This is a genomic window from Amycolatopsis echigonensis, assembly GCF_014174495.1.
Lineage (GTDB): Bacteria > Actinomycetota > Actinomycetes > Mycobacteriales > Pseudonocardiaceae > Amycolatopsis > Amycolatopsis echigonensis.
In genome coordinates this window covers 1-56522 of the sequence record NZ_JACJHR010000009.1, presented here as the reverse complement: position 1 = coordinate 56522, position 56522 = coordinate 1, and the positions used below count along the sequence as shown (strand labels likewise).

At 71.1% G+C, this 56522-nt stretch carries 58 protein-coding genes and 2 pseudogenes (1 of these 60 running past the window's edge); 14 read left to right on the top strand and 46 right to left on the bottom strand.

Going from position 1 to position 56522, the window contains the following annotated elements:
* Positions 1-482 carry the 5' portion of a riboflavin synthase gene (locus H5411_RS08730; RefSeq protein WP_183123507.1) on the bottom strand. It extends 124 nt beyond the left edge of the window, so the window shows 482 of its 606 coding nt (coding positions 1-482); the start codon lies at positions 480-482; its stop codon lies off the left edge, out of view.
* An 83-nt stretch (positions 483-565) separates the two neighbouring features.
* Complete coding sequence (gene rpe / locus H5411_RS08725) at positions 566-1249, bottom strand: ribulose-phosphate 3-epimerase (protein WP_101434562.1); 684 nt, start codon at positions 1247-1249, stop codon at positions 566-568.
* 278 nt (positions 1250-1527) lie between these two features.
* Here rpe and H5411_RS08720 point away from each other — a divergent pair, with 278 nt between their 5' ends.
* Positions 1528-1800: a hypothetical protein gene (locus tag H5411_RS08720; protein WP_246368870.1), complete on the top strand. Its 273-nt coding sequence runs from the start codon at positions 1528-1530 to the stop codon at positions 1798-1800.
* A gap of 181 nt (positions 1801-1981) precedes the next feature.
* Here H5411_RS08720 and H5411_RS08715 read toward each other — a convergent pair whose 3' ends face one another.
* The 4 genes from H5411_RS08715 to fmt form a co-directional block, all read right to left on the bottom strand.
* The gene (locus tag H5411_RS08715; protein ID WP_183123506.1) at positions 1982-2269 is read right to left on the bottom strand and encodes an EthD family reductase; all 288 of its coding nucleotides are present in this window, start codon (positions 2267-2269) and stop codon (positions 1982-1984) included.
* A gap of 117 nt (positions 2270-2386) precedes the next feature.
* The gene (locus tag H5411_RS08710; protein ID WP_183123505.1) at positions 2387-2893 is read right to left on the bottom strand and encodes a flavoprotein; all 507 of its coding nucleotides are present in this window, start codon (positions 2891-2893) and stop codon (positions 2387-2389) included.
* A complete protein-coding gene (locus H5411_RS08705) occupies positions 2890-4314 on the bottom strand; it encodes an RsmB/NOP family class I SAM-dependent RNA methyltransferase (protein ID WP_183123504.1) in 1425 nt (474 codons plus the stop codon). The genes H5411_RS08710 and H5411_RS08705 overlap by 4 nt, the downstream gene beginning before the upstream one ends.
* Positions 4311-5237: a methionyl-tRNA formyltransferase gene (gene fmt / locus H5411_RS08700; protein WP_101434567.1), complete on the bottom strand. Its 927-nt coding sequence runs from the start codon at positions 5235-5237 to the stop codon at positions 4311-4313. The genes H5411_RS08705 and fmt overlap by 4 nt, the downstream gene beginning before the upstream one ends.
* A gap of 125 nt (positions 5238-5362) precedes the next feature.
* Here fmt and H5411_RS08695 point away from each other — a divergent pair, with 125 nt between their 5' ends.
* Positions 5363-5821 carry a GatB/YqeY domain-containing protein gene (locus H5411_RS08695; RefSeq protein WP_101434568.1) on the top strand — a complete coding sequence of 153 codons (459 nt, stop codon included), beginning with the start codon at positions 5363-5365 and terminating at the stop codon, positions 5819-5821.
* Between the two features lie 385 nt (positions 5822-6206).
* Here the strand turns inward: H5411_RS08695 and H5411_RS08690 are convergent, their stop codons facing one another.
* The 4 genes from H5411_RS08690 to H5411_RS08675 form a co-directional block, all read right to left on the bottom strand.
* Entirely contained in the window at positions 6207-6431 is a 225-nt protein-coding gene (locus tag H5411_RS08690) for a hypothetical protein (protein WP_183123503.1), read from the bottom strand.
* Positions 6428-6760 carry a hypothetical protein gene (locus tag H5411_RS08685; protein WP_246368869.1) on the bottom strand — a complete coding sequence of 111 codons (333 nt, stop codon included), beginning with the start codon at positions 6758-6760 and terminating at the stop codon, positions 6428-6430. Before H5411_RS08685 ends, H5411_RS08690 begins: the two co-directional genes overlap by 4 nt.
* Positions 6761-6831: 71 nt before the next feature.
* Positions 6832-7494, bottom strand: a complete 663-nt coding sequence (locus tag H5411_RS08680) for a Crp/Fnr family transcriptional regulator (protein ID WP_183123502.1) — start codon at positions 7492-7494, stop codon at positions 6832-6834.
* A gap of 33 nt (positions 7495-7527) precedes the next feature.
* Positions 7528-8148: a hypothetical protein gene (locus tag H5411_RS08675; protein WP_183123501.1), complete on the bottom strand. Its 621-nt coding sequence runs from the start codon at positions 8146-8148 to the stop codon at positions 7528-7530.
* 253 nt (positions 8149-8401) lie between these two features.
* Here H5411_RS08675 and H5411_RS08670 point away from each other — a divergent pair, with 253 nt between their 5' ends.
* The gene (locus H5411_RS08670) at positions 8402-9469 is read left to right on the top strand and encodes a helix-turn-helix domain-containing protein (protein WP_183123500.1); all 1068 of its coding nucleotides are present in this window, start codon (positions 8402-8404) and stop codon (positions 9467-9469) included.
* Positions 9466-10605, top strand: coding sequence for a hypothetical protein (locus H5411_RS08665; protein WP_183123499.1), 1140 nt, complete (start codon positions 9466-9468; stop codon positions 10603-10605). Before H5411_RS08670 ends, H5411_RS08665 begins: the two co-directional genes overlap by 4 nt.
* Before the next feature lie 4 nt (positions 10606-10609).
* On the opposite strand, the gene H5411_RS08660 is transcribed toward H5411_RS08665, so the two are convergent.
* From H5411_RS08660 to pyrR, 14 genes and pseudogenes are all read right to left on the bottom strand, one after another.
* Complete coding sequence (locus H5411_RS08660; RefSeq protein WP_183123498.1) at positions 10610-11155, bottom strand: GNAT family N-acetyltransferase; 546 nt, start codon at positions 11153-11155, stop codon at positions 10610-10612.
* Positions 11156-12026: 871 nt separating this feature from the next.
* Complete coding sequence (locus tag H5411_RS08655) at positions 12027-14129, bottom strand: primosomal protein N' (protein ID WP_183123497.1); 2103 nt, start codon at positions 14127-14129, stop codon at positions 12027-12029.
* A 129-nt stretch (positions 14130-14258) separates the two neighbouring features.
* Positions 14259-15461: a methionine adenosyltransferase gene (metK, locus tag H5411_RS08650; protein WP_167441836.1), complete on the bottom strand. Its 1203-nt coding sequence runs from the start codon at positions 15459-15461 to the stop codon at positions 14259-14261.
* Between the two features lie 89 nt (positions 15462-15550).
* Positions 15551-16783, bottom strand: coding sequence for a bifunctional phosphopantothenoylcysteine decarboxylase/phosphopantothenate--cysteine ligase CoaBC (gene coaBC, locus H5411_RS08645; protein WP_167441837.1), 1233 nt, complete (start codon positions 16781-16783; stop codon positions 15551-15553).
* Entirely contained in the window at positions 16776-17045 is a 270-nt protein-coding gene (gene rpoZ / locus H5411_RS08640) for a DNA-directed RNA polymerase subunit omega (RefSeq protein ID WP_101434577.1), read from the bottom strand. The genes coaBC and rpoZ overlap by 8 nt, the downstream gene beginning before the upstream one ends.
* Positions 17042-17713 (bottom strand): guanylate kinase, encoded by a 672-nt coding sequence (gene gmk, locus H5411_RS08635; protein ID WP_101434578.1) that lies wholly within the window; start codon positions 17711-17713, stop codon positions 17042-17044. The genes rpoZ and gmk overlap by 4 nt, the downstream gene beginning before the upstream one ends.
* Positions 17710-18027, bottom strand: coding sequence for an integration host factor, actinobacterial type (gene mihF, locus H5411_RS08630; RefSeq protein ID WP_003096398.1), 318 nt, complete (start codon positions 18025-18027; stop codon positions 17710-17712). The genes gmk and mihF overlap by 4 nt, the downstream gene beginning before the upstream one ends.
* Positions 18028-18134: 107 nt before the next feature.
* The gene (gene pyrF, locus H5411_RS08625) at positions 18135-18977 is read right to left on the bottom strand and encodes an orotidine-5'-phosphate decarboxylase (protein ID WP_183123496.1); all 843 of its coding nucleotides are present in this window, start codon (positions 18975-18977) and stop codon (positions 18135-18137) included.
* Positions 18974-22291 carry a carbamoyl-phosphate synthase large subunit gene (gene carB / locus H5411_RS08620; protein ID WP_101434580.1) on the bottom strand — a complete coding sequence of 1106 codons (3318 nt, stop codon included), beginning with the start codon at positions 22289-22291 and terminating at the stop codon, positions 18974-18976. Before carB ends, pyrF begins: the two co-directional genes overlap by 4 nt.
* A gap of 80 nt (positions 22292-22371) precedes the next feature.
* A pseudogene (carA, locus tag H5411_RS08615) lies at positions 22372-23493 on the bottom strand (glutamine-hydrolyzing carbamoyl-phosphate synthase small subunit); the annotation flags it as partial.
* Positions 23490-23993, bottom strand: coding sequence for a PH-like domain-containing protein (locus H5411_RS08610; protein ID WP_101434581.1), 504 nt, complete (start codon positions 23991-23993; stop codon positions 23490-23492). The pseudogene carA and the gene H5411_RS08610, both read right to left, overlap by 4 nt.
* The gene (locus H5411_RS08605; RefSeq protein WP_101434582.1) at positions 23993-25279 is read right to left on the bottom strand and encodes a dihydroorotase; all 1287 of its coding nucleotides are present in this window, start codon (positions 25277-25279) and stop codon (positions 23993-23995) included. The genes H5411_RS08610 and H5411_RS08605 overlap by 1 nt, the downstream gene beginning before the upstream one ends.
* Entirely contained in the window at positions 25276-26208 is a 933-nt protein-coding gene (locus tag H5411_RS08600; protein ID WP_037818941.1) for an aspartate carbamoyltransferase catalytic subunit, read from the bottom strand. The genes H5411_RS08605 and H5411_RS08600 overlap by 4 nt, the downstream gene beginning before the upstream one ends.
* Entirely contained in the window at positions 26205-26801 is a 597-nt protein-coding gene (gene pyrR / locus H5411_RS08595) for a bifunctional pyr operon transcriptional regulator/uracil phosphoribosyltransferase PyrR (RefSeq protein WP_101434583.1), read from the bottom strand. The genes H5411_RS08600 and pyrR overlap by 4 nt, the downstream gene beginning before the upstream one ends.
* A 261-nt stretch (positions 26802-27062) precedes the next feature.
* Between pyrR and bldD the strand changes: the two genes are divergently transcribed.
* Complete coding sequence (gene bldD, locus H5411_RS08590; protein WP_003096372.1) at positions 27063-27551, top strand: transcriptional regulator BldD; 489 nt, start codon at positions 27063-27065, stop codon at positions 27549-27551.
* 739 nt (positions 27552-28290) lie between these two features.
* On the opposite strand, the gene nusB is transcribed toward bldD, so the two are convergent.
* From nusB to H5411_RS08575, 3 genes are read right to left on the bottom strand one after another with little or no spacing between them, the layout of a single operon-like run.
* Positions 28291-28749: a transcription antitermination factor NusB gene (nusB, locus tag H5411_RS08585; protein ID WP_101434585.1), complete on the bottom strand. Its 459-nt coding sequence runs from the start codon at positions 28747-28749 to the stop codon at positions 28291-28293.
* The gene (gene efp, locus H5411_RS08580) at positions 28749-29312 is read right to left on the bottom strand and encodes an elongation factor P (protein WP_009075786.1); all 564 of its coding nucleotides are present in this window, start codon (positions 29310-29312) and stop codon (positions 28749-28751) included. The genes nusB and efp overlap by 1 nt, the downstream gene beginning before the upstream one ends.
* A 43-nt stretch (positions 29313-29355) precedes the next feature.
* Complete coding sequence (locus H5411_RS08575; protein ID WP_183123495.1) at positions 29356-30453, bottom strand: M24 family metallopeptidase; 1098 nt, start codon at positions 30451-30453, stop codon at positions 29356-29358.
* Between the two features lie 128 nt (positions 30454-30581).
* Here H5411_RS08575 and H5411_RS08570 point away from each other — a divergent pair, with 128 nt between their 5' ends.
* Positions 30582-31184, top strand: a complete 603-nt coding sequence (locus H5411_RS08570) for a B-4DMT family transporter (RefSeq protein ID WP_101434587.1) — start codon at positions 30582-30584, stop codon at positions 31182-31184.
* Here H5411_RS08570 and H5411_RS08565 read toward each other — a convergent pair.
* The 7 genes from H5411_RS08565 to H5411_RS08535 form a co-directional block, all read right to left on the bottom strand.
* Positions 31108-32598 carry a glycoside hydrolase family protein gene (locus H5411_RS08565; RefSeq protein WP_220816702.1) on the bottom strand — a complete coding sequence of 497 codons (1491 nt, stop codon included), beginning with the start codon at positions 32596-32598 and terminating at the stop codon, positions 31108-31110. The two genes, H5411_RS08570 and H5411_RS08565, sit on opposite strands and share 77 nt — an antisense overlap.
* 565 nt (positions 32599-33163) lie before the next feature.
* Positions 33164-33595, bottom strand: a complete 432-nt coding sequence (aroQ, locus tag H5411_RS08560; RefSeq protein ID WP_101434588.1) for a type II 3-dehydroquinate dehydratase — start codon at positions 33593-33595, stop codon at positions 33164-33166.
* On the bottom strand, positions 33592-34707 hold the full coding sequence (aroB, locus tag H5411_RS08555; protein WP_183123493.1) for a 3-dehydroquinate synthase: 1116 nt from the start codon (positions 34705-34707) through the stop codon (positions 33592-33594). The genes aroQ and aroB overlap by 4 nt, the downstream gene beginning before the upstream one ends.
* A gap of 220 nt (positions 34708-34927) precedes the next feature.
* The gene (locus H5411_RS08550) at positions 34928-35452 is read right to left on the bottom strand and encodes a shikimate kinase (RefSeq protein WP_183123492.1); all 525 of its coding nucleotides are present in this window, start codon (positions 35450-35452) and stop codon (positions 34928-34930) included.
* Complete coding sequence (gene aroC, locus H5411_RS08545) at positions 35449-36636, bottom strand: chorismate synthase (RefSeq protein WP_183123491.1); 1188 nt, start codon at positions 36634-36636, stop codon at positions 35449-35451. The genes H5411_RS08550 and aroC overlap by 4 nt, the downstream gene beginning before the upstream one ends.
* Positions 36637-36685: 49 nt before the next feature.
* Positions 36686-37525: a prepilin peptidase gene (locus H5411_RS08540; RefSeq protein WP_183123490.1), complete on the bottom strand. Its 840-nt coding sequence runs from the start codon at positions 37523-37525 to the stop codon at positions 36686-36688.
* Positions 37526-37627: 102 nt separating this feature from the next.
* The gene (locus tag H5411_RS08535) at positions 37628-38578 is read right to left on the bottom strand and encodes an AraC family transcriptional regulator (RefSeq protein WP_183123489.1); all 951 of its coding nucleotides are present in this window, start codon (positions 38576-38578) and stop codon (positions 37628-37630) included.
* A gap of 82 nt (positions 38579-38660) precedes the next feature.
* Here H5411_RS08535 and H5411_RS08530 point away from each other — a divergent pair, with 82 nt between their 5' ends.
* Positions 38661-39077, top strand: a complete 417-nt coding sequence (locus H5411_RS08530) for a pyridoxamine 5'-phosphate oxidase family protein (RefSeq protein WP_183123488.1) — start codon at positions 38661-38663, stop codon at positions 39075-39077.
* Here H5411_RS08530 and H5411_RS08525 read toward each other — a convergent pair.
* Positions 39065-39448 (bottom strand): hypothetical protein, encoded by a 384-nt coding sequence (locus tag H5411_RS08525; RefSeq protein WP_183123487.1) that lies wholly within the window; start codon positions 39446-39448, stop codon positions 39065-39067. The two genes, H5411_RS08530 and H5411_RS08525, sit on opposite strands and share 13 nt — an antisense overlap.
* Before the next feature lie 100 nt (positions 39449-39548).
* Here H5411_RS08525 and H5411_RS08520 point away from each other — a divergent pair, with 100 nt between their 5' ends.
* A complete protein-coding gene (locus tag H5411_RS08520; RefSeq protein WP_183123486.1) occupies positions 39549-39974 on the top strand; it encodes a Rieske (2Fe-2S) protein in 426 nt (141 codons plus the stop codon).
* 48 nt (positions 39975-40022) lie between these two features.
* Here H5411_RS08520 and H5411_RS08515 read toward each other — a convergent pair whose 3' ends face one another.
* Positions 40023-40478 carry a PTS sugar transporter subunit IIA gene (locus H5411_RS08515; RefSeq protein ID WP_101434596.1) on the bottom strand — a complete coding sequence of 152 codons (456 nt, stop codon included), beginning with the start codon at positions 40476-40478 and terminating at the stop codon, positions 40023-40025.
* Positions 40475-40711 carry a glucose PTS transporter subunit EIIB gene (locus H5411_RS08510; protein ID WP_101434597.1) on the bottom strand — a complete coding sequence of 79 codons (237 nt, stop codon included), beginning with the start codon at positions 40709-40711 and terminating at the stop codon, positions 40475-40477. Before H5411_RS08510 ends, H5411_RS08515 begins: the two co-directional genes overlap by 4 nt.
* Before the next feature lie 245 nt (positions 40712-40956).
* Here H5411_RS08510 and H5411_RS08505 point away from each other — a divergent pair, with 245 nt between their 5' ends.
* The 5 genes from H5411_RS08505 to H5411_RS08485 all read left to right on the top strand — a co-directional run bounded on the left by H5411_RS08505 (position 40957) and on the right by H5411_RS08485 (position 45720).
* Complete coding sequence (locus tag H5411_RS08505) at positions 40957-41754, top strand: GntR family transcriptional regulator (protein ID WP_183123485.1); 798 nt, start codon at positions 40957-40959, stop codon at positions 41752-41754.
* The gene (locus tag H5411_RS08500) at positions 41751-42989 is read left to right on the top strand and encodes a PTS transporter subunit EIIC (protein WP_101434599.1); all 1239 of its coding nucleotides are present in this window, start codon (positions 41751-41753) and stop codon (positions 42987-42989) included. Before H5411_RS08505 ends, H5411_RS08500 begins: the two co-directional genes overlap by 4 nt.
* 28 nt (positions 42990-43017) lie before the next feature.
* Positions 43018-43287: an HPr family phosphocarrier protein gene (locus H5411_RS08495; protein WP_101434600.1), complete on the top strand. Its 270-nt coding sequence runs from the start codon at positions 43018-43020 to the stop codon at positions 43285-43287.
* 124 nt (positions 43288-43411) lie between these two features.
* Complete coding sequence (locus tag H5411_RS08490) at positions 43412-44227, top strand: serine hydrolase domain-containing protein (RefSeq protein WP_183123484.1); 816 nt, start codon at positions 43412-43414, stop codon at positions 44225-44227.
* Positions 44224-45720: an alpha/beta hydrolase gene (locus H5411_RS08485; protein ID WP_183123483.1), complete on the top strand. Its 1497-nt coding sequence runs from the start codon at positions 44224-44226 to the stop codon at positions 45718-45720. The genes H5411_RS08490 and H5411_RS08485 overlap by 4 nt, the downstream gene beginning before the upstream one ends.
* Here the strand turns inward: H5411_RS08485 and H5411_RS08480 are convergent.
* The 8 genes and pseudogenes from H5411_RS08480 to H5411_RS08445 all read right to left on the bottom strand — a co-directional run bounded on the left by H5411_RS08480 (position 45717) and on the right by H5411_RS08445 (position 54456).
* Positions 45717-46661: a D-2-hydroxyacid dehydrogenase family protein gene (locus H5411_RS08480; RefSeq protein ID WP_183123482.1), complete on the bottom strand. Its 945-nt coding sequence runs from the start codon at positions 46659-46661 to the stop codon at positions 45717-45719. The two genes, H5411_RS08485 and H5411_RS08480, sit on opposite strands and share 4 nt — an antisense overlap.
* A 27-nt stretch (positions 46662-46688) precedes the next feature.
* A pseudogene (locus H5411_RS08475) lies at positions 46689-47252 on the bottom strand (GrpB family protein); the annotation flags it as partial.
* Positions 47253-47295: 43 nt separating this feature from the next.
* Positions 47296-48159: a shikimate dehydrogenase gene (locus tag H5411_RS08470; protein WP_101434605.1), complete on the bottom strand. Its 864-nt coding sequence runs from the start codon at positions 48157-48159 to the stop codon at positions 47296-47298.
* The gene (gene mltG / locus H5411_RS08465; protein WP_246368868.1) at positions 48146-50533 is read right to left on the bottom strand and encodes an endolytic transglycosylase MltG; all 2388 of its coding nucleotides are present in this window, start codon (positions 50531-50533) and stop codon (positions 48146-48148) included. Before mltG ends, H5411_RS08470 begins: the two co-directional genes overlap by 14 nt.
* Entirely contained in the window at positions 50530-51030 is a 501-nt protein-coding gene (gene ruvX, locus H5411_RS08460) for a Holliday junction resolvase RuvX (protein ID WP_067579314.1), read from the bottom strand. Before ruvX ends, mltG begins: the two co-directional genes overlap by 4 nt.
* A complete protein-coding gene (alaS, locus tag H5411_RS08455) occupies positions 51020-53683 on the bottom strand; it encodes an alanine--tRNA ligase (protein WP_183123480.1) in 2664 nt (887 codons plus the stop codon). The genes ruvX and alaS overlap by 11 nt, the downstream gene beginning before the upstream one ends.
* A 78-nt stretch (positions 53684-53761) precedes the next feature.
* Positions 53762-54064 carry a hypothetical protein gene (locus H5411_RS08450; protein WP_101434607.1) on the bottom strand — a complete coding sequence of 101 codons (303 nt, stop codon included), beginning with the start codon at positions 54062-54064 and terminating at the stop codon, positions 53762-53764.
* Positions 54061-54456: a DUF948 domain-containing protein gene (locus H5411_RS08445; protein ID WP_101434608.1), complete on the bottom strand. Its 396-nt coding sequence runs from the start codon at positions 54454-54456 to the stop codon at positions 54061-54063. The genes H5411_RS08450 and H5411_RS08445 overlap by 4 nt, the downstream gene beginning before the upstream one ends.
* A gap of 153 nt (positions 54457-54609) precedes the next feature.
* Between H5411_RS08445 and H5411_RS08440 the strand changes: the two genes are divergently transcribed.
* Positions 54610-55521: a hypothetical protein gene (locus tag H5411_RS08440; protein WP_183123479.1), complete on the top strand. Its 912-nt coding sequence runs from the start codon at positions 54610-54612 to the stop codon at positions 55519-55521.
* Here H5411_RS08440 and H5411_RS08435 read toward each other — a convergent pair.
* A complete protein-coding gene (locus H5411_RS08435) occupies positions 55505-56362 on the bottom strand; it encodes an NAD(P)-dependent oxidoreductase (protein ID WP_183123478.1) in 858 nt (285 codons plus the stop codon). The genes H5411_RS08440 and H5411_RS08435 overlap by 17 nt on opposite strands.
* Between the last annotated feature and the right edge of the window lie 160 nt (positions 56363-56522).

Sequence of the window (56522 nt, the reverse complement as noted above, 5' to 3'; positions counted from 1 at the left end):
AGCGTCGTGGGGATCAAAGCGACCGAAAACCGGTCCTCCGAAACGCTCGCGACGGTGAGCGAAACGCCGTCGACGGCGATCGAGCCCTTCTCCACGACGTACCGCGACAAGGCCGGGGGCAGGGAGAACGTCGTCACGCCGCGCTCGTCGCGGGAGAGGAAGACGCCGGTGCCGTCGACGTGGCCCTGCATGATGTGGCCGCCGAGGCGTCCGCCCGCCGGGGTCGCGCGCTCGAGGTTCACCGCGTCGCCGACGGCCACCTTCGCGAGACTCGAACGCTGAAGTGTTTCGTTCACCACATCGACGGTGAACTCGCCGCCGGAGACCGTGACGACGGTCAGGCAGACGCCGCTGACCGCGATCGAATCGCCGTGGCCGGCGTCCGAGGTGACCAGCGGGCCGCGCACGGTGAGCCGGGCCGCGTCGGTGAGCTGCTCGACCGCGGTGACCTCGCCGACCTCTTCGACAATTCCCGTGAACACTGCTGCCTCCTCGCCGGGCCACCGCCCTCGGTGGCCCCTCCATCCAACACCCGTCCGGCTCCGGGAGCTTCCCGGCCCGAAGGTCAGCTGACGCGGAGGCGGGCGGCCTGCTCGCGCAGGGCGGCGACGGCGCGGCCCGGGTCCTCGGCGCCGTAGACGGCCGAGCCCGCGACAAAGCAGTCGACGCCCGCTTCGGCGGCCTGTTCGATGGTGTCGGCGTTGATCCCGCCGTCGATCTCGACCACCAGCTTGAGGTGCCCGGTGTCGACCAGCCGGCGCGCGGTGCGCACCTTCTCCAGCACGTCGGCGATGAAGGACTGGCCGCCGAAGCCCGGTTCGACCGACATGACGAGCAGTGTGTCGTAGTGCTTGAGCGTTTCGAGGTGCGGTTCGAGCGGCGTGCCCGGCTTGATGGACAGACCCGCCTTCGCGCCCGCGGCACGCAGGTTCTTCGCCAGCTTGACCGGGTCCGCCGCGGCTTCCACGTGCACCGTGACGTTGTACGCGCCGGCCTCGGCGTAGCCGATCGCCCAGCGGTCCGGGTCTTCGATCATCAGGTGGCAGTCGAGCGGGAGGTCGGTGGACTTCAGCAGCGACTGGACCACCGGGAGACCGAGGGTCAGGTTCGGCACGAAATGCGCGTCCATGACGTCGACGTGCACCCAGTCGGCCCGGGTGTCGCCGGGATGCGCGACGGCCGCGATCTCCTCGCCGAGCCTGGCGAAATCGGCGGACAGGATGCTGGGTGCGATGAGAGGTGAAGCCACGACCCGAGTGTAAGAGGACCGGGTTCCCGGCTGTTCACCGGCCGTGACCGCACCGGAGTTCGCTTTCCGGACAGTGGGTGCTCATCCGGATTCCCCGCGTCGAACACATCGCCGAAAAAAGCTCCTGTGTGGCTTCGCCGCACCGTTGAGGGGGTAGAGGAAGGGGGAGATGGGTCAGACCGGAAGTTCCGGACGATAAGTACTTCGAGCAGAAGGCGACCGCCGGGCAGTTCAAGGGCACGCCGGTCCTGGAGCAGGCCAAGGCCGCCGGGTACACCGTGGCGAACACCGCCACGACCTGGCCAAGGCCCGTCCCAGCACGCAGCCACCCCGACCCGCTCGTCGTGGTGGCTGCGGACCACGAGCACACCAGCCAGATCATCGCGAACGACGCCAAGACTCCTGGCCAGACCGCCACGTTGATCGCCAACGAGGGCGCGAACATGGCCCTCAGCTACGGGACCGCGCTGCCCGGTTCCTCGATGGAGCACACCGGGACGCAGGTCCGGATCGCGGCCTCGGGCCGCAGGCGGCGAACGTCGTCGGGCTGACCAACCAGACCGACCTGGTCGGCACGGTGAAGCGCGGTGAAGCGCGCACTCGCCTGCGCTGACGCCTGGCGACGGTCCGAGAGTGCTCGCCAAGCCGAAATCTGGTGAGGCCACAGAGGGTTGGCGACTGCCTGATGACCCGGACAGTCACCAACCGGCACGGTCACGGCTGTCGCGTTCGTCAGCTCAGGGTGTAGTGCATTACCTCTACGCCACCGGTGGCGTAGTTCGGCACGTCCGCGGAAACTGCCTTGCCTGCTTCCGACGCCTGCGCGGCCGCCAGCGCCTCGGCTGACTCGAAGTCGGCGTGGAAGACGGCGAAGTACTTGCTGCCGACGACGTCCAGCGAGTACTGCGACTGGATCAGCCCCGGCATCTTCGCCACCAGCGGCAGATGCGTGCTGACGTAGTACTCGCGGAAGTGGTCGGGATCGGCGGGCGGGGGGTAGAGCACGGTGAGCCGGTGCATCGGATTCCTGCCTTCTGCGTACGGGGCACAAAACGGCCGGCGAACCGGACCGCTTCCCAGACGGCAACCCTATCCCGCCCAGAACGTCGGCGGCGGTCCCCGATCGCGGCGCACTCATTACCCGGGCGAGGGCAGCAGGTCCAAGGATTCCGACCAGGGGCGGCGCGGGTCGAGCCGGTGCAGCCGGACGCCTGCTCCGGCCAGGGTGTCGAGGTGCCGCTGCCAGGCCGGATGACGCACCCGGGTGTCCTGGATCTGGTAGGCGACCACGATGGTGATCCCCGGTGCGCCAAGGACATCGCCGAGCAGCGTGAGCGCCTGGTTGTCGGCGATTCCCAGCGCCAGCTTCGCCACCGAGTTCGCGGACGCGGGCGCGAAGAGGAACACCTTCGGGTCCGGATGCGGCCGGGGTTCGCCGGGCAAGCGGGACGTGCTGCGCACCGGAAGGTCCGTCGTGGCTTCGAGTTCGCCCAGGCCGCCGGTCGCCTTCAGCCAGCCCCAGGCGGTCGGCGTGAGGGTGACGGCCAGCCGCCAGCCGCGGGCGACCGCGGGTTTCGCCAGCTCGTCGGTGAACCGGGTGTCCAGTCCGCCGCACGAGCTGGCGACCAAACCTAAATCCGTCACGGTTTGCGCAGCACCGCGCAGAACATCGCGTCGGTGCCGTGTCGGTGGGGCCACAGCTGGACGTACGGGCCGTCGCCGAGCTGCGGGACGTCGGGGAAGAACTCCCGGGCGTCCACGATCTCGGACTTGGTCCGGCGGGCGGTTTCGCCTACCACGCCTTCGGTTTCGGCCAGGTGCGGCGAGCAGACGACGTACGTGACGATGCCGCCCGGACGCGCCAGCTCCAGCGCCGCCATCAGCAGTTCGCCCTGCAGCTTCGTGAGGTCCGCGACGTCCGACGGCTTGCGTCGCCACCGCGCCTCGGGGCGTCGGCGCAGTGCGCCCAAGCCGCTGCACGGCGCGTCGACCAGGATCCGGTCGTAGCCCGGTTCCAAGCCGCTTTCGCGGCCGTCGGCGACGTGCACGGTGACCGGCAGGCCCTCGGTGGCGTTCTCGATCAGCCGAGCCCGGTGCGGAGCCTTCTCGACGGCATCCACGTGCGCGCCGCCGATCTTGGCCAGCGCGCCGAGCAGCGCCGCTTTGCCGCCGGGACCCGCGCACAGGTCCAGCCAGCGTTCGTCGGAGCCCTTCAGCGGGACCTTGGCGACGGCGATGGCGCACAGCTGGCTGCCTTCGTCCTGCACCGCGGCGAGGCGTTCGCGCACCGGTTCCGCGTCGGCCGGATCGCCCGCGCCCGCGGGAAGGTGCACGCCGTAGGGCGAGTACGGCGCGGGGTCGCCGCCGGTGATCGCGGCCAGTTCGTCGGCGCTGATTTCGCCGGGGCGGGCGACCAAGTGCACCGCGGGGCGGGCGTCGTCCGCTTCGAGAGCGGCCTTCAGCTCAGCACCCTTGTCCCCCAACGCTTCCGCGAACGACCGGGCGACCCAGCGCGGGTGCGCGGTGCGGAGCGCGTACGCGCCGATGGGGTCGGTCTCCTCGTCCGGCGTCAGTTCGGCAAGCCATTGCGCCTCGTCCTTTGTGGACACCACGCGCAGGATGGCGTTCGCGAATCCCGTTGCCCACGAACCGGCTTCGGCGCGCACGAGGTCCACAGTGGACCCGACCGCGGCGTGCTCGGGGATCCGGGTGCGCAGCAGCTGGTAGACGCCGAGCCGCAGCGCGTCGAGCACCACCGGGTCGGTCTTCTCGATCGGCCGGTCGGTGCACGCGGCGATCACGGCGTCGAGCAGGCCCTGCGCGCGCGAAGCGCCGTACGTCAGTTCGGTGGCCAGCGCGGCGTCGCGGCCGCTCACCCGGCGTTCCCGCAGCAGCTGCGGGAGGACGAGGTTGGCGTACGCGTCCTTCTCGCGAACGGCGCGCAGGACGTCGAACGCCACCTGGCGGGCCGGGTCGATCTCCGGCGGACGCCGCGGTCCCTGTTTGCGCGGAGCCGGACGGCCCCGCTGCGGCCGTGACGGCCGTCGTTCTCCACGCTCGTTCACCGCAGGCGCTCTCCTTCGTCGATCCTCGTGCCGCGCGCCCAGTCGGTGGCCGCCATCCGTTTCTTGCCGGCCGCCTGGACCTCTCCCAGCCGCACCGGTTTCGTCGCCGTGCCCACGAGCACGCGCTTGCGCTCGACCACCAGCTCGCCCGGCCGCGGACCGGGTTCGTCGAGCACGGTGACCGGTCCCAGTTTGAACCGCTCGCCGCGGAATTCCGCCCACGCGCCGGGATCCGGCGTCACCGAACGGATGTGCCGGTCGACCGCCGAAGCCGGGTCCGCGAACGACACCCGCGCGTCCTCGACGGTCACCTTCGGCGCGTAGCTCATGCCCTCGCTCGGCTGCTCGACCGCGCGGATCGTGTCGTCCTCGATGCCGTCCACGGTGGACACGAGCAGATGCGCCCCGGACTCGGCGAGCCTGCCGAGCAGCGCGCCGGCCGTGTCGTCCGGGCCGATCGTCTCGGTCACCACGCCGAACACCGGCCCCGCGTCGAGCTCCTTCACGATCCGGAAGGTGGACGCGCCGGTCATCTCGTCCCCGGCGCGGATCGCGGCCTGCACGGGAGCCGCGCCGCGCCACGCGGGCAGCAGCGAGAAGTGCAGGTTGACCCAGCCGTGCGCGGGAATGTCGAGCGCGGACTGCGGCAGCAGCGCCCCGTACGCGACGACCGGGCAGACGTCCGGGGCCAGCTCGCGCAACCGGGCGAGAAACGCCGGGTCACCGGCGCGCGCGGGGGTGAGCACCTCGATGCCGTGCTCGTCGGCGAGCATGCCCACAGGAGACCGCGACACCTTGCGGCCGCGCCCGGCCTGGGCGTCCGGCCGCGTGACGACCGCGACGACCTCGTGCCGCTCGGACTCGATCAGTGCGCGCAACGACGGCACGGCAGGCTCCGGGGTGCCGGCGAAAACGAGACGCATCACCGCACCTCCGGAAGGAAAAGGGGGATTTCAGGCTGGTCGGACATCGGAAGCGAGTCTAGAAGACCCCCTCGTCGACGGCGCGGCGCGGGCAGCCGGGCGGGGCGGGCGCCAGGATCGGGTATATGACCACGCTGAAGGCGACCCTGCACGACGACCTGACGACCGCGATCAAAGCCCGAGACCAGCTGCGCTCGGCAACGCTGCGGCTGACCCTCTCGGCGATCGGCTACGAAGAAACCGCAGGCGACAGCGCCCGCGAACTCTCCGACGACGAGGTACTGAAGATCATCACCCGCGAGGTGAAGAAACGCCGCGACGCCGCCGAAGCCTTCGAGAAGGCAGGCCGCGCGGACTCAGCGGAACGCGAACGCGCCGAGGCGGAAGTCCTCACCGCCTACCTGCCCGCCCAGCTTTCGGACGACGAGCTGCGCACCCTGGTCACCGAGGCAGTGACGGAAACCGGCGCCTCCGGAATGGCCGGGATGGGCGCGGTGATGAAGGCAGTACAGCCGAAGGTCGCCGGCCGCGCGGAAGGCTCCCGGGTCGCCGCCGAGGTGAAACGCCAACTCTCCGCCGGTTGATCCGACCGCTGCGCTGGCAGACCGCACTTCTCGCCGCGAGCCCCAAGGCCCTCGCACCCGACATCCGGGAAGGGCCCCTTCACTGACCCAGATTCCCTCAAGGAGCCCCTCACGGACCACTCCGCGTGCCCGTCCGCCGCGACCCACCCCACCGGCACCCGTGAGAACCCGCCAAACCGCCGCCTACCCACCCAACGATCCAGGCCGCCCAACCCCCGCCCTGCACCCCGATACGAAGCCTCCCTGCGGTTCGGGGGTGCTTGTCAAGGCATCTTTCCCGCCTTGACAAGCACCCCCGAACCGTCAGCACACTCGGCTTCGGGGTGCCCCACCGCACCACCCGCCTGCAATGTCGCCGCCAGGCGACGAGCCGAAACCGACACCCCTACTTCGACGCCATAGCCACCGCGACAAGAGTCACCGCCCCGCCGACCCCGAACACCCCCACCACCAACCCCGAAACCGCCGCCACCGAAGCAGCCACCCGGACCGCCACCCCCGCGATCCACCGCAGCACCCGGATCACCGCGACCAGCACCACCAGCGCGAGCACGAGCACCCCGGCCGGCACCCCCTGCCCGCTCTCCGCGGCGGCCAGCACGGCGGTCATGACCGCACCCGTATCCGCGGTTCGCGCAGGTCCTCGCGCCCGAATTCGCGCACGTTCTCGGACGCCCGCCTGAGCATTTCCTCGCGCGCCCGCACCCGCTTGCGTTCCGAGCCGAGCTGCCACACCCAGCGCCAGCCGACGACCGTCGCGACGACGGAACCGGCGAGGGTCACCAGGAAGGCCTGTCCGACGAGACCATGGAGCGAGTCGAAGCTCAGCAACACCAGCAGCGCCCACACCTGAGCCACGGTGAACGGGACGACCAGCGCTGCCGCGTACACCCCCCGACGCCAGCGAACCGGCTGAGGAGCGGGAAGAAACGGTTCCATGACTGCCTCCCTCGGTGGTGTGTTTCCAGGAAACCCCGGCCACGCCAGGAAATTTGTGTCAGCTGACACGTTCAGCGGGCGAGCCTTCGCAGTTCCGCGAGCCGGTGGACGGTCACCTGGCCGCGCGCGGTGCTGATCACCCCCCGGCGGCGGAGTTCCCGGGTCACCCTCGCCCACGATTCGCGCGAAATCGCCGCTGTCATCGCGAGTTCCGCTTGCGTGCCAGGCACTTTGACTTCGATGTCCGCACCGCGCCGCACGCCGTGCTGCACCGCCAGCTGCATCAGCTGCGCGGCGACGCGGCGGGTGGTCGTCCCGCCGCCGAGATCGAGCCATTGGCGTCCGACGTCGCGCATCCGGTCGGCCAAAACTTGAAGCAGTGCCCAGGAAATCGCCGCTTCGCGCTGGCACAGCGCGACGAACCGCGCGGCGGGCACGACCAGGACGTCCAGTTCGTCGAGTGCTTGCACAGTCGCCGACCTCCGTCCGCCGTCGATCACGGCCAGTTCGCCGATCACGTCGCCCGCGCCGCGGACGCCGATCACGACCTCGCGCCCGTCCGGCGTCGCGTTGGTGATCCGGACGTGCCCGGTCAGCAGGAGAAGCACCACCGAGGCCCGCTCGCCTTCGCGGCAGAGAACGTCCCCGCGCCGGTAAGCCTTGCGGACGGACAGTTCTTCGAATTTCGCGCGGTCCGCGGCGCCCAGCGCCGGCCAGAACCCGATCGTTTCCACGGCGATCCCCCTCCTCGTCGTCGGCCGGACCGGTCAGGCGATCAGTCCCGCTCCCGGCCGGACGGCGTCGGTGGTGCGGACCCAGCCCCGGGTCCGCTGCCCGCCGACGCGCACGCGGAAGGCGTGCGCGAAGGAGCTGCGGTCGATCCCGGCGTAGCCGTGCCGGACGACCGAGCGGTGGATGGCGTTCGAGACGACCAGCGCGAGCGGGCCCGAGGAGGCGCGCAGCCTGCGTCTCAGATCAGGGGCGTCGAGGAGCCGGCAGGCGATGTCGATGTCCTCGCCGTACGGTCCGTGTGCGTCGTAGTGCACCTCGCCGGCGTGCACCGAGACCCTCAGCCGGAAGGCCAGTTCGGGGTCCTGGTCGCCGTGCCGGGCGAGCAGTTCGGTCAACGCGGGCACCACGCGGGCGAGCAGGACCGTCTTCGGCACCTCGTCGACCGGGCGGACGAGGCACAGCGCTCCGTCGCCGCGGTCCACGAACGGATCCCGGAACTCCTCCGTGATGCCGCCGGCCCGGAACGCCTCGTCGAGCAGGGCGAACAGGACCGAACGGAGCCCGGCCCGAGCCGGGTTCGTGCGCGTGGTCGACCCTTCGATGTCGACGACCAGGATGGCTCGGTGAACTGGTGCCTGTACTGCTGAGGTGTCCATGACCGCCCCCTTATTTCAGGAAGCTACTGAAATCTAGTAGACTTTCACAGAAGCTACTATAAGGCTGGGCCGGTACTGAAACAATGGTGTCGCGCACCCGACATCTTCGCTTCACCTGCCGGTCTGGCCCGCGATAGGCAATCCCTGAACCGCCGCCGACACTCGACCCCGGCCTGTCCGGCGACTCCGGCCTCCCGGGTGTAGAATCCCCGCCATTCACGCCTGACTGAACTTCACTGAAGGGTCTGAAGTCGTGTCTCAGCCCAACCCCGCGCTCGCCGCTCGACTGCGCACCCTGCGCAAGGAGAGCTGGTCCGACGTGGTGCTCACCCAGAAGCAGCTCGCCGAGGCTTTCGGCGTGAGCACCGGCCTGCTGTCGTCGTGGGAGAACGTGGCGAAACCGGTGACGCCCCCGCCGCCGCGGCTCGAGGCGTACGCGACCTTCTTCGCCACCCGCCGTTCGGTGCAGGGCCCGAAACTTCATCTCCTCGACGTCGCGGACCTGACGGACGAGGAGCACACCGTCCGCAAGGAGCTGCTCGGGGAGCTGCAGGCGCTGCGCGGCGACCTCGACGACCCGCCCGCCCAGCCGGTCTTCGCCCCGGCGAGCCTGTGGCACTTCCCGCCGAACCAGGACATCGTGATCGTCTGCGCGCAGCTGCCGGAGAAGTACCGCATCGCCTACACCGACCCGTCCAGCCCGGACTTCGTGAACCTCTACACCTACGCCGACCCGGACGCGCTGCTGGAGCTCTACGGCCACATCCGCGCGTGCAACCCGGCGAGCAACGTCACCTTCCGCACCACCGACCAGAACACGACGCTGTCGGCGGACGAGTACACCGCGCACCTGGTGCTGCTCGGCGGCGTCGACTGGAACCCGCAGACCCGCGCCCTGCTCGACCGGGTCGACGTGCCGGTCCGCCAGATCAGCCGCAAGGGCGACGAGGAGGAGCTGGACAGCGGGTTCGAGGTGACCCGCCCGGACGGGACGACCCAGAGGTTCAGCGCCAAACTGCGCGACGGCGTCCTGCTCGAGGACGTCGCGCACTTCTACCACGGCGTCAGCCCGCTCAACCGCAAGCGCACTGTGACCGTGTGCAACGGGATGTACAGCCGCGGCACCCTCGGGGCTGTACGAGCGCTGACCGACCGCCGCTTCCGCGACCGCAACCAGGCTTACCTCGACCGGCGCTTCGCGGGCGCGGATTCCTTCAGCATCATCAGCCGGGTCCCGGTCTTCGACAACCAAGGGCTCACGCCTGACTGGACCCTGCCCGAAAACCGGCTGCACGAGTGGCCAGAATCGAGCCTTCCATGACCGCGACCGTCGCAGCGCCGGCGCAGCACACGACGCATCAGCGCCTGCTGCATCACGTCGCCGCCGAAGACGCGCCGCAGGCCCAGCTGGACGCGATCGTCGTGCCCAACGGCCGTCCCGCCGCCTACCTCAAGGACGCTTTCCGCGCCGCCCGCGAACTCGACGCCACGCTTCTGTTGCTGTGCAGCAAGAACGCGCGCGCGACCGACGCGGTGCTCGCCGCGAAACGCGCCGGGGTGCGAGTCCGCGCGATCGACACCGACGAGGCCGCCGGTCTCGGCGCCGTGCCGCCGTTCGAGACGAACAAGCTTCTGCAGCAGCAGGCGAAACGCATGCTGCGCCGGGCCGACACGAGTTTCAAGCGCAACCTCGGCGTGCTCGTCGCCGACCTCGCGGGCTGGCAGCGGATCCTTTTCCTCGACGACGACATCCATCTCTCGCGCCCCGGCGACCTGCGCGCGGCGGCGGGTCTGCTCGACGAGTACGCGGCGGTCGGCCTCGCCAACACCGGAATGCCGGACAACTCCGTGGTGTGTCACGCCTACCGCGATTCCGGCGGACAGCAGGACACGTTCGTCGGCGGCGGCGCACTGGCGGTCGGGCGAGACGCGTTCTCCTCGTTCTTCCCGGACATCTACAACGAGGACTGGTTCTTTCTCCTCAGCGGCACCGGCCTGCGCGCCACCGCGGTCACCGGGACCGCGTACCAGGGCGACTACGACCCCTATCGCGACACCATGCGCGCCCGGTCGGAGGAACTGGGCGACACGCTCGCCGAGGGCATCTACTGCCTGCTGGACAACGGTCTCGGCATCGCCGACGCGAACGCCGGGTACTGGAAGGACTTCCTGAAAAGCCGCCGGGCGTTCATCCGCACCACGCTGCGCCAGGTCCAGGACGCGCCGCACCTGACCGGCGCGCACGAGGACCGGATGGTCGCCGCCCTGAAGGCGGCTCTCGGCCGCAGCCTGCTGATCGAGCCGGACCTGTGCGTCGGCTACCTGCGCGCCTGGCAGGACGACCGGGAAGCGTGGCACACGCATCTCCTGTCGCTGCGCGCGCGGCACGGTTCGGCGAGCGATCCGGACGCCGCGTTCGGCACGCTGGGGATCGCGGAGATCGTGCACAAATCCTGAAGGTTCAGCGTTCGCCGCAGGTGCGGCTGGCGAGCGGTGCGGGACGGTCGTCCGGCAGTCTTTTCACCAGCACGTGGCAGCGCTCGGCCTCGGAAACCGTGCGCCCGTCCGGGAAAACGCGCTCGGCGTAGCACACGACCGTGCCGTGGCCCCAGTCGTGGTAGCCGAGGCGACGGTACAGCCGGGCGGCGCGCGTGTTGTCCGTGCGGACCGCGAGCGCGCCGAGCGCGTGGCCATGACCGACCAGGTACTCCTCGGCCGCGCGGACCAGAGCCGCGCCGACGCCGCGGTTGCGCGCGTCCGGAGCCACTTCCAGGTGATTCAGCAGCGGAACGCCCGGCAGGTGGCCGCGGATCGGCGGCTCCTCGGCGTCCTCCAGCCACAGGTACACCGCGCCGACCGGCCGCGCGGAGCACCACGCGGTGAACAGGACGCCGAGCCCCTTCGCCTGCCGGGTGAACCGGTCGTCGAAGAATCCCCGGTCGCCGAGGATCTCCGCCAGCGCCGCGAGGTCCGCCTGCTCAGCCGGCCGGATCGAGACGTCGCCCATCAACGCCGACTCCTGTCCGCAGGACCGGGCACGGGGCACGCGAGCGGACGGCCGTCCCGGAGCCGGTCCGGGCCGCGGTCCTGATCTTGTCCGCCCGGCCTCAAGGGTAAGTGCGCGCCGGGTAGCCGCGAAGACGGCGAATGCCGCAGCCCAGTCCCGCGAACGGAGCAACCGGCTACCCTGCGCGACCGCGCCCCTCCCCCGTTTTTCACGTCCCCAATACACCCCGAGATGAATCGGTTCAAACGGAAACCGCGCAGCAGTACGGAAACCCGCTTCGGTCGCGGGGTTTGGCGCGGGAATGAGCGGTTGGCTGAGGCGCATTCAGCGGATCCGGTTGCGGTCGCGCTGATTCACCCGGAGTGCGGGGCGTGGTGAGCCGTCCCGCCGCGCGTTGTCCGCTCGTGCGAGGCCTTGAGTGCCTCGGCGTCGGCACCGGAATGAGCGGTCGGCTGGAGCGGGTTCAGCGGACCCCGTCGCGGTCGCGCTGATTCGCCCGGAGCGCGGGGCGTGGTGAGCCGTCCCGCCGCGCGTTGTCCGCTCGTGCGAGGCCTTGAGCACCTCGGCACCGGCGCGGGAATGAGCCGTCGGCTGGAGCAGGTTCAGCGGATCCCGTCGCAGTCACGCTGATTCGCCCGGAGCACGGGGTGTGGCGAGCCGTCCCGCCGCGCGCTGCCGGCTTCTGCACGTGGCCCTGAGTGCCTCGGCATCCGCGCGGGAAGTGACCGTCCAGTCGAGCAAGCCCCCCGAGGCCTGTGGCACCCCGTGCTGGCTCGACCGCCTCCCGGGCGTCGGGGCGGGCCACCGCGTCGCGCACCACCGTCGGCAAGCCGCGCGGCCCAGGCCCGTGGCACCCGCGCCGGGCCACCGCCTAAATCAAGTCCAACGGGTCCAACTGAACCCGCACCGGCTCCACCGCCTTGCGGGCATCGCGGCGGGCCACCGCGTCGCGCACCACTGTCGCCAGGGCGCGGCCGTCCGGGCGGGCCACCCGTACCAGCGCCCGCTCCCGTTCCGCGTTGCCCTCGTCGTCGTAATCGCCCAGCGGGACCGGGCCCAGCACCTCGCCGCTTTCCGGCAGCGGGAGGTCGTCGAGCACGCTCGCCACCGCGGCCGGGCTCCCCTCGACGCTCGCCATCCGCGTCGCGGGCGGGAAACCCAGCTCCCGGCGTTGTTCCAGTTCCTGGCTCGCGTGCCACCCCGGATCCCAGCGCACCAGGGCCTGCACGACCGCCAATCCGGCTTCCGCGCCGACGATCACCCGGCCCCCGCTCGACGCCGGGCGGACCAGGGCGCCGGCAGCCATCCAGCGGCGGAGAGTTTCTTCCGCGGCGCGCAGATCCTGCCGTCCGAGCAGCGCCCAGCCGTCCAGCAGCAGCGCCGCCCCGTAACCGCCTTCGGCGACTGGCTCCGCGCCGGGCGTGCAGACCACGAGCGCCGGGCGGCCCGGGACGGTCGCCAGGACTTCGGTCGCACCGGAGGTCCGGACCGGCACCCCGGGGAAAGCCCGGCCCAGTTCTTCGGCAGTGCGTTTCGCGCCGACGACCACGGCCCGCAACCGGACGGAACCGCAAGCGGGACAACGGAAAGCGGTCTCCGGGACACCGCACCACCGGCAGGCGGGCGGACGCGGGGCACCGTCCTGTGAACCGCCGGGCAAGGCGAGCGGACCGGCGCAGCGGCGACAGTGGGCGGGCGTTCGGCATTGGCCGCAGGACAATCCGGGGACGTAACCGCGACGCGGGACTTGCACCAAAGCCGGTAACCCGGCGGTGAAAGCTTGGCGGGCGGCCTCGAAAGCGACCGCGGGAAGACGGGCGACCCGGGCGGCCTCGTCGCGCGCCACGTCGAAGTCCTCGCCGACCGGAGTCACGCGCGGGGCAGCGGCCCGGAGTTCGGCACGGTCGGCCTGGATCTGTTGTGCCCAGCCGGATTCCACGAGCAGCTGAGCCTCGGCGGTCCGCGCGAATCCGCCGACCAGGAAGGCCGATTTCGTGGCGTGGGCCCGATCCATCAGCACATCCCGCACGTGCGGGTACGGGGCATGCGGATCCAGGTGCAGATCGTCGCCGTCGTCCCAGACGACGAACAGACCAGGATCGGCGACAGGCGCGAACATCGCCGCGCGAGTGCCGACTACCACGCGGACCGCGCCACGCAGCACGGAAAGCCAGCGACGATACCGTTCGGCCGGTCCCAAACCGGCGATCAGCGCCGCGACGCCCTTCTCCCCCACCAGTTCGATGCACGCGTCGTGCACTCGGGTGAGGTCGCGGTGGTCCGGCACCACCAAGACCGCGCCTCGGCCTTGAGCCGCCGCGGTGGCGGCCGCTTCGGCGAGGCGACGGGGCCAGTCCTCGCCGGGGAGGGCTTGCCAGACCGCGTTGGCCGGGCGGCCTTCCGCTACTGCTTCCAGGAAGGCTTCGCCGCGTTGATACCGGGACCAGGCGGACACCTCCGGCGCGTCCGGCGCGGGGGCCGGTTCCGCGGGCGGCTCGCCCTCTACCTTCGCGTGTCGAGGCGGCAGGGCCAGGCGCAGGACGTCGGACAGGGTTCCGGCGTAGCGGTCGGCTACCGAGCGGCAGACGGCGTGCAACGAGGGCGGGAGGACGGGTTCGCTTGAGGTGACCCGCTCCAGGTACGCGAGTTTTCGCTCGTATTCGGTCGTGTCGGTGCGTTCGATGAGGTAGCCGTCGACGAGTTGCCCGGCGAAGCGCACTCGGACCCGGCAGCCGGGGACCGCTGATTCGTGCAGTTTTTCCGGGACCTGGTAGTCGAAGGTGCGGTCCAGGTGGGCGAGCGGGATGTCTACGGCGATCTTCGCGACCGGGAGTTCGGGGGCGGGGTTTTGCTGGCCTTTGCGGGAGCGGGCGGGTTTGCGGGCCGTCTTCTTCGCCGGGGTGGCCTTCGGCTCCGGGGCGGAGCGCGGAGGCTCCGGGAGGTCCCATAGGGGGGCGGGTTCGGAGCTGGTCACCAGAAGATCTCTACCAGACTGGGCTGACAGTCCTGTCGTCGAGGGAACGGGCGCGGCGGTGCTGGTTGCGTGAAGGGCCCCTTGAGGGAATTGGATTCCCTCAAGGGGCCCTTCACGGACAACCGAAGGTCAGGCGCCGGCCAGGGAGCGCAGTGCGTCTGCCCGGGCGGTGCTTTCCCACGGCAGGTCCAGGTCGGGGCGGCCGAAGTGGCCGTACGCCGCGGTCGGGGCGTAGATCGGGCGCAACAGGTCCAGGTCGCGGATGATCGCGGCGGGACGCAGGTCGAAGACCTCGCTGATGGCCGACTGGATCTTCGTCGGGTCGACCGTTTCGGTGCCGAAGGTCTCGACGAACAGGCCCACCGGGGCGGCCTTGCCGATCGCGTACGCCACCTGCACCTCGACCCGTCCGGCCAGGCCCGCGGCGACCACGTTCTTGGCCACCCAGCGCATCGCGTACGCGGCCGAGCGGTCCACCTTGGACGGGTCCTTGCCGGAGAACGCGCCGCCGCCGTGGCGGGCCATGCCGCCGTAGGTGTCGACGATGATCTTGCGGCCGGTGAGCCCGGCGTCGCCCATCGGGCCGCCGATCACGAAGCGGCCGGTGGGGTTCACCAGCAGGCGCGTGCTGTCGGTGTCGAGGCCCAGCTCGGCCAGCTCCGGCTCCACCACGTGCTTCTTCACGTCGACCCCGAGCATCTGCTCCAGGTCGATCCCGTCCGCGTGCTGGGTGGACACGACGACGGTGTCGAGCCGCACCGGCTGTTCGCCCGCGTACTCGATGGTGACCTGGGTCTTGCCGTCCGGGCGCAGGTACGGCAGCACGCCGTCCTTGCGGACCGCGGTCAGCCGGCGCGACAGCCGGTGCGCGAGCGCGATCGGCAGCGGCATCAGCTCCGGCGTGTCCGAGCAGGCGTAGCCGAACATCAGGCCCTGGTCGCCCGCGCCCTGGCGGTTGATCTCGTCCTCGTCCGACTCCACGCGCGACTCGTACGCGGTGTCGACGCCCTGGGCGATGTCCGGGGACTGCGACCCGATCGCCACGTTCACGCCGCAAGAGTTGCCGTCGAAGCCCTTGGCCGACGAGTCGTACCCGATGCGCAGGATGACGTCCCGCACGATGGTGGGGATGTCCGCGTACGCCTCGGTCGTCACCTCGCCCGCGACGTGCACCTGGCCCGTCGTGATCAGGGTCTCGACGGCGACCCGGCTGCGCGGGTCCTTGGTCAGCAGGCCGTCGAGGATCGAGTCGCTGATGGCGTCACAGATCTTGTCGGGGTGGCCCTCCGTCACGGATTCCGACGTGAACAGCCTTTTCGTGGACGCAGACACGACCTCGTCACTTCCCTCGGTCTCGCTTCGGCGCCCCACCGGATTTCAGGCGCTCCTGGCACGACCCACCCTACCCAGCGGGCCTGTAGCTACAGTCGACGTTGAATCAACGCTGTTACGGCATCCCACAATGTGGCCGCCAGCCGGGCTTTGGCGCCCTGCGGGATGACCTGCTCGGTGCCGTCCGAGGCGAGCAGCCAGCCCGAATTGTCCTCGGTGCCGAACGCCTTGCCGTCGCCGACCGCGTTGACCACCAGCAGATCCGCGCCCTTGCGGCGGAGCTTGGCGCGGGCGTGGTCGAGCACACTGCCGTTCTCGTCGCCGGTTTCCGCGGCGAACCCGACCACGATCTGCCCGGAACGCCGTCCTTGCACCAGTTCGGCGAGAATGTCCGCGTTGCGGTCGAGCGTGATGACCGGATCCGGGCTGTCGTCGGACTTCTTGATCTTGTGGTCGGCCCGGGTGGCGGGCCGGAAATCCGCGACCGCGGCGGCCATCACGACGACATCCGCGTCGGCCGCGGCGGCGTGCACGGCTTTGCGCATCTCCTCCGCGGTGGACACGCGCCGCAGCGTCGCGCCCGCCGGGGACGGCAGGGCGTCGGTGTGCCCGGCGACCAGCGTGACGTCGGCCCCGCGCTGCGCGGCGACCCGGGCGAGCGCGAAGCCCTGTTTGCCGGACGAGCGGTTGCCCAGGTAGCGGACCGGGTCGAGCGGTTCGCGCGTGCCGCCCGCGGAGATCACCACGCGCAGGCCTTCGAGGTCCCGCGGCAGCGCGCGGGGCTCGGCGAGCAGCAGCCGGGCCAGGTCGACGATCTCGGCCGGGTCGGCGAGCCGTCCCTTGCCGGTGTCGACGCCGGTCAGCCTGCCGGCGGCGGGTTCGGTGACGACCATGCCGCGCGAGCGCAGCAGCGCCACGTTGTCGCGGGTGGCCGGATGCTCCCACATCTCCGTGTGCATCGCCGGGAAGAAGGCGACCGGGCACCGGGCGGTGAGCAGGGTGTTCGTCAGGAGGTCGTCGGCGAGCCCGTGCGCGGCCTTGGCCAGCAGGTTCGCGGTCGCCGGGACGACCAGCACGAGGTCGGCCTCTTTGCCGACCCGCACGTGCTGCACCTCGGGCACCTCGGTGAAGACCCCGGTGTGCACCGGGTTCCCGGACAGTGCCTCGAAGGTCGCCGCGCCGACGAAGTTCAGCGCGGCCTCGGTGGGCACGACGCGGACGTCGTGGCCGGATTCGGTGAGGCCCCGCAGGACCTCGCACGCCTTGTAGGCGGCGATGCCGCCGCCCACGCCCAGGACGACCCTGGGCCTGGCGTCACTCACCCTCGGTGTGCTCGAGCAGCCCGCCGTGGATCTCGCGCAGCGCGATCGACAGCGGCTTCTCGCGGGGGCCGGGCTCGACCAGCGGGCCCACGTACTCCAGCAGGCCCTCGCCCAGCTGCGCGTAGTAGTCGTTGATCTGCCGGGCCCGCTTGGCCGAGTAGATCACCAGCGCGTACTTCGAGGAGACCTTGTCGAGCAGGTCGTCGATCGGCGGGTTGGTGATGCCTTCGAGCTCTTCCAGCGTCGCCTGTTGCACAGTCACTCGTGCTGCTCCGTATCGTCACATCGATCGGCGGCGGATTCGCCACCGCCGGTAATCAAGTCTAGCAACCGCCGCGCGGCGACCTCGACGTCGGCGTTCACGACCCGTTCGTCGAACTCCCCCGCCGCGGCCAGTTCGCGTTCCGCCTCGGCCAGCCGGGCGGCCACCGCGGCCTCGGACTCGGTGCCGCGGCCGGTGAGCCTGCCGACGAGTTCTTCCCAGGACGGCGGCATCAGCATGACCAGCCGCGCGTCCGGCATCGCGGCCCGGACCTGGCGGGCGCCCTGCAGTTCGATCTCCAGCACCGCCGGACGGCCGTCCGCGAGCGCCTTCTCCACCGGCTCGCGCGGCGTCCCGTACCGGTTGCCCGCGAACTCGGCCCACTCCAGCAGCCGGTTCCCGGCCACCATCCGGTCGAATTCGGCGGAATCCACGAAGTGGTAATGGTTTCCGTCTACCTCGCCCGGCCGCGGCGCCCGCGTCGTCACCGAAACGCTGAAGTACAGGTTCGGCTCGAGCCGGCGCAGCTGTCCCACCACACTCGACTTCCCGACACCGGACGGGCCGGAGACGACGGTGAGCCGGGGGCGGGAGACTTCCCCCGCCACCGGCTCACTGCCGCGGTCGGCGCCCCGGGTCACCGGGTAGTCCTGACCGACGCCGCTCACTCGCCGCTGAACTCGGCCAGCAGCGCCTTGCGCTGCCGGTCGCCGAGCCCGCGGAGCCTGCGGCTGGGGGCGATCTCCAGTCGTTCCATCGTCTGCTGGGCCCGGACCTTGCCGACGCCGGGGAGCGCCTCGAGCAAGGCCGAAACCTTCATCTTGCCGAGAACTTCGTTCTCCTCGGCCTGCTTCAGCACGTCGACCAGAGTGGTACCGCCCCGCTTCAGCCGCTCCTTCAGCTCAGCACGGATGCGGCGGGCGGCGGCGGCCTTCTCCAGCGCCGCAGCACGCTGTTCCTCTGTCAGCTGGGGAAGTGCCACGTTTTCCTCCGGTAGTTCTCACATCTGGGTGGGTGACGCGACGGTACCCACCCCTGAGCAGGGGCCACAATGCGGGGGTGGCTGGTGGAGCGCGATTCCGGGGCCTGCTATTGGCCTTTTCCGCGCAGTCCCGCCAACCGGCCGTTCACCTCTTGGGCCGCACGGCGTAACGCCGCGGTGTCCGGGCCGTGGCGCAGCAGGTCGCGCGACGAGGCCGGGAGCAGGCCCGGGAGGCCCTCCCCGAACACTGCCCGCAAATCCGCCTCCGTTGCCCCCTGCGCCCCGAAACCGGGCGCGAGGACCGGTCCGTTGAGCCGGCTGAGGTCGACTTCCCCAGGAGCCACAGTGGCCCCTACGACCACGCCGACGTCGCCGTAGGGCTCGGCACCTGCGTTGTGGTCCGCAGCAGCGTCTACGACGCTCTGAGCGACCGTACGGCCGTCTTCGAGCCGCGCGCGCTGCAACGCGTCCGCCTCCGGGTTGGACGTGCGCGCGAGCACGAAGAGCCCGTTGCCCGCTTCACGCGCCGCCGCGACCGCCGCGTCGAGCGCGCCGAAGCCGAGGTACGGCGACACCGTGGCCGCATCGGCGGTGAAAGCCGCCTTCTCGGCCACGTACGCCGCCGTATAGGCCGCCATCGTCGAACCGATGTCGCCGCGCTTCACGTCCAGCAAGACGAGCGCTCCGGCGTCGTGAGCGACGTCCACGACGCGTTCGAGCACCGCCACCCCGGCGGGCCCGAACGCCTCGAAGAACGCCGACTGCGGCTTCACGATCGCCGCCACCTCGCCCAGCGCCTCCGCGGCGTTGAGCGCGAAGCGTTCGAGCCCGCTCGCGTCGAGCGGAAGGCCCCACGCCTCGATCAGACCCGGGTGCGGGTCGATCCCGGCGCAGAGCGAGCCGCGCGCGGCCACCGCCTCGGCCAGCCGCGCCCCGAACCGTGCGGTCACGACGTCGCCTTCAAAGCCGCCTGGAGGTCCTGAAGGCTGCGCACGCCGATGTCGCCGCGGATAAGCGCTTCAATCCCGTGCACGGCCGCCGCGGCGCCCTGCACCGTGGTGATGCACGGAATGTCGCGCGACACCGCGGCAGTACGGATTTCGTAACCGTCCACGCGCGGTCCGCTGTTTCCGTACGGCGTGTTGATCACCATGTTGACGTCGCCGGCGAGGATCACGTCGACGATGTTCGGCTCGCCGGTGCCCGGGTCCGGTTCGGAGTGCTTGCGCACCACCGAACACGCGACTCCGTTGCGCCGCAACACTTCCGCGGTGCCCGAGGTGGCCAGGATCTCGAAGCCGAGGTCGGCCAGCCGCTTCACCGGGAAGACCAGCGAACGCTTGTCGCGGTTGGCGACGGAGACGAATACCCGGCCCGAGGTGGGAAGGGATCCGTAGGCGCCGCTCTGCGATTTCGCGAACGCTTTCCCGAACGAGGTGTCGACGCCCATGACTTCGCCGGTGGATTTCATTTCCGGGCCGAGCAGGGAGTCGACGCCGTGTCCTTCCGGCGTGCGGAACCGGTGGAACGGCAGGACCGCTTCCTTGACCGCGACCGGGGAGTCGGCGGGCATCCGGCCGCCGTCGCCCTCGGCGGGCAGCACCCCGGAAGCACGCAGGTCCTTGATCGTCGAACCGGTCATCACCAGCGCGGCGGCCTTCGCCAGCGGGACCGCGGTGGCCTTGGAGACGAACGGGACCGTGCGGGAGGCGCGCGGGTTCGCTTCCAGGACGTAGAGCACGTCGTCCTTGAGCGCGTACTGCACGTTCAGCAGGCCGCGGACGCCGACGCCGCGCGCGATGGCCTCGGTGGAGCGGCGGACCGCGTCGAGGTCCTGCGCGCCGAGGGTGATCGGCGGCAGGGCGCACGAGGAGTCGCCGGAGTGGATGCCGGCTTCCTCGATGTGCTCCATGACGCCGCCGAGGTAGAGGTCCTCGCCGTCGAACAGGGCGTCGACGTCGATCTCGATGGCGTCGTCGAGGAACCGGTCCACCAGCACCGGGTGCTCGGGGGTGACCTCGGTGGCGCGGCGGATGTAGCCGGCGAGGGACTCCTCGTCGTAGACGATCTCCATGCCGCGCCCGCCCAGCACGTAGGAGGGACGGACCAGGACCGGGTAGCCGATCTCGTCGGCGATCCGCTTCGCGCCCTCGAACGAGGTCGCCGTCCCGTACTTCGGCGCGGGCAGCCCGGCCTCGGTCAGCACCTCGCCGAACGAGCCGCGGTCCTCGGCCAGGTCGATCGCCTCCGGCGGCGTCCCGACCACCGGCACCCCGGCGTCGGCGAGGCGCTGCGCGAGCCCGAGCGGGGTCTGGCCGCCCAGCTGCACGATGACCCCGGCGACGGTGCCGGACCGCTGCTCGGCGTGCACGACCTCCAGCACGTCCTCGAACGACAGCGGCTCGAAGTACAGCCGGTCGCTGGTGTCGTAGTCCGTCGACACGGTTTCCGGGTTGCAGTTGACCATCACGGCCTCGAACCCGGCCTCGCGCAACGCGATCGCCGCGTGCACGCAGGAGTAGTCGAACTCGATGCCCTGCCCGATCCGGTTCGGCCCGGACCCGAGGATCAGCACCTTCGGCTTGTCGCTCTGGACCGCGACCTCCGACGTCGCGGCGGGGTCGGTCTCGTAGGCCGAGTAGTGGTACGGGGTCTTCGCCGCGAACTCCGCCGCGCAGGTGTCGACCGTCTTGAACACCGGCCGCACCCCCAGCCGGTGCCGCAGCGCCCGCACGCCGTCCTCGCCCGCGAGTTCGGGGCGCAGGGCCGCGATCTGCCGGTCCGACAGGCCGGTGCGCTTCGCCCGCCGCAGCAGGTCGCCGTCCAGCACCGGCGCGTCGCGGACCTCGGCCCCGACCTCGCCGATCAGCGCGATCTGGTCGATGAACCACGGATCGATCCCCGACGCCTCGTGCACCTGCTCGACGGTCGCGCCGAGCCGCAGCGCGCGCTCGACCTCGTAGAGCCGTCCCTCGTGCGGCGTGCGCAGGTCGTCCAAAGTGGACTCCAGCGTCGCGCCCTCGGGGTCGGGCCGGGTCCAGAACCCGGTCGCCTTCGTCTCGATCGACCGCATCGCCTTCCCCAGCGCCTCGGGGAAACTGCGGCCGAACGACATCGCCTCGCCCACCGACTTCATCGTCGTGGTCAGCGTCGGGTCCGCGCCGGGGAACTTCTCGAACGCGAACCGCGGCATCTTCACCACGACGTAGTCCAGCGCCGGCTCGAACGACGCCGGGGTCTCGCCGGTGATGTCGTTGCGGATCTCGTCCAGCGTGTAGCCGATCGCCAGCTTCGCCGCGATCTTCGCGATCGGGAAACCGGTCGCCTTCGACGCCAGGGCACTGGAGCGGGACACGCGCGGGTTCATCTCGATCACGACCATCCGGCCGTCGACCGGGTTGAACGCGAACTGGATGTTGCAGCCGCCGGTGTCGACGCCGACCTCGCGCAGCACCGCGATGCCGACATCGCGCATCACCTGGTACTCGCGGTCGGTCAGGGTCATCGTCGGCGCGACCGTCACCGAGTCGCCGGTGTGCACGCCCATCGCGTCCACGTTCTCGATCGAGCACACGACCACCACGTTGTCGTGCTTGTCGCGCATCAGCTCGAGCTCGTACTCCTTCCAGCCGAGCACGCTCTCCTCGATCAGCACCTCGGTCACCGGGGACTCGGTCAGCCCGGTCGAGGCCAGCCGCTCCAGGTCCTCCGGGGTGTGCGCCATGCCCGAGCCCAGGCCGCCCATGGTGAACGACGGCCGGATCACCACCGGCAGGCCCAGCTCCGCGACCGTCGCGCGGACCTCGTCCATGTCGTGGCAGACCCGCGACCGCGGCACGTCCGCGCCGACGGTGCGGACGATGTCCTTGAACTTCTGCCGGTCCTCGCCGCGCTGGATCGCGTCGATGTCCGCGCCGATCAGCTCCACGCCGTACTTCTCGAGCACGCCGCGCTCGTGCAGCGCCACCGCGCAGTTCAGCGCGGTCTGCCCGCCCAGCGTCGCCAGCAGCGCGTCGGGGCGCTCGGCCGCGATGACCTTCTCCACGAAGTCCGGCGTCACCGGCTCGATGTAGGTCGCGTCCGCGAACTCCGGATCCGTCATGATCGTCGCCGGATTCGAGTTCACCAGGCTCACGCGCAGGCCCTCGGCCCGCAGCACCCGGCAGGCCTGCGTGCCCGAGTAGTCGAACTCGGCCGCCTGCCCGATCACGATCGGCCCGGAGCCGATCACCAGCACGTGCTGGATGTCCGTCCTCTTCGGCATCAGGCCTTCTTCTCCTGTGTCTTGCGGGATACCCGCACCCAGTCGCCCCCCGCGAGCTGGGCTCCGCCAGTGTGGCTCACGCGGGACTCCATCAACTCAACGAACTCGTCGAACAGCGGCGCGGCGTCGTGCGGACCCGCTGCCGCTTCGGGGTGGTACTGCACGGAAAACGCCGGGACGTCAAAGGCGCGCACGCCCTCGACGGTGTCGTCGTTCGGGCAGTAATGGCTGATTTGCGCTGCCCCGTAAGGGGAATCGAACCGCTGGCCCGGCTCGCCCTCGAGAGCGAAACCGTGGTTCTGCGCGGTGATCGCGACCCGTCCGGTCGCCACGTCGATCACCGGGATGTTGATCCCCCGGTGCCCGTAGCGCATCTTGTACGTCCCGAGACCCAGGGCCCGGCCGAGGATCTGGTTGCCGAAACAAATCCCGAACAACGGAATCCGCTGCTCCAGAACGGTTTTCGTCAACGCCGTCGCGTGCGCGGTCGTCGCCGGGTCGCCCGGGCCGTTGGACAGGAACACCCCGTCCGGCTCGAGCGCCAGCAGCTCCTCCGCGCTCGTGCTCGACGGCAGCACGTGCACCTCGATGCCCCGCTGCGTCATCAACCGCGGCGTGTTCGACTTGATCCCCAAGTCCAGCGCCGCGACGCGGAATCGCCGTTCCCCTTGCGCCGCAACGACATACGGCCGCTCCGTGGAGACCTCGCCCGCGAGGTCCGCGCCCTTCATCTGCGGACTCGCCAGCACCTCCGCGACCATCTGCTCGTCGCTGCCCAGCGCGTCGCCCGAGAAAACGCCCGCGCGCATCGCGCCCTGCTCGCGCAGATGCCGCGTCAGGGTCCGGGTGTCCACTTCGGAAATCCCGACCACGCCCTGGCGCACCAGCTCCTCGTCCAGCGTGCGCTTGGCCCGCCAGCTCGACGGCGTGCGCGCGGGATCCCGCACCACGTAACCGGAAACCCAGATCCGGGACGATTCGTCGTCCTCGTCGTTCCAGCCGGTGTTCCCGATCTGCGGCGCGGTCTGCACCACGATCTGCCGGTGGTACGACGGATCCGTCAGCGTTTCCTGGTACCCCGTCATGCCGGTGCAGAACACCGCCTCGCCGAGGGTCCGCCCGCGCGCGCCGTACGCCGCGCCGCGGAACACCCGGCCGTCTTCGAGAACCAGGGCGGCGGGGCCGCGAGTGCCGGTGCTCACTGGGCACCTCCCTTGATGTCGTGATCGGAAAGCTCTTCGATCCACTGTGGATAATCGTCTAGTTCGTCGCCGCGGAACCCGGTGTCCAGCTCGACGTCGCCGAGCCGCCAGGTGATCACCAGCAGCACGTCGGTGCCGGTGACCTTCCCGGCGAGCCGGGAGTCGCGGCGGATCCCGGTGATCGAGGCGCGCGGGATCCAGAAGTCCGGCAGCCCGCCGCGTTCGACGGCCACCCCGTCCGGGTGCAGCCGCCAGACCGCGCCGGAGCGCGGGCCCGCGCCCCGGGTGACGACGCGGTCCTGCCAGTTGCCCGCGGTCGTCGTGCCCACGTACACGCCGGTCGATTCGAGCTGGAACTCGCCGGGCTCGGCCGGGATCTCCGGGAACGGGGCGATCCGGGCGCTCTGCGAGCGCGCCTTGCGCCGCCAGCCGACCCACATGCCCCACAGGCACAGCAGGAAGAACGCGGCGATCCCCAGCGTCAGCAGCAACCGCTCCATCAGCAGATCTTCCCTTCGCGTGCGGTGATCCGCCCGCGCAGCAGGGTCGCCGTCACCACGCCGGGCAACCGCATTCCCTCGTACGGGGTGTTGGCCGCGATGCTGGCCAGTTCGGCCCCGCGGACGGTCCATTCGGCGTCCGGGTCGACCAGCGTCAGGTTCGCCGGTTCGCCGGCTTCGATCGGACGGCCGTGCCCGGCCAGGTTCCCGACCTCCGCCGGCCGCTCGCTCATCACGCGGGCGACGCCGCGCCAGTCGAGCAGGCCGGTCTTGACCATCGTCTCGACGACTACCGACAGCGCGGTCTGCAGGCCGAGCATGCCGGGCCGGGCCGCGGCCCATTCGGTGTCCTTGTCCTGCACGGCGTGCGGCGCGTGGTCGGTGGCGACGCAGTCCACGACGCCCTCGGCCAGCGCGGCGCGCAGCTTTTCCGCGTCGCCGCCGGTGCGCAGCGGCGGGTTGACCTTGTTGACCGGGTCGTAGGTCTCCAGCCGGTCGTCGGTCAGCAGCAGGTGGTGCGGCGTGACCTCGGCCGACACCTTCGTGCCGCGCTCCTTCGCCCAGCGCAGGACGTCGACCGTGCCCGCGGTGGAGACGTGGCAGACGTGCAGCCGCGCGTTCGCGTGCAGCGCCAGCAGGCAGTCGCGCGCGACGATCGACTCCTCCGCCGACGCCGGCCAGCCCGCGTAGCCCAGCCGCGACGCCTGCTCGCCCTCGTGCGCCTGCGCGCCGACGGTGAGCCGCGGTTCCTCCGCGTGCTGGGCGATCACCGCGTCGAGCGCGGTCGAGTACTCCAGCGCGCGGCGCATCAGCAGCGGGTCCGCGACGCACACGCCGTCGTCGGAGAAGACCCGCACCGCCGCGGTGCCCTTGGCCATCGTGCCCAGTTCGGCGAGCTTCTCGCCCTTGAGCCCGACGGTGACCGCGCCGACCGGGTGGACGTCGACCAGGCCGACCTCCTGCCCGCGCCGCCACACGTGATCGGTGACGAGCGCGTTGTCCGCGACCGGATCGGTGTTGGCCATGGCGAACACGGCGGTGTAGCCGCCCAGAGCGGCCGCGGCGGAACCGGTGTCGATGGTCTCGGTGTCTTCGCGCCCCGGCTCGCGCAGGTGCGTGTGCAGGTCGACGAACCCGGGCAGCAGGACCTGGCCCTTGGCGTCGAGCACTTCGGCGCCCTCGGGAACGCGTACCTCGCCGATCGCGGCGATCACGCCGTCGGTGACCAGGACGTCCACCGGCTCGCCCTCTCCGTACGGGCGGGCACCCTTGATCACGATGCTCACGCGGCAGCTCCTTCACTGGCCAGGAGGTGGTAGAGGACCGCCATGCGCACGTGCACGCCGTTGCGGACCTGTTCGGTAATGGCCGAGGAGGGGGAATCCGCGACCGCGGAAGCGATCTCCATGCCGCGCAGCATCGGGCCGGGGTGCAGCACGACGGCGTGGTCCGGCAGCAGCGCTTGGCGACGCTCGGAGAGGCCGTAGGAAATCGAGTATTCGCGCGCGGACGGGAAGAAGCCCCCGTGCATGCGTTCGGCCTGGACGCGCAGCATCATCACCGCGTCGACCGCAGGCAGCTCAGCGTCGAGGTCGTGCGACACCGTGACCGGCAGCTTCTCCACGCCGACCGGCAGCAGCGTCGGCGGCGCGACGAGCACCACCTCCGCGCCGAGCGTGCTGAGCAGGTGGATGTTGGACCGCGCGACCCGGCTGTGCAGGACGTCGCCGACGATCGCGATCCGCCGGTCCTTCAGGGAACCGAGGCGTTCGCGCAACGTCGCGGCGTCCAGCAGCGCCTGCGTGGGGTGCTCGTGCATGCCGTCGCCCGCGTTGACCACCGCGGTGCCCGGCCCGGCGAGCCAGCCGGACAGCCGGTGCGCGGCCCCCGAGGCGGGGTGCCGGATGATCACGCAGTCGGCGCCCGCGGCGGCCAGCGTGAGCGCGGTGTCCCGCAGGGACTCGCCCTTGTTCACCGAGGAACTGGACGCCGAGACGTTGATCACGTCCGCGCTCATCCACTTCCCGGCGATCTCGAAGGACACCCGGGTGCGCGTCGAGTTTTCGTAGAACAGCGTGATCACGGTGCGGCCGCGCAGGGTCGGCAGCTTCTTGACCTCGCGGCCGAGCAGCGTGTGCTTCAGCTCGTCGGCGGTGTCGAGCACGGCGGTCGCGGTGTCCGCGTCGAGCCCGTCGGTGGCGAGCAGGTGCTTCACCGGGTTTCTCCTTCCGGCGCGCGCAGCAGCACCGCGTCCCGGCCGTCGGTTTCGGACAGCAGGACGGAGACGCCTTCGGCGCGCGCGGTGGGCACGTTCTTGCCGACGTAGTCGGCGCGGATCGGCAGCTCGCGGTGGCCGCGGTCGACGAGCACGGCGAGCTGGACGGCACGCGGGCGGCCGTGGTCGCGCAGGGCGTCGAGGGCGGCGCGGATGGTGCGGCCGGAGAACAGGACGTCGTCGACGAGGATGACGACGCGGTTGTCGATCCCGTCCGGCGGCAGCTGCGTCTGCTCGAGAGCGCGCGGCGGACGGCGGCGGAGATCGTCGCGGTAAAGGGTGACGTCGAGGGCACCGTGCGGCGGCGCGACCCCGGCGAACTCGCCGATCTTCTCGGCGAGGCGCGCGGCCAGCGGGGTGCCGCGCGTGGGGATGCCGAGCAGCACCGGGTACTGCTCCGGCGGACCGGCTCCGAGAGCGGTCTTCTCGATGACCTGGTGGGCCATCCTCGCGATCGTGCGCGCGACATCACCGGCGGACAGCAGCTCGCGCTCTCCCGCCGGCTCCGCCGCGCCACGCGGACGTGACGACAAGGCGGACCTCCTTCCCCGCCTCTCTGGACGGGTCCTTAAAGGACGTCGGCAACCGGCTGCTGCCGGAAACCGCACCGACAGTAGCAGGACCGGTCAATCAGTCTTCCGGGTGGTACGCGCACGGCCGCCACCTGCGCGGACCGACCTTCTGCTTGACCTGGTGACAACTATGCGTAACCATTACTCTGAGTATTCGACTCGAGGAGTCCCCGGCTCCGGTCCTCCCGGCCGGGCAGGGGCGATGAAACGGAGAACCACCAGATGGGCGATTACGCCAAGGCGCTCGGGGCCAAGCTCCGCGGGATCCGCCAGCAGCAAGGCCTGTCCCTGCACGGGGTCGAGCAGAAGTCCGGCGGACGCTGGAAGGCCGTCGTGGTCGGCTCGTACGAGCGCGGCGACCGGGCGGTCACCGTCCAGAAGCTGGCCGAGCTGGCGGACTTCTACGGCGTGCCGGTGGTCGAACTGCTGCCGGAGGGCCGGGTCCCCTCGGGAGCCGAACCCGCCACGAAGATCGTCATCAACCTGGAGCGGCTCCAGCAGCTGCCCGCGGAGAAGGTCGGCCCGCTCGCCCGGTACGCGGCCACGATCCAGAGCCAGCGCGGCGACTACAACGGCAAGGTGCTCTCCATCCGCACCGAGGACCTGCGCTCGCTCGCCATCATCTACGACATGACCCCCGGCGAGCTGACCGAGCAGCTCATCGACTGGGGCGTCCTCCCGCCGGAAGCCCGCCCGTCCAAAGAGGACTGAGCACTGATGGCGGCAGCGGCCGTGCACGACGCGGCGGGCTTCCCGCGCCCGGGGAACCGGGAACGCCCGCCGCGCTTCGGGTGCGGTTCCGGCTGAAATCCGGCCGCCGCATCCGGCCGGGACCTCGGTTTATCCAGGGTGCCCGTGTCCGCTGACCTGCATTTTCGTCCTGCGGCGAATCGGCGGATCGCTCGCCGCGATTCCCGCGCATGCCGCGCCGGGAACGAATCCGTTCCGGCGTATTTTCCGCTCCAGGCCGCGCCGCCGGGACTATTCCCGCTCCGGCCGCTTCCCCTCTCCGGACCTGCGGTTTCCGAGCGGATTCCCTGACCTGGTTCGCAGTTCGGCTTCGAGCGCCGCCCGCGACCGCTTCTTGCCGCGCATCGCTGAAAAGCGTTGCCCCGCCGCGGTTTCCCCGCCTCAAGCCGCGATTCCCGCCGCACGGCACCGGATTTCCCGGCTGGTCGCGGTTTTCCTGTCGCACCGGCGGGCTGCTCACTCACCGCAGCGAGTCTGGAAAACCACCGCTGCCAACTCACCGGATCGCCGCGAAACCGCTCGGGTGCGCCCGGCGCGAATGGTGCCCGCCGACCGGTTCTGATTCCGCTCGGTGATCAATTTTCTCCCGGACGCCCCTCGCGCCCGGCCGCCTCGGCCGTGCGGTGACCCGATCAGGCAGCGGCCATTCAGGTGGCCGCTTCCCCCGGCCGGGTTACCTCCGGCTACCGGGCCGCCAGCGCTACAGGACCGCGCGCAGCCGGTCGGCGATCGTGCCGATGCGGCCGAGCACGCCGTTGATGAATCGGGGCGAGTCGTCCGTCGACAGTTCCTTCGCGAGACCGACCGCTTCGTCGATCGCGACCGCGTCGGGAACGTCCGCCGACCACAGCATCTCGTACACGCCGACGCGCAGGACAGCCAAGTCGACCGGCGGCATCCGCTCGAGGGTCCAGCCCTGCGAGTGTTCCGCCAGCAGTTCGTCGATCCGCTCGCGCTGGGCCGTGACGCCCTCGACGACGGTGATCGTGTAGTCCGCGATCGGGTCGACCTCGACCGCGCCGACCCGGTCGGCCAGCAGCGTGACCGGGTCGGCGGACCGCTGGGCGGCCTCGTACAGCATCTCGACCGCGCGCCGGCGGGCCTGCCGCCTGCTGATCGCGCCGCCGCGGTTCGGGTGCGGGGGAAGCTTGTCCGCCATCAGCTGGAGACGCGGCCGAGGTAACGGCCGTCGCGGGTGTCGACCTTGATCTTCTCGCCGGTCGAGAGGAACAGCGGGACCTGGATCTCCGCGCCGGTCTCGAGCGTCGCCGGCTTGGTGCCGCCGGTGGAGCGGTCGCCCTGCAGGCCCGGGTCGGTGTGCTGGATGACCAGCTCGACCGAAGTCGGCAGCTCGACGTACAGCGGCTCGTTCTCGTGCACCGCGACCTGGACCTCGGTGTTCTCGAGCATGTAGTTCGCGTTGTCGCCGACGGTCTCGGCGGGCACGGTGATCTGGTCGTAGGTGTCGCCGTCCATGAAGACGAAGTCCGCGCCGTCCTTGTACAGGTACGTCATGTTCCGGCGGTCCACCGTGGCCGTCTCGACCTTCGTGCCCGCGTTGAAGGTCTTGTCGACGACCTTCCCGGTCAGCACGTGCTTGAGCGTGGTGCGCACGAAGGCGCCGCCCTTGCCCGGCTTGACGTGCTGGAACGCGGTGACGCTCCACAGCTGGCCGTCCAGGTTGAGGACGAGTCCGTTCTTCAGGTCGTTGGTGGTGGCCACGAGTCTTCAGGTCTCCTGTGTTCGATCTCTTCGGCCGCGGCCGTCATACGGCCACGAGGTCCTTGGTGCTCAGGGTGAGGAGTTCGGGTCCGGAGTCCCGCACGACGAGCGTGTCCTCGATGCGCACGCCACCGCGCCCCGCGAGGTACACGCCGGGCTCGACGGTGACCGCCATACCGGCGGACAGTGTACCGACGCCCGCCGCGGCGAGACTCGGTGCCTCATGCACCTCCAGCCCGACGCCGTGGCCGAGACCGTGCGCGAACTGCTCTCCGTACCCGGCGTCAGCGATCACCGAGCGCGCCGCGGCGTCCACTTCGGACACCACGGCGCCGGGGCGGACGGCCTCGGTTCCCGCCGCCTGCGCGCGGTGCACGAGGTTGTAGAGCTCGCGCTGCCAGTCCGCGGGTTCGCCGAGGACGACCATGCGGGTCATGTCCGAGTGGTAGCCGTCGACGGTCGCGCCGAAGTCGAATTTCACGAAGTCGCCGCGGCGCAGTTCGGCCCCGGTCGGGCGGTGGTGCGGGATCGCCGAGTTCGGTCCGGCGGCGACGATGGACTCGAACGAGATCCCGGACGAACCGTGCTCCAGCATCCGGTTCTCCAGGTCGCGGGCCACTTCCAGCTCGGTCCGGCCCGGCCGCACTCCCCCGGCCTCGAGCAGCGCGGCCAGCGCGCGGTCGGCGGCGGCGCACGCGGCGCGCAGGGCGGCGATCTCGACCTCGTCCTTGACCACCCGCAGCTGCTCGATCAGCCCCGGCGTGCGGACCAGCTCGACCCGGTCGAAGCGCACCTTGAGGTGCTCGTGCTCCTCGACGCTCACGTGCTGGCTCTCGAACCCGGTCCGGCCGTAGTCCGCGAGCCGGTCGGCCGCGTGCGCCGCGAGCGCGCGGGCGCTGGCCCGGTCGAGCACGCGCTCCAGGTCGGGCACCTCCGACTCCGACTGGGCCGTGTAGCGCCCGTCGGTGCAGAACAGGGTCTTCGCGTCGCCGCCCGCGTGCAGCAGCAGCGCGGCGTTCGACCCGGTGAACCCGGTCAGGTAGCGGATGTTGAGCAGATCGGTGACCAGCAGCGCGTCGACCCCGTTCTCGTGGAGCAGGGCGGCGAGCGCGGCACGGCGGCGAGCGTGGATTTCCGGCACCCGACCAGCTTAACCAGCGGCTTCCGGCCGTCGTTCCGACGCTGTTCCAGCGCGGTTCCGGCACGGTTCGAGCACGGCGGACGGGACGGCCTACTGGCGGTTAACTTCGGCGCGCCTACACTCCGTCCATGCTGGGTGCCTGGTTGACGCGCGGGCTGGTCATGGCGGTCGTGCACGCCGCCGCGATGACGCTGCTCGCCAAGTGGTCCGTGTTCCACCCGACCGGCCAGACGCTGTTCACGTCGCTCACCATCGCCGTACTGGTCGGCCTGGCGGCGCTGTGGAGCGCGATCGACGGCTGGCGCGACCTGCGCGACAGGGGGCGCGCGTGGTTCATCGCTTCCCTGGTCGCGGGCGTGTGCTCGGGCATCCTGTACGTGATCGGGCGGGCCATTTTCGTCGACCAGACCGGGGTTTCCGAGCTGGGCGCCGCACTTACCGGCGGAGCGGCGTTCTCCGCGCTGCTCGTGCTGGTCCCCGCCGGGCTGGGGCTGTTCGTCGGCGGGCGGATGCGGCGTCCGGCGGCGGAAGACGACGAGGATTCCTCCGGGCCGGAGCCGGACGACGAGGACGAAGACGGCACCGGCAGCCGTTCCGGCGAGCTCGAACTCCCGCCGAGCCCGGCCCCGCGGACCGCTCCGAAGCCTTCGCCGGTCAGCCGCCCAGCGGCAAACCGCGCGCGGCGCCGTCCCACTGTCGCGGGTCGATCTCCTGCACCCCGGAACCGTTGAGCGCCACGATCGTCGTGTCCGGCAGGCCGTAAAGCTGCCCGTCGAGCACCATGCCGTAGCCGCGGCCGTACGCGTGCACGATGGTCGCTCCCGAACGCAGGCGGGTTGTCACCGGCATGTCCGGCACCTGCGGCAGCGGCCGGTCGACCAGCTCCGCGGCGAGCACGGCGGCGACTGAACGCCGGTCGATCCGGATGCGCTCGCCGCGGCGGTAAAGGTCGATCATGCGGTCCGGGGACGGCATCGCGACGCCGTCGAAGGTCGCGGTGCTGCGAGACGGGGTCGAGCAGCCGCCCGCGCCTTTCACGTCGAGCCCGAAGTGCTTCAGCCCGGTCGGCGCGCTCGCCGGGCCGATCTCGGTGGCGCGCACGACGTCCAGCGACACCAGGTCGCACGGATCGCTGACCGACGTCGGCGCGTGCCCGTCCGGACGGCGGACGAGGCCGGGGCCTTCCTTCCACGCGCCCGGGATGACGACCGGTTTGTACGGCTGCATCGTGAAATCGCGGTCCCAGAACGTGATCGTCGTGCCGTCCGCGGTTTCGTGCGCGATGGCGAAGGCGTCGAGCGCGCCGACCCACTCCAGGTCCACGCTGAACGCGTCGACCACCGACCGGGTCCGCGGCGCGTCGGTCGTCGCGGTGGGCTCGAAGCCCTTCTCCCCCAACGCTTCCACGCCTTCGCGGAACGCCGGGTCGTGCGCCCGGATCACGAACTGGCCCGCCCCGTTCCAGCCCGCCGCGCGGCCGGTGGTGTCGGTGAACATGAGGTAGTACCAGCCGTCGAGGAACACTACGGAGGGCTGGCCGGCGCCGTAGACGTTGGCGCGGTGGACGTCGTGGGACGCGCCGAGAATCGGCTTGCCGCCGTTCGACCGGGTCCAGTGGATGCCGTCCGGGCTGGTGGCCATGCCGATCGCGTTGCCGAGCGCGTGGTCGCCCGCCGCGCCGGTGTAGTACATGAAGTACGTGCCGCCGACGCGCAGCACCGACGGGTCGCAGGTGTGCATGCCGTCGAAGTTGCCGGGCGCGCCGGACAGGACCGCCACGGGCGCACCGCCACCCGGTCCGGTGAAGGGTCCGTCGGCCGAGGGACCTTCGGCGTAGAGAATGTCGTCGCCCGGCGGCGGGGCGCTGCTGTACTGGCTGCACCACCACATCCGGGTGCGGCCGTTCTCGACCATCACGGTGGGGCCGTAGTTGTAGGACGCGTCCGCCGCCCCGGCCGCCACCACCCCGCCGCTCTGCCGGGCGGCCCCCGCGGCGAGCGCGACATCCGCCGCCCGAGGCGGATCCTGAGAGGATTGCGGCGCTCCCCCGGCGATGCCGCCGTGCCCGGTGCCCTCGGCTTGCGGCTGGGCGGAAGTCTGGCTGCACCCGGAAACGAGGGAACCGGCGATCAGCAACGAGAGCAGCTGACGCACGGGTCGCCGACCCCCACGACGGAACGGGTGCATGATCGCCGAGTGTAGCGACAGGGGCACCGGATGGGTGAACCACATCGCGCATCCGCCGGTCAGACGGCGGGTTTACCGAGGGCTTGCTTTTCGCGCGGGAAAGCCCGCTGCGGTAGCGGATCTGCGGCTGGGTTGGGTGCCTCGCGGTTGCCAGGCGGGGATGGATGTCGTCGGTCCGGCGCAACGCGGCAACCGCCGACGTCGAGACCGGCGGTCGGGATCCCAGAAGGCGTGCGGTCCCGCATTTGCCCGCCGCCCGCTGTCCGGCCGCCAGCTCGAGACGAATGCGGCGCGATCCAGCGCACCCGGCCACAACACCAGACCACGGTTCAGCTGCAACCGCCCCGCGCCCCTACCGGGAGGTCAAGACGAATGCGCCGCCGACGCCGAGATCGACGCTGACGCCGGTAGCGAGACCAGAAAGAGTGCCCCACCGCATCTGCCCGCCGCCCGCTGTCGGCCGCCAACTCAGAACAATGCGGCGCAATCCAGCTGCAACCGCCCCGCGTTCGCAACCGGGCGGTCAGGACGAGTGCGCGGCGATCCAGCGCAACGCGAGGCCGTAACCGTCCACTCCGAGGCCGACGATCACGCCGGTCGCGATGTCGGACAGCACGCTGTGGTGCCGGAATTCCTCGCGCTTGTGCACGTTGCTGATGTGCAGCTCGATCAGCGGCGCGGTGAGCTGGGCGGCGGCGTCGCGGACGGCGATCGAGTAGTGCGTCCACGCGCCGGCGTTCAGTACGACCGGCGCGCCCGCGTCGGCGGCTTCGTGCAGCCAGCCGACCAGTTCGCCTTCGTGGTCGGTCTGCCGGACCTCGACGTCGAGACCGAGCTCCTGGCCGGTCGTGACGCACAGCTGCGCGAGGTCGTCGTGTGTGGTGGAGCCGTAGACGTCCGGCTCGCGTTTGCCCAGGCGGCCGAGGTTGGGGCCGTTGAACACGAACGCCTTCACAGCAGCACGCTCCCGCCGTTTTCCGGGGTCTCGGCCGCGATCGCCGAGTACGCGGCGGCGAGCAGCGACGGGTCGGGGCCTTCCAGACGGCCGGGTTTGCCGAGCCCGTCGAGGACGACGAACCGCAGTACGCCGGAGCGGGTTTTCTTGTCGCCCTTCATGGTTTCCAGCAGCTGGGGCAACGCGTCCGGGGCGTAGGTGGTAGGCAGGCCGATCAGCTTGAGCACGGAGGCGTGCCGGTCGGCGGTGGCGTCGTCGAGGCGTCCGGCCAGCCGGGCCAGTTCCGCCGCGAACACCAGGCCGACGCTGACCGCCGCGCCGTGCCGCCAGCGGTAGCGCTCGCGGCGTTCGATGGCGTGGCCGAGGGTGTGGCCGTAGTTGAGGATTTCGCGCAGGTCGGACTCGCGCAGGTCGGCCGCGACGACGTCGGCCTTCACCTGGATCGAGCGGCGGACCAGCTCGGCGAGCACGTCACCGGTCGGGTCGAGCGCTCGTTCCGGGTCGGCCTCGATCAGCTCGAGGATCCGCGGGTCGGCGATGAACCCGGTCTTGACGATCTCGGCCATCCCGGCGACGAGTTCGTTGCGCGGCAAGGATTCCAGCGTCGCGAGATCGACCAGGACGGCCGAGGGCTCGTGGAAGACGCCGACGAGGTTCTTGCCCGCCTCGGTGTTGATCCCGGTCTTCCCGCCGACCGCCGCGTCGACCATGCCGAGCAGCGTCGTCGGCACGTTCACCAGCCGGACGCCGCGCATCCAGGTGCCCGCGACGAACCCGGCGAGGTCCGTGACCGCCCCGCCGCCGAGCGCGACGACCACGCCGCGCCGGTCCAGCCCGATCCGGCCGAGGACCTCCCAGCAGAAACTGGCGACGGAGAAGGCCTTGCCGTCCTCTGCGTCAGGAATTTCGACGCGGTGCGCGTCGAGACCGGCCGCGGCCAGCTCGTCGCGTACGGCCTCGGCGGTGGCGGTGAGCGTCGGCGGGTGGATCAGCGCGACCTTCGACGCGTCGGCGAGCTGCTCGGTGAGTTCGCCGAGCAGGCCGCGCCCCACGAGCACGTCGTACGGCTGCGCGGTGGCGACCCGGATCCGGACGGGCGGGGTGGCGGACACGGTTCTCCTCACTGCTCCCGGACCCGGCGGTCCTGGGCTGCGTGGTCCTGGGCTGGGCGGTGGCTCAGTGGCATCGGCTGCTCGCGGCCGACGCGGGTGCGGACGGGCTGCTGGCTCCCGCCGGACTTGGCGGCCCGCCAGCCCGGCGCGACAGACCGAACGTGGTTCGGAGCAGCCAGCCGGACGGAGCCGTGCTGGCCGGTGCCGGGCCGGTGGCGGGTCACTGTTCGCGGACCCGGTCGGGTTCGAGGGCGGCGACGGCGGCCGCGACGACCTCTTCCGGCGTCAGCTTGTCGGTCTCGATCTCGACGGTCGCCACCTCGCGGTACACCGGCAGCCGCTGATCGAGCAGGGCTTTGAAGGTGGCGCGCGGGTTGATCCCGGCGAGCAGCGGGCGGGCGCTGGACATCCCGGTGCGCTGCACTCCGGCGGCGAGCCCGACGTTCAGGAAAACCACGATGTGGTCCTGAAGCCGGGCGCGGGTGCCCGGGCTGAGCGGGGCGCCGCCGCCGAGGGAGAGCACGCCGTCGTGTTCGGCGAGTGCGGTGGCGACCGCTTCCTCCTCGAGCGCGCGGAACGCCGGTTCGCCGTCGTCGGCGAAGATGTCCGAGATGGCGCGTCCGGCGCGGGCGACGATGTCGTCGTCGGTGTCTCGGAAGGTCACGCCGAGCGCGGCGGCCAGCAGCGGGCCGACCGTGCTCTTGCCGGAGCCCGGCGGTCCGACGACGACCGCGCGCGGGCTCACCAGCGCTCCTCGAGCGCCTTCAAGTACGCCTGCGCGTTGCGCCGGGTCTCGGCGAGCGAGTCGCCGCCGAACTTCTCCAGCGCCGCGTCCGCGACGACCAGCGCCACGACCGACTCCAGCACCACGCCCGCGCGCGGCACCGCGCACACGTCGGAGCGCTGGTGGATCGCCACGGCGGGCTCGCCGGTCTTGACGTCCACTGTGGACAGTGCCTTGGGCACGGTCGAGATCGGCTTCATCGCGACGCGCACCCGCAGCGGTTCGCCGTTGGTGATGCCGCCTTCGAGCCCGCCCGCGCGGTTCGACCGGCGCGTGACGCCGACCGGTCCGGTGCCGCGGTCGATCTCGTCGTGCGCCTGGCTGCCCCAGCGGCGGGCGGTGGTGAAGCCGTCGCCGACCTCGACGCCCTTCATCGCCTGCACGCCCATGAGCGCGCCGGCGAGCCGCGCGTCGAGACGGCGGTCCCAGTGCACGTGCGAGCCGAGGCCCGGCGGCAGTCCGTAGACGATCACCTCGATCACGCCGCCGACGGTGTCGCCGGCCTTCCGCACCGCGTCGACCTCGGCGACCATCGCCTCGGTCCCCTCGGCCGAGAACGCGCGCACCGGGCTCTCGTCGATCGCCGCGAGGTCGCCCGGCTGCGGCAGCGGGCCGTCCGGGGCGTCGGCGCCGCCGATGGAGACGACATGGCTCAGCACCTCGGCCCCGAGCAGCTGCCGCAGGAAGTTCCGCGCGACCGTGCCGAGCGCAGTCCGCGAGGCTGTCTCGCGGGCGCTGGCGCGCTCCAGGACGGGACGGGCCTCGTCGAAGCCGTACTTCTGCATGCCGGGCAGGTCGGCGTGCCCCGGGCGGGGCCGGGTCAGCGGCTCGTTGCGGGCGAGCCCGGCGAGCTCGGCCTCGTCGACCGGGTCGGCCGCCATGACCTTCTCCCACTTGGGCCACTCGGCGTTCTCGATCTGGACGGCGATCGGGCCGCCCTGGGTGACCCCGTGCCGGACCCCGCCGAGGAACTGGACCTGGTCGGTCTCGAAGCCCATCCGCGGGCTGCGGCCGAACCCGAGCCGGCGCCGCGCGAGCTGCGCGGACAAGTCCGAGGTCGTCACCTCCACCCCGGCAGGCAGCCCCTCGAGCACAGCGGCGAGGGCGGGTCCGTGCGATTCTCCAGCGGTGATCCAGCGCAGCACCGGACAATCCTGTCACGGCCGGTCCGAGCGCCTGGCAGAGCCCCTGGCCTCAGGCGATGCCCGTTCCAGCGGCTGGGAACACCGCGCACGCCCAGGTGGCCAGAACCAGGCCGGGGCCGTAGGGCACGCGGAGAGGTCCGGCCCGGATTCGGGAGTGCACAGGCCCGGTCTGCGGCGCGGGGGCAGCGACCGTCGGCAAAGGGGCGGAGCCGGTTGGCGCGGGCACGCGGGCACCGTCGGCCGGAATGGCATTCGGAAGTTCTCCCCGGCTCTCGGACCGGAGTGACAGCGCGCCGGTCTCGGTGGCCGGTAGGCGGACAGAACTCCCAGATCCGCGTGCTTGCTGGATCCGGCGCAGCAGCCACATCGGCACCATGGCCGCCGCGCTCACCATCGCCGCCAGGACCGCGGCCACCGCCGGGGCCAGTCCGCCGACCGCGCCCAGCACAGCGCCGAAAGACCCGGCCAGCTTCACGTCCCCGGGGCCGAGCCCGCCCGCGGACAAGCGATGGACGATCAGGTGCGTCCCGCCGAACAGCAGGCATCCCAAGACCGCACCTGCGGCCAACCGCCATCCCCCGCCACTGAGGGCGGCGAGAGCGAGCGTCAGGGCCACCACGGGGTAAGCGGGCAGGGTGAGGACGTCCGGGAGGCGGCGGTGCCGGACATCGGCCAGCGCGAGGGGCACGCCGAGCACCGAAACCAGCCACGCCACGGGCAGCCACCAAGCCGGGAGCGCGCCAGAGTCGGCACGCGCCGCGGCCACCGCGACTGCCGCGACGGCGGTTGTCATGCCGAGTACGGCGGAGACCGGGGCACCGGCTTTCTTCGTCATCACCAGCAGCACGAGGACCACCGCCCCGGCTGCGAGCACTGCTGTCAGAACCATGCGACCAGCCTGTCGCCACCGCCTGGACCAGGGCAAACAAATCAGGGTGCGAGGGGACCCCTCGTGCGCGACACGCCGGAAGGTTCACTCGACGGAGGCACTTCAGCCGCGAGAAGAAGCCAAAACCCCGTCCCCGGCAAGGGAAGCCCGCCGGTATCCGGTCGGATTGACGCCGCGCAGCCGTTTGAACGCCGAGCTGAACCCGAACGCGTCCGAGTACCCCACCGCGCGCGCCACCTCCGCGATCGGCATCGACGGCTGTTCCGTCAGGAGGTCCGCGGCCAGGGTCATCCGCCATCGGGTCAGGTAGGTCATCGGCGGCTCCCCCGCCAGGTCCGCGAAGCGTTTGGCCAACGTGGACCGCGAAACTCCGGTCCGGGCGGCCAGCGTGACGACCGTCCACGGCGCCGCCGGATCCGCGTGCAGCAAGCGGAGGGCCGCGCCCACCACCCGGTCCCGCTGGGCCGCCCACCACGGCGGCGGCGTTCCCCCTGGACGGTCGAACCAGTCGCGCAGGAGGCAGACCAGCATCCAGTCCAGCAAGCGGTCCAGGACGACTTGCTGGCCCGGCGCGTCGACGGCCAGTTCGGCTGCCAGATGATCCAGCACCGGATCTTCCGCGGCCGAGGACGGCGGCCGGACGACTACCGGCAGTGCGTCCAGCAGCGCCGACATCCGGCCGCGGCTCCGCACCGGGTACGCGCCGACGATCAGGTTGGTTTCGCCGTGAAAGGGATCGTTCCAGCCCAGGCGATGCCGAGTGCCGCCCTGGTCGGGAGTCGCGCAGAACTCGCCGCAGTCGACCGGGGCGGCGGAGGTGTCGAGACTGTCCACGAAGGAAAACGGGCCGCGCACGAGGATGGTCTCGCGGGCCCGCAACAGCTCCGGCGGGTGATCTTCCGGAACGACCCAGCCCTCGCCGCTCAACAGCGTGCACAGGGTCAGCGGGGCACCGTCCACGAAGCGCAGCGACCACGGCGCCGACAGGGCCGTGCAGCCGAACAACGAACCCTGCGCCCGGACCCCGCGGATCAAATCGCTGAACGCGTCCACTCCCCCGAGACTAGACGAATGGACAGGAAATCCGGCGTATTACCCATGGGATCGTCCGAAGACACCCGGTTGAATCCCAGTCATGAGCACTCTCACCGACCACGATCTCGAGTTCCTCCGCCGTCCCCTGCACGGCTTCCTGACCGTCGCCGCCGGACCGCGGCCGCCGCAGCCCCGGCCGGTGTGGTTCGAGGCCGCCGACGACGGCACGATCCAGCTGTTCATGTCCCCGGACTCGGCCAAGATCCGCCAGCTGCGCGAGGACCCGCGCGCGTCGATCGTCGTCGCGGCGCCGGTCGGGGAACCGGAGCGCTGGGTGTCCGTCGCCGGGCACGTCACGATCGAGACCGACGGCGGGCACGACCTCGCCCGCAGGCTCGCCGCCCGGTATTGGGACCTCAGCACCCCGGAAGCCGAAGCCGGGCTGAAACTGCTGCAGGACCTCGACCAGGTCCGGGTCGTCATCCGCCCGGAGAAGGTGCACCGCTACGCGTTCTGAGCCGTCCGCGCGCGGATCGCCCGCACCAGCAGCACCAGGCCGCAGACCACGCAGACCGCTTCGGTGATCACGCCCCAGTATTCGTACTGGCTGTTGAACTGGTCGTGCACGCCGTAGAAGCCCACCGTCACCGACAGCAGGTAGGCCAGCAGCGTCACGCCGCCGAAGCCCAGCGTCAGGAACGCGGGCAGCCAGTGCCGCCAGGCGAGCAAGGCGACCGCGATCAGCACGCCGGCGATGCCGTTCACCAAAAAGAGCGGCCCGACGACCGGGATGTCGGCGTAGCCGCTGCCCCAGTACAGATAGAAGTGGATCGCCGCCGAGCCCGCCAAGCCCGCCGCGCCCAGCACTCGCAGCCAGGTGGTCCCCATGCCGTCTCCTTCCGTGCGTGCTGCCGGATATCGACTACACGCATGGGCGACCGCGGCGGTTCACCGGCACTTGGAGCCGTCCCGGTTCGTTGCACTGGGCATGACTGCCGAACTTCACTCCCGCCGTTCCGTTCTCGTCTCCGGAGCTGCCGTCGCCAGTACCGCAGCCGTCGCGCTCACCGCGTGCGGGAGCGGCGACAGCGGGTCCGGAAAGGCCGCGCCGAAGGCGGGCGGCAAGGTGCTCGCGCTGGCGGAAGTGCCGGTGGGACAAGCGAAATCCGCGAAGACACCGGACGGGCAGGACGTGCTCGTGGCACAGCCGTCGGCCGGGACGGTCGCCTGTTTCAGCGCCGTCTGCACGCACCAGGGCTGCACGGTGAACCCGCCGCGCAACGGTCAGGCGACCTGTCCGTGCCACGGTTCGGTGTTCGACGCGCTGACCGGCGAGGTCAAGAAGGGACCGGCGAGCCAGCCGCTGTCCAAAGTGGCCGTGAAGGTCGAGAACGGGGAGGTCGTCACGGCCTGACCGGAGCCGCCCTTTGTGGACAAGCTCTGTCCACAAAGGGCGGTCGGATCAATCGTTCCAGGTGAACAGCTCGTCGCCGGCGGCGACCGTGCGCCCGCCTTCGAGGCCGGCGAGCACGTCGGCGGACGCGTCGAGGCCGACGACCGGGACGATCGGCGAGTAGCCCTTGGCGGCGACCGCCTCCGGGTCCCAGCCGACGATCGGCTGGCCCGCCCGCACCGTCTCGCCCTTGACGACGTGCAGGGTGAACCCCTCGCCCTTTTCCTTGACCGTGTCGATGCCGAGGTGCACGAGCACCGCGCGGCCGTCCTCGGTGGCCACGACGTACGCGTGCGGGTGCAGCGTCACCACGGTCCCGTCGACCGGGGCGACCGCGTCGGCGCGGCCGCCGGACGGCCGGACCGCGATGCCCGGGCCCACCATCGCCTCGGCGAACACCGGGTCGGGCACCTCGGTGATCGCGACGACCTCGCCCGCGACCGGGCTCAGGATCGGCAGGCTCACATCAAGTCCTCGATGTCGCTGGCGATGGTGTCCGCCTCCGGGCCGACGATGACCTGGACCGCCGAGCCCATCTTCACGACGCCCATCGCGCCGGCGGCCTTGAGCGCCGCTTCGTCCACGGCGGACATGTCCTCGATCTCGCACCGCAGCCGCGTGATGCAGCCCTCGATCTCGATGACGTTGTCCGCGCCGCCGAGCGCCGCGAGAATCTTTTCCGGCCTGTCATCCGCCATCGCGGCCTCCTCGTATCCCGTTGGTTTTCCACCTGGAACAGGTGCTGCCCGCCACCATTACTACGCCGTTTGCCGCCTTGCCCGGCGAGCCCGGCCACGAACGGATAACGGTGGTTGACACCCGCTCTCGCTGCGGAGCATCCTGCCCCATCAGATCATTGGTCTAGACCGGAACGTACCAATCTTCCGGCGCGGACGCGAGCACCGGCCCCGGTGCGCGAGGAGCGAGGGAGGGCGACATCGAGATGAGTGCGGCCGCGCACGTTCCGCCGTCCGACCCCGCCGAGCGCGTGGTGAACGGGCCGACCCCGAAGCACGCCCAGCTGCGGGAGATCCTGCGCCGCCTGGTGGAGCGCGAGCTCCCGCCGGGCTCGCCGATCCCGTCCGAGCGAGAGCTCGCGCAGCACTACGGCGTTTCGAGGCTCACCGTCCGTTCGGCGATCGGGAAGCTCGTCGAGGAAGGACTGCTGGCCCGGGTCAGGGGCAAGGGCACCTTCACCGCCGCGAGGCGGATGGAACTGCAAGTGTACCTGATGTCGTTCACCGACGACATGCGCCGGCGCGGGCTCACCCCGACCACCGAAGTGATCTCGACCTCGACCGAGGTCCCGCCGGTGACTTCGGCGCACGCGCTCGGCCTCGCCGAGGGCGTGCCCGCGCACCGGCTCGTGCGGCTGCGGCGCGCCGACGGCGTTCCGCTGGCCGTGGAACGCGGCTGGTACCACGCGGGCCGGACCCCCGGCCTGCTCGACCTCGACCTGACCCGTTCGCTGTACGCCCAGCTGGCCGACGCTTTCTCGCTCCGGCCGGACCGGGCGTACCAGACGGTGTGGGCCGAATCCGCGGACCGCGAAACGGCGCGCCTGCTCGGCATGCGCACCGGCAGTCCGCTCCTGGTGTTCCGCCGGGTTTCCAGCTCGGGCGGCGAACCGGTGGAGGACATGACGTCCTGGTACCGGGGCGACCACTACCAGGTGACCATGCAGCTGGACCGGAACACCCCGGGTTCCGGCGACCAACCCCACAATGGAGGTATCCGATGAGCGCCACCACCGCGGCTGGGGCTAGCGGAAAGAAGAAGGGCGGCGGCCTTGCCGGGCTGCAGCGCTTCGGCCGCAGCCTCATGCTGCCGATCGCGACCCTGCCCGCGGCCGGCCTGCTGAACCGGCTCGGCCAGGACGACGTCCTCGGCAAGGACGGCCTCAACTGGGGCAAAGCCGCCGACGTGATCGGCGCGGCGGGCGGCGGCATCTTCGACTGGCTGCCGCTGATCTTCGCGATCGGCATCGCGGTCGGCTTCGCCCGCAAGGGCGACGGCTCGACCGCCGTCGCGGCCGTCATCGGCTGGGTCGTGTTCAACAAGGTGATCCAGGCGATCGCCCCGATCAAGAGCCAGCAGGGCTACAAGCCCGGCTGGGACCTCGCGCCGATCCACTGGCCCTACAGCGTCCTGACCGGCATCGTGTCCGGCATCGTGGCGGCCCTGCTGTGGCAGCGCTACCACCGGATCAAGCTGCCGTCCTGGCTGGCCTTCTTCGGCGGCCGCCGGTTCGTGCCGATCATCACCGCGCTGGCGATGATCGTCCTCGGCGTCGTGTTCGGCCTGCTGTTCAAGTACGTCGACGAGGGCATCACCGCGGCGGGCAAGGCGGTCGTCGGCTCGCCGGTCCTCGGCGGCGGGATCTACGGCATGCTCAACCGCCTGCTCATCCCGGTCGGCCTGCACCAGCTGCTGAACGTTCCGGTGTGGTTCATCTTCGGCGGCGGCGACCTGACCAACTTCTTCAACCACGTCCAGGGCTCCGGCGCCTTCATGACCGGGTTCTTCCCGATCATGATGTTCGCCCTTCCCGCCGCGGCGTTCGCGATCGTGCACACCGCGCGTCCCGGGCAGCGCAAGCTCGTCGGCAGCATCATGATCTCGGCCGCGCTGACCGCCTTCGTCACCGGCGTCACCGAGCCGATCGAATTCGCGTTCATGTTCGTCGCATGGCCGCTGTACATCTTCCACGCGGTGATGACCGGCATCTCGCTCGCGGTCTGCAACGCGCTGGGCATCCACCTCGGCTTCTCGTTCTCCGGCGGCGCGATCGACTTCGCGCTGAACTCGTCGCTGGACACCGCGCACAAGGCCTGGCTGATCATCCCGATCGGGCTCGTGCTGGCCGTGATCTACTACGTGGTGTTCCGGTTCGTGATCACCAAGTTCAACCTGCGCACGCCGGGCCGCGAGGACGATTCGGTCGAGGCGGACCTCGAGCGCACGGCCGCGAAGTAATACCCGAGAAAGGCAAGAGAGGTACACCATGCCGGAGAAACGCGTCACCGTGGCCAGCAAGGTGGGGCTGCACGCTCGGCCGGCCGCTCTGGTCGCCAAGGCGGCCGCGGCCCAGCCCGTGGCGGTGCGGATCGCCAAGGACGGCGGCGACCCGGTGGCCGCCGGCAGCGTCCTCAACCTGATGACCCTCGCCGCCGCGTACGGCGACGAGGTCGTCATCAGCGCCGAAGGCGACGGTGCCGAGGCGGCGGTCGAGGCCGTCGCCGAGCTGGTCGCCACCGATCTCGACGCTCAGTAGCGATACCGCTCCACGGGGAAACCGCGAACCGTGCGGGGTGCCGGACCTTCCGGGGCCTCGCACGGTTCGTCGCGTCAGGGCACTGCGAGGCGGCCGCCGCGCGGGTCCTATTACGCTGGCGGACATGGAGAGCCTGCGCCTGATCGACGAATGGCCAGTGGACAACGCCGCGGCCGGGGTGGTCTCCGCTTCCGGCGAGGTGCGCGGACGCCACGGCGACCCGGCCCGCCAGTTCCGGCTCGCGTCGGTCACCAAGCTGCTCACCGCCTATGCCGCGCACATCGCGATCGAAGAGGGCGTCGTCGAGCTGGACACGCCTGCCGGGCCCGAGGGCTCCACCGTCGCGCATCTGCTCGCGCACACTTCCGGGCTCGCCTTCGACGCGCACAAGGCGATGGCCGAGCCCGGCACGCGCCGGCTGTATTCCAACGCCGGGTTCGAGGAACTCGCCGACGCGCTGGCCGAGCACTCCGGCATCGAATTCGCCGAGTACCAGCGGGAAGCGCTTTTCGAACCGCTGGGCATGACGTCGACGCGCCTGGAGGGCTCCCCCGCCGCGGGCGCGGTGTCCACATTGGACGATCTGATTCGGTTCGCCGCGGAACTGCAGGCCCCGAAGCTTCTCGCGCCGGAAACCCTGAACGCGGCCACCGAAATCGCGTTCCCGGGGCTGAACGGCGTGCTGCCCGGCTTCGGGCACCAGAAGCCGAACGACTGGGGCCTCGGCTTCGAACTGCGCGACCACAAGAGCCCGCATTGGACGGGCGCGAACAGCTCGCCGCGCACGTTCGGCCATTTCGGGCAGTCGGGCACTTTCCTGTGGGTGGACCCGGAAGCGGGCCACGCCTGCGTCGGGCTCGCCGACCGGTCGTTCGGACCGTGGGCGGCGCAAGCGTGGCCGCCGTTCACCGACGCCGTGCTGGCGGAACTCTCCGCGTGAGACGCTGGTTGGCGCTGGCCGCCGTGCTGCTTGTCGCGAGTTGTTCCGCACCGGCCGCACAAACCCAAGCGCCACCAGCAATACCCGCGCCGGACGCTCCGCTTCCGTTGGGCACCAACGGTGCCGCGGCACCAAAACTGAGCTGGGCACCGTGCCACGGCGGTTTCCAGTGCGCGACCGCGCCGGTACCGGTGAGCTACCGCGAACCTGGCGGCGCGAAGCTGAATCTCTCGGTGATCCGCATGCCGGCCACCGATCCCGCGCATCGCGTCGGGTCGCTGGTGATCAATTTCGGCGGGCCGGGCACCGACGGCGTCAGCGAGCTGATGCGGTTCGGCCCGCGGTACCCGGACGAGTTGCGGGCCAAGTTCGACCTGGTGAGCTTCGACCCGCGCGGAGTCGGCGGCAGCGCGCCGGTGCAGTGCCCGGGAACGCCGCCCGCGGCCGGGTCTCCGTTGCGGGACAGCGCGGCGTTCTGGGCGGCGAGCGCGGCCGTCGGCAAGGCGTGCGCGGCCGCGACCGGTGCCGAGTTGTCGCACCTGTCCACGGCGAATGTCGCGCGGGACATGGATGTGCTCCGGCAGGCGCTGGGCGAGCAGCAGCTGAACTTCTACGGCTATTCGTACGGCACGTATCTCGGCGGCACCTACGCGAACCTGTTCCCCGGCAAGCTGCGCGCGATGGTCCTCGACGGGACGCTCGACCTCGTCGCGAATTCCACCGGACAGCCGGGTCAGCAGCACAAACCGGTCGACGTGCGCGCGGACATAGCGACTGCGCAGCAACAGGAACTCGAAGCGTTCTTCGCGGCCTGCGACGCGGCCGGGCCGGGCAAATGCGCGTTCGCCGGCGGTGACCTGAAGCAGAAATTCGCCGCGGTGTTCGCGCGGTTGACGCACGGCCCGGTCGGCGGCATGACGGTGTCGTCGCTGATGGAAACGATCGACCGGGCGCTGTATCAATCGTCCCGGTGGCCGTGGCTGGCGAAAACGCTCGCCGGGCTCGTGCCGTCCTCCCCGGTGTCCCCCGCGCCGGTGCTCGATCCGCGCGTGCCGACGCATTCGCCCGGCTTCCTCGCGGTGCAGTGCCTGGACAGCGAACTCCCGCAGGAGCCCGCCGAGTACGCCGCACTCGCTGCGGCAGAAGCGGAACGGCAGCCGTACTTCGGGGTCGCGCCAGTGTTTTCGATGGCCCAGTGCGTCGGCTGGCCCGCGCGGGACGAGGACCGGTACCTCGGGCCGTGGAACCGGCCTCGCCAGCACCCGATCCTGATCCTGGCCAACCGGAACGATCCGGTCACCCCGCTCGCCAACGCCCAGGCCGCCGCGCGGGAACTCGGCGACGGCCACGTGGCCGTGGTGGACGGCGCCGGGCACACGACGCTCGACGTGCCAAGCACGGCCGCTTCCGCGGCGACGGCACGGTATTTCGTGGACCTGACGGTGCCTCCGGACGGGACGGTCTACCCGCCGGAGGTCCGGCCGTTCCCCTAGCCGTTCAGCACGTTGATCGGCTCGCCCGCCTGGAACGCGGCGATGTCCTCCACCGCGCCGCCGTAGAAAATCTCGTACGTTTCCCGGCTCACGTACCCGATGTGCGGCGTCAGGATCGCGTTGTCCAGCGTGCGCAGCGGATGGTCCGCGGGCAGCGGCTCGACATCGTAGACATCCAGCGCGGCCGCCGCGATCTTCTTGCCGCGCAACGCCTCCAGCAAAGCCGATTCGTCCACGATCGGCCCGCGCGAGGTGTTCACCAGCAGCGCGCTCGGCTTCATCGCGGCGAATTCGGCGGCACCGACCAGTCCGCGAGTGCGGTCGGACAGCACCAAGTGGACCGACAGCACATCGGACTGCGCGAACAAGTCCTCTTTGGACACTGCGGTGACGCCGTGCTCGGCCGCCCGTTCCGGCGTGAGATTCTGGCTCCACGCAATCGGTTTCATCCCGAACGCCTGGCCGATCCGGGCGACCTCGGCGCCCAGCCTGCCGAGACCGAGCAGGCCGAGCGTCTTGTCGCGCAACGACGTCCCGAGGCCGACCTGCCAGCCGCCCTCTCGCATCGAGCGGAACTCCGCGGGCAGATTGCGCGCACCGGCCAGGATGAGCGCCCACGCGTGTTCCACGGTCGACGCGCCGAGGGCACCGGTCGCGGACACCACCACGCCGCACCGCTTCGCCGCGTCCAGATCGATCGCCGCGTTCCTCCGGCCGGTGCTGACCAGCAGCCTCAGGTCCGGCAGCCGGTCGAACACGGCGGCCGGGAACGGCGTGCGCTCGCGCATCGCGACCACGACGTCGAACCCGGCCAGTCGCGTCACCACCTCGTCCGGTCCGGCGAACGGCTCGGTGAACACCTCGATCTCCGCCCCGAGCGGCTCCCAGTCCGCACACTGGAGAGCCACGTTCTGGTAGTCGTCGAGAATCGCGATCTTCATGCCGCCCACCGTAACCCGGCGAGGTCAGGCGTTCCGCGCCCGCTCGATGATCTCGTCGATCACCTCGTTCTTCGCGTCGGCGTAATTCTGCACGTACTCCCAGACCTGCGCGGCCAGTTCGCGTTTCGTCGCCAGGTACAGCGCCAGCTCCTCCGGATGAGTGCGCAGCCGGTTCCGGAACAGCAGATAGCGCTCGGTCTGGCCGTTGCCGGGCGAATGGACGTGCAGGTTGACGTTCGTGTCCGGGCCCTTGAAACAGCGGTGCTTCTCCCAGTCCGGCTCGCGGATCACCAGCCGGTAGCCCGCCGCTTCGAGGTCGGGCACATACGCCGCTTCATCGTTCGAATCGGGCACCTCGAGCAGAATGTCGACGATCGGTTTGGCCGCGAGCCCCGGCACCGAGGTGGATCCGACATGCTCGAGCAGCAGCACGCGTTCCCCGAGCGCCCCGCGGATGCGCTCCGCCTCGCGTTCGTAGAGCCGCGGCCATTCCGGGTCGTACTCGGCGAGCGTGATCGTGGTGCCGAGTTTCGGAGCCTCGCCGACCCACGCCGCTTGGATTTCTTGCTCGCCGGACTGTTGCCTGGTCACAGTGCATCCCCCTGATGCTGGACGAAAACAGTCGGCCAGAATATCAGGAAATCGGCAGCGGCAGGATGTTTCCGGTCGCCTCGCGCAGCGCCGCCCGCATCGCCTCGCGCGGAGCCGGTTGCCCGGTGAACTGCTCCGCTTGCCCGAATGCCTGGTGCAGCAGCATGTCGAGGCCGGTCGCGAGCCGTCCGCCGCGGCGTTCGACCGCCTCGGCCAGCGGCGTCGGCCACGGGTGGTAGATCACGTCGAGCACACTGCCGATCCGCGACAGCTCCGCGAGGTGCGGCACGACCGCGTCCGGCGGCACCGTGTTGACCAGCACCGCCGCGCGGTCCGCCAGGTCGGCGAAGTTGGCGTCGGACCAACGCAGCACGTCGACGTCCAGGCCCGCGCGTTTGGCCGCGTCCAGCGTTTCCGAGGCCCTCGCCGGTTCCCGCACCACCAAGCGCACCGCCGTGACGCCGAGCGCGGCGAGTGCGACCACCGCGGCGGCGGCCGTCCCGCCCGCGCCGAGCACTACTGCCTGGTCGTTGGCGGAAGGCGAGTAGCCACCGGCGTACCGCAGCGCCCCGGTCACCCCGTCGACGTCGGTGCAGTCCGCGAGCCAGCCGTCCGCCCCGCGCACGAGCGTGTTCGCCGCACCGACCGCGGCCGCGCGCGGCGTGACCTCGGCGGCGTGGTCGAGGGCGGCGCGTTTGCCGGGCATGGTGACCGAAAGGCCGACCCATTCCGGGCCGAGGCCGTCGACGAACCCGGGCAGTTCGGCGGCGTCCTTCTCGATCCGGTCGTAGGTCCAGCCGTCCAGGCCCAGCGCCGCGAACGCCGCGCGGTGCAGCACCGGCGACAGCGAATGCGCCACCGGCTTGCCCAGCACCGCCGCGCGGCGCGGCCGGTCAGTAGACGCCACGCTGCTCCGCCAGGTGCTTGTTCTCGTTGTGCTGGTCGTTCGTGACCGCGAAGCAGGAATGCCCGTCCTTCTCGCATTTCACGAAGTACGCCCAGTCGCCGGGCGTCGGGCTGACCGCGGCCTTGATCGCGTCCGCGCTGGGCACCGCGATCGGCGTCGGCGGGAGACCGTAGTTGGCGTAGGTGTTGTACGGCCCCGATTTCGCCCGGTCCTCCGGTTTGGTGAGCAGCGTCGGGCGGTCCAGCACGTAGTTGACCGTCGAGTCGAGCTGCAGCCGGATGCGCTGCGAAAGCCGGTTGTAGATCACCCGCGAGATCTTGCCGAAGTCCGGGGTGATCGCCTCGCGCTCGATGAGCGACGCGATGATCAGCGTCTGGTACGGCGACATCCCCGGCCCGGTGTTCTGCGCGGTGAGCCCGGCCGCCTGGATCGCATCGGCGGACTGCTTCACCAGCTCGGTGATCAGCTCGGTCGCGCTCCAGCCGGGTTTCACGTCGTACACGCCGGGCGCGATCAGCCCTTCGAGGCGTTTGTCCTTGCTCAGCGCCTTGCCCGCGTCGGCCAGCGCCCAGTCGGGCGCGCCGAGGGCCTTGAGGTCCGCGTCGGCGACCGTCTTGCGCAGCTGGTCCACCGAAATGCAGGTGCTCTTGCCGTTCAATGTGGCGCACGACGCCTTCGACATCAGGCTGAACACGCCCGGCGTGACCTTGCCGTCCGGCTGCGTGATGTCGTCGAATTGCGTGTACGGCCGGATTTCCAGCCGCCCGACCCGTGCCGTCGGCGAGGTGATCAGGTCGACCGCGCTCTCGCCCGACATGTGCTGGCGCAGCAGGTAGTAGCCCTGCTGGATCTTGCTGAGCGCGGTGTTTTCCGCGCCCGCCTTCACGAACGCCCGGGTACTCGCGACCACACCCGCGTCAGTGAGCTTCGCGCCGATCGCGGACGTCGTGTCGCCCTGCTCGACCTGCACGAGCGCGTCGCCCTCGCCGGAACCGTCGTAGTCCGCGTAGCCGAAGATCTTCTGGTAGCCGAACCAGGCCCCGCCGCTGAGCAGGACCAGCACGAGCACCGCGGCGATCCAGCCGATCGCGCGCTTGCGCTTCTTGCGGGTCTTCTTCGCGGGCGGCTCGTCGACCGGCGGCTCTGCCCCGTCTACGGGATAGCCGTCCTCGTCGTAGCCGTCGTACTCGTCGTCGTAGTCCTCGTACTCGCCGTATTCGTCGTACTCGTCCTCGAAGAGGCCGTCGATCGGCCGCTCGTCCGGGTGCTCCGGTTCGTGCGCGTCGGGCACGGTCGGGATCACCTCGGTGGGCTGCTCGGACTGCTGCCGACGCGGCGGCTGGGTGCGCGGATCACGCGGCATCGACGCGTCCGCGAAACGCGGGTCGCGCGGCATGGAGGCCTCGGCGAACCGGGGATCCGGCGGCATCGACGCGTCCGCGAACCGAGGATCGCGCGGCATCGAGGCCTCGGCAAAGCCCGGGTCCGGCGGCATCGACGCGTCCGCGAACCGAGGATCGCGCGGCATCGAGGCCTCGGCGAACCGAGGATCCGGCGGCATGGAGCCGTCCGGCGGCGGAGCGGGAGCGCGCCGAGCCGGAGGGGGCGGCGGCATCTCCGGTGGTCGGCGACGGCCAGGCGCGGCAGCTTCCACTGGCATGTCGACGGCGTCCCGGCGACGGCGACCGGACGGCGGTCCGGCGTCGACCGGAGGCGGAATGTCCTCGCGCCGGCGGCGACGCCCAGCGGGCGGCTCGCTCGGCGGCGGCGGCGCGTCCTCAAACCGGCGACGGCCTGGTTCAGCGTCGACCGCCGGAACGTGTTCGCGGCGACGGCGCCGTCCGGCTGGCGGCTCGACGTCCGCGGGCGGAACGTCGTTCCCGGCCACCGGTTCCTCGCCGGGAGCGATCCGGCGCGGACGGGCGCGCGGAAGGTCGTCGGCCGCGTGCGGCGGCAAATCCCAGTTCTCCGTCGACCGCTTCGGCCGGTCCTGCGGCGGGGCCGGACGAGCCCGCCGGGTCGGCGGCGCGTCGGCGGCCGGGCGGCGAGGCGGTTCGGCCGGAGGCATCGCGTCCGGTGCGACGCGACGGGTCGCGTCGCCGGCGGGGCGAGGCGCTCCCTCCGGCGCGCGCCGTCGCCCTTCCGCCGCGGGAGGACGCTGGGGCACGTCGCCGCGCGGGCGTCGTCGTTCGCCGGGCGGCGGCATGCCGTCGGCCGCCGCGCGGCGAGCGGGCGGTTCGTCTTCGGGCTCGCGTCGCCTGCGCCGTCCGGCCGGAGCGCCGGAACCCGCCGCGGGGTCCGGGAGATCCGGGTTGTCGGGGTTGCGCAGCCGACGGCGGCCACCCGGGTTGCCGGGGCCGCGAGGGTCGGTCATGAGTCGCCTTTCCGGGCGCGGTGCGCGGCGGCGGCGTCGAGCCAGGCTTGCAGGATCTCGACGGCCGCTGCCTGGTCCACCACGGCGCGCTGCTTGCGTCCCTTGACCCCCCGCTGGGACAGCATTCGCGACGCGGTGACCGTCGTCAACCGCTCGTCCGCCAGCCGCACGGGTACGTCCCCCACGCGCCCGGCGAGCTTCTCCGCATACGCGAGCGCCGTGTCCGCGGCCGCGCCCTGCCGGTTCGCCAGCGTCCTCGGCAAGCCCACGATCACCTCGACCACCTCGTGTTCGGTGACGAGGTCGGCAAGCCGGTCCAGATCGCTGTCGTCCTTCGCATCACGGGAGAGGGTAACGAGCGGGCTCGCGAGGACGGGGGCGGGATCGCTCAGCGCGACCCCCACCCGGACAGACCCGACATCGACCGCGAGCCGCCTGCCCCGTCCCGGATCGGACTCGCCGGGCCGATCCGGGCCTCTCCGGGGGTTAGCGGCCAAGGTTCGCGACCGCCGCGCGCAGCGCCGTCACGGCCTGCTCCGCGCCCGCCGGGTTGCTGCCGCCGCCCTGGGCCATGTCCGGCTTGCCGCCGCCGCGTCCGCCGATCGCCTCGGCGAACGACGGCACGAGCTTGCCCGCCGCGATGCCCTTGTCGCGCGCCGCCGAGGTCGTGGCGACCACGAAGGCCACCTTCTCCCCCGAAGGCGCGAACAGCGCCACGACGCCGGCGCGGTCGCCGAGGCGGCCGCGGATGTCCGACGCGAGCGCGCGCAGGCCGTTGCCGTCGACGTCCGGCACGACCTCGGCGACCACCGAGACGCCGTTGACGTCCTGCGCCTTGTCCGCCAGCGCGCCGGCCGAGCCGAGCACCTGCTTCGTGCGCAGCTGCTCGATCTCCTTCTCGGCGTTCTTCAGCCGGGTCAGCACGTCCTCGATCCGGCCGGGCAGTTCGTCGGACGGCACCTTGAACGTGTTCGCCAGCTGCGACACGAGCAGCTGCTCCTTGCGGACGTGCTTGAGCGCGTCCGGGCCGACCAGCGCTTCGACGCGGTGCACGCCGGAGCCGACCGACGCGTCCGACACCAGCTTGACCAAGCCCAGCTGGCCGATCCGCTCGACGTGCGTGCCGCCGCACAGCTCGCGCGAGTACTCGCCCATGTCGACAACGCGGACGTCGTTGCCGTACTTCTCGCCGAACAGCGCGACCGCGCCCAGCTCGAGCGCCTTGTCCTTCGTGGTGGTGTAGCTCTGCACCTCGACGTCGGTCTGCAGGTAGTCGTTCACTTCCTGCTCGACCTCGGTGAGGATGTCGGCCGACACCGCGCCCGGCGTGGTGAAGTCGAACCGCATCCGGCCCGGCGCGTTGAGCGAACCGGCCTGCGCGGCGCGTTTGCCGTACGCGCCGCGGACCGCGGCGTGCACGAGGTGCGTCGCCGAGTGCGAGCGCTCGATCGAGAGCCTGCGGTTCGCGTCCACCGATCCGGTGAGCCGGGTGTCGATCGCGACCTCGCCCTGGGTGACCTCGACGCGGTGCACGAACAGGCCCGGCACGATCTTCTGCACGTCGAGCACCTTCAGCTCGACGCCGTCGCCGACCAGGACGCCGGTGTCGGCGATCTGCCCGCCGCTCTCGGCGTAGAACGGGGTGCGGTCGAGCACCAGCTCGGCCTTGCGGCCCGCGGCGACGCTGCGCACCGGCAGACCGTCTTCGAGCAGGCCGACGACCTTCGCGTCCGCCTGCAGCTCGGTGTAGCCGAGGAACTCGGTTTCGCCGTGCTGCTCCAGCACCTTGCGGTACTCGGACAGGTCGCCGTGGCCGCTCTTGCGCGACGCCGCGTCCGCCTTCGCGCGCTTGCGCTGCTCTTCCATGAGCGTGCGGAACCCGGCTTCGTCGACGGTCAGGCCCTGTTCGGCCGCCATCTCCAGCGTCAGGTCGATCGGGAAGCCGTAGGTGTCGTGCAGCTGGAACGCCTTGTCGCCGGCGAGGACGTCGCCGCCGCCCTTCTTCGTCTCGGCCGCGGCCAGGTCGAAGATCCGCGAACCGCTGGTGAGGGTGGCGAGGAACGCCTCCTCCTCGACGCGCACGACCTCGGAGATCCGGTCGAAGCCGCTGACCAGCTCGGGGTAGGTCGGGCCCATGGTCTGGCTGACGACCTTCGCGAACTCCTGCAGCACCGGCTCCTGCACGCCCAGCAGGCGCGTGGAGCGGACGATGCGGCGCAGCAGCCGGCGCAGCACGTAGCCGCGGCCGTCGTTGCCCGGGGTGACGCCGTCGCCGATCAGCAGCACGCCGGTGCGCGCGTGGTCGGCGATGACGCGGAAGCGCACGTCGTCGGCGTGGTTCGCGCCGTAGCGGCGGCCGGAGAACTCCTCGGCGCGGCCGATCACCGGACGCACCAGGTCGGTCTCGTACACGTTCTCGACGCCCTGCAGGATCGTCGCGACGCGCTCGACGCCCATGCCGGTGTCGATGTTCTTCTTCGGCAGCTCGCCGATCGGCGGGTGGCCCGCCTTCGGGCTCTGGTCGCCGCGGACGTCCTGCATGAAGACGAGGTTCCAGATCTCGATGTAGCGGTCCTCGTCGGCGACCGGGCCGCCTTCCCGGCCGTAGGCGGGGCCGCGGTCGTAGTAGATCTCCGAGCACGGGCCGCCGGGACCGGGGACGCCCATGTCCCAGTAGTTGTCCTTGCCGTCGCGGACCTGGATCCGTTCGCTGGGCAGGCCGGTGAGCTTGCGCCACAGCCCGGCCGCCTCGCTGTCCTTCTCGTAGACGGTCGCCCAGATCCGGTCCGGGTCGAGGCCGAAGCCGCCGTCGTCCTGGGACTTGGTGATCAGCTCCCAGGCGTTCTCGATCGCGCCTTCCTTGAAGTAGTCGCCGAACGAGAAGTTGCCCGCCATCTGGAAGAACGTGTTGTGCCGGGTGGTCTTGCCGACCTCGTCGATGTCCGGCGTGCGCACGCACTTCTGCACCGAGGTCGCACGCGGGTAGGGCGGCGGGGCCTCGCCGAGGAAGTACGGCTTGAACTGGACCATGCCCGCGTTGACGAACAGCAGGTTCGGGTCGTCGAGGATCAGCGGGGCGCTCGGCACCCGCGTGTGGCCCCGGCTCTCGAAGTGGCGCAGGAAACGGTCGGTGATCTCGTGTGTGTCCACGGGTGAAGTCCTTGTGCTGGGCCCCGGCTTCGGCCGGGGAAGGAAACGGGGTCGGAGGCGGCGGAAGGCGCGCGGAGATCAGCCCTCCGCCCGGCGAGCTCGCCGGGCGGGGCGACGTGCGGCGTGCCTGCCCGCGCCGGAAGGCGGCGCGACGGCGGCGGTCCGCTCCTCGACCATGTCGTGCAGCTCCTGTTCCCGTTCGTTCATCCCGGCGCGCACCTCGGCGCCGAACGAACCGACGGCGCCCGCGAGTTCCCGCACGGCGTCGCCCAGGTTCGATGCTAACCCGGCGGGCGTGGCCTGACGAGCGGTTTCGGTCGCCTTGCGGCTCAGCGCGACCCCGGCGACGACCCCGACCCCGAGCCAGAACAGCCGCTTCACTTCTTCCCCCGGCGGGCCGGGCGCTGCGCCTTCGCTTCCTGCTTCTTGCGGCGCGCGCGGATGGCTTTGCTGATCCCGTACGAGAGCGCGGCCGTCTTCACCAGCGGACCGCCGAGCGTCGCGGTGAAGACCGAGGACAGCGCGGACACGTTGCCGCTCACCGCCTGCGCGTTCGAGGTGATCCCGTCGACCCGCTCGAGCTGCGTGTTGACGTGCGTGATCGTCTCGTTGGCCCCGATCAGGATCGGGTCGCTGTTCTCGTGCGCCTTGCGGATCGCGATCGTCGCCTCGTCCAGCGTGCGGCCGAGCTTGAGCAGCGGGATCGCCAGCAGCAAGACCAGCAGTACGAAAGCTCCTGCGGCGATCAGCGCGGCGATCTGCCCTGCCGACACGGGCCCTCCTCGGGTGGTGCGGGATTGAGTGGATGTGAGGTTACCGCCTGCGCCGCCTTTCGGCCGGGACCCCCCGCCGCTGCGGTCACCCAGCGCAGCCGCCGCGGCGGAAAACCGTTCGCGCGCGGGCGTCGGGGCTGGTCTCCTCGGCCGATGGACTCCTCGAACCGAAGCGGTCCGCTCCCCCGCGTGCTCGCCGGGCCGGGCGGCCCCGCGGCCGACGTGCTCGCCGACCTTCCCGGCGCGGACCTGACGACGCTGCAACTGGAAGTAGCCCGGCGCCGTGCCGCGAAACTGCGCGGCCCGGACGTCCTGCGCCGCTACCGCGAGGACCGGTTCACCACGCCCGCCCCGGTGCCCTTCGAGGTTGCGCGGCGGGTCGAAGACGCCCTGCTTTCCGCCGCGCCGCCGGAATTCGAACGGGTGACGCTCTCCCCGGTGACCCCGCTCGGCACCCATTCCACAGTGGCCGGACTAGCCCAGAACCGCGTCGTGCCCACCGGCCGCGGCACCGAGGTCGCCGCGGACCCGACGAACGCCCTGGCACTGGAAGCGGCGGTCCGGCGCACCGGTTCCTCGCCGGTGCGCCTCACCACCGTGCAACGCGTCGTCCGAGCCCAGCCTCCCGGTCCCGGATTCTTCGCACACTTCTCCCTCTTCGCGGCCGTCACCGCCGGTCGCGACCGAGGAAGTCTGGCGTTCGAACGCGAGCATCTGGTTGAGCACGCCCGATTCCTCACCACCGCGGTACGCACCGCCGGTGCTCGCGCGGCCGGCTTCCAAGTGACCACATTGGACAACCGCTTCGCCGATTTCGCCGCGTCCGTCCAGGAAGCACTGGCCGACGTCGCCGTTTCCGACGCCCCAGACCGCGCCGTCGGCCGCGATTACTACTCCGGCCTCTGCTTCACCGTCACCGCCGACTTCGGCTCCGGACACGAAGCCGTTGGTGATGGCGGCTTCACCCCGTGGACGGCACGGCTGCTTGGAAACGCGAAGGAACGCCTGCTCATCTCCGGCATCGGCGTGGACCGGGTCGCGTCACTGCTCAACGCCCCTTCTTGACGATCCCCTCGTACACCGCCGCCATGTCGTCCTCGCCGTGCCCCGCCTCGACCGCGGTCTCCAGATGCGCCAACGCGGCCGCCGCTCCGCCGACGTCGATCGCGTGCCCCGCCGCTTCCACCACGAGCCGCGCGTCCTTCGCCGCGAGCGACGCCGGAAAGCTGGCCGGATACTCGCCGGACAGCATCATGGGACCCTTCGCTCGCGCGTACGGAACGTCGAACCCCGTGCCGCTCATGACGTCGAAGAACAACTGCGGGTCCACACCAAGCACGCTCGCGAGCGCGAGGCTCTCGCCAGTACCGTTGGTGAGCGCGAGAACCCACGCGTTCATCACCAGCTTGAGCCGCGTCGCCGTGCCAGGCTCGGTACCGAGCCACCGAGTCTTGGACCCGATCGCGTTGAACACCTCTGCCGCACCTTCGTGCACGTTGTCCGGCCCAGCCGCGAGCACCTGAAGCTGCCCCTGCTCGGCGGGCCCTTTCGTCCCCATCACCGGACAATCAACGAACGGCACCCCCGCCGCGACGGCCGCCTGAGCGAGCCGATCAGCCCACTCGATCCCGACAGTGCTGGTCTGCAGCCAAATCGTCCCGGGTTCGAGCGAGAGCCCGCGAAAGACCTCAGCGACCGCCGGACCGTCGGCGAGCATGGTGACGAGGAAGTCCGCCCCCTTGACCGCCTCGCTGGGAGACCCGACAACGGTGACGCCCTCCGCGGCAAGCGGCTCAGCCTTAGCCCGAGTACGGTTCCAGGCCCGCACGGTCAACCCAGCGCGAGCAAGATTGGCGGCCATCGGACGGCCCATGATTCCGGTGCCAAGGAATGCGACTGTGGTCATCCGGCCATCGTGCCGTCAGCCGCGCGAATCGGCAGGATCAGCGGCCCAGCCCCAGCCCCGAGCTCACGGCGATCGGTGACCAACGCGGCGAACCAGGACAATCCGCCTCCACGACCGCACACCCGGCCATTCCGTGAGGGACCCTTCGCGGGCTCCCCCA

Bases quoted from the DNA above. Each gene is read 5' to 3' on its own strand.
- H5411_RS08715 (WP_183123506.1), bottom strand. From the start codon at position 2,269: ATGCACCGGCTCACCGTGCTCTACCCCCCGCCCGCCGATCCCGACCAC.
- fmt (WP_101434567.1), bottom strand. From the start codon at position 5,237: ATGCGTCTCGTTTTCGCCGGCACCCCGGAGCCTGCCGTGCCGTCGTTG.
- H5411_RS08695 (WP_101434568.1), top strand. From the start codon at position 5,363: ATGACCACGCTGAAGGCGACCCTGCACGACGACCTGACGACCGCGATC.
- H5411_RS08690 (WP_183123503.1), bottom strand. From the start codon at position 6,431: ATGACCGCCGTGCTGGCCGCCGCGGAGAGCGGGCAGGGGGTGCCGGCC.
- H5411_RS08685 (WP_246368869.1), bottom strand. From the start codon at position 6,760: ATGGAACCGTTTCTTCCCGCTCCTCAGCCGGTTCGCTGGCGTCGGGGG.
- H5411_RS08675 (WP_183123501.1), bottom strand. From the start codon at position 8,148: ATGGACACCTCAGCAGTACAGGCACCAGTTCACCGAGCCATCCTGGTC.
- H5411_RS08665 (WP_183123499.1), top strand. From the start codon at position 9,466: ATGACCGCGACCGTCGCAGCGCCGGCGCAGCACACGACGCATCAGCGC.
- H5411_RS08660 (WP_183123498.1), bottom strand. From the start codon at position 11,155: ATGGGCGACGTCTCGATCCGGCCGGCTGAGCAGGCGGACCTCGCGGCG.
- carB (WP_101434580.1), bottom strand. From the start codon at position 22,291: ATGCCGAAGAGGACGGACATCCAGCACGTGCTGGTGATCGGCTCCGGG.
- H5411_RS08610 (WP_101434581.1), bottom strand. From the start codon at position 23,993: ATGGAGCGGTTGCTGCTGACGCTGGGGATCGCCGCGTTCTTCCTGCTG.
- bldD (WP_003096372.1), top strand. From the start codon at position 27,063: ATGGGCGATTACGCCAAGGCGCTCGGGGCCAAGCTCCGCGGGATCCGC.
- nusB (WP_101434585.1), bottom strand. From the start codon at position 28,749: ATGGCGGACAAGCTTCCCCCGCACCCGAACCGCGGCGGCGCGATCAGC.
- H5411_RS08570 (WP_101434587.1), top strand. From the start codon at position 30,582: ATGCTGGGTGCCTGGTTGACGCGCGGGCTGGTCATGGCGGTCGTGCAC.
- H5411_RS08540 (WP_183123490.1), bottom strand. From the start codon at position 37,525: ATGGTTCTGACAGCAGTGCTCGCAGCCGGGGCGGTGGTCCTCGTGCTG.
- H5411_RS08530 (WP_183123488.1), top strand. From the start codon at position 38,661: ATGAGCACTCTCACCGACCACGATCTCGAGTTCCTCCGCCGTCCCCTG.
- H5411_RS08525 (WP_183123487.1), bottom strand. From the start codon at position 39,448: ATGGGGACCACCTGGCTGCGAGTGCTGGGCGCGGCGGGCTTGGCGGGC.
- H5411_RS08520 (WP_183123486.1), top strand. From the start codon at position 39,549: ATGACTGCCGAACTTCACTCCCGCCGTTCCGTTCTCGTCTCCGGAGCT.
- H5411_RS08510 (WP_101434597.1), bottom strand. From the start codon at position 40,711: ATGGCGGATGACAGGCCGGAAAAGATTCTCGCGGCGCTCGGCGGCGCG.
- H5411_RS08505 (WP_183123485.1), top strand. From the start codon at position 40,957: ATGAGTGCGGCCGCGCACGTTCCGCCGTCCGACCCCGCCGAGCGCGTG.
- H5411_RS08500 (WP_101434599.1), top strand. From the start codon at position 41,751: ATGAGCGCCACCACCGCGGCTGGGGCTAGCGGAAAGAAGAAGGGCGGC.
- H5411_RS08495 (WP_101434600.1), top strand. From the start codon at position 43,018: ATGCCGGAGAAACGCGTCACCGTGGCCAGCAAGGTGGGGCTGCACGCT.
- H5411_RS08490 (WP_183123484.1), top strand. From the start codon at position 43,412: ATGGAGAGCCTGCGCCTGATCGACGAATGGCCAGTGGACAACGCCGCG.
- H5411_RS08480 (WP_183123482.1), bottom strand. From the start codon at position 46,661: ATGAAGATCGCGATTCTCGACGACTACCAGAACGTGGCTCTCCAGTGT.
- mltG (WP_246368868.1), bottom strand. From the start codon at position 50,533: ATGACCGACCCTCGCGGCCCCGGCAACCCGGGTGGCCGCCGTCGGCTG.
- H5411_RS08440 (WP_183123479.1), top strand. From the start codon at position 54,610: ATGGACTCCTCGAACCGAAGCGGTCCGCTCCCCCGCGTGCTCGCCGGG.
- H5411_RS08435 (WP_183123478.1), bottom strand. From the start codon at position 56,362: ATGACCACAGTCGCATTCCTTGGCACCGGAATCATGGGCCGTCCGATG.